62 protein-coding genes and 1 tRNA gene (2 of these 63 running past the window's edge) are annotated in these 54,552 nt (G+C 68.5%); 33 read left to right on the top strand and 30 right to left on the bottom strand.

Features of this window, described 5'->3' with window-relative positions:
• From PU630_RS15450 to PU630_RS15435, 4 genes are all read left to right on the top strand, one after another.
• Positions 1-71, top strand: partial view of a hypothetical protein gene (locus tag PU630_RS15450; RefSeq protein WP_275277948.1) — the 3' portion only. 88 nt of this gene lie to the left of the window's left edge; 71 of the gene's 159 nt are visible here — the last part of the coding sequence; its start codon lies off the left edge, out of view; it ends in the stop codon at positions 69-71.
• A gap of 61 nt (positions 72-132) precedes the next feature.
• Positions 133-480: an antitoxin VbhA family protein gene (locus PU630_RS15445; protein WP_275277947.1), complete on the top strand. Its 348-nt coding sequence runs from the start codon at positions 133-135 to the stop codon at positions 478-480.
• Positions 481-1,106: 626 nt separating this feature from the next.
• Positions 1,107-1,403 carry a helix-turn-helix domain-containing protein gene (locus tag PU630_RS15440; RefSeq protein WP_275277946.1) on the top strand — a complete coding sequence of 99 codons (297 nt, stop codon included), beginning with the start codon at positions 1,107-1,109 and terminating at the stop codon, positions 1,401-1,403.
• Positions 1,400-2,677, top strand: coding sequence for a type II toxin-antitoxin system HipA family toxin (locus PU630_RS15435; protein ID WP_275277945.1), 1,278 nt, complete (start codon positions 1,400-1,402; stop codon positions 2,675-2,677). Before PU630_RS15440 ends, PU630_RS15435 begins: the two co-directional genes overlap by 4 nt.
• 45 nt (positions 2,678-2,722) lie before the next feature.
• Here PU630_RS15435 and PU630_RS15430 read toward each other — a convergent pair whose 3' ends face one another.
• Positions 2,723-2,908, bottom strand: a complete 186-nt coding sequence (locus tag PU630_RS15430) for a helix-turn-helix domain-containing protein (RefSeq protein ID WP_275277944.1) — start codon at positions 2,906-2,908, stop codon at positions 2,723-2,725.
• A 194-nt stretch (positions 2,909-3,102) separates the two neighbouring features.
• On the opposite strand from PU630_RS15430, the gene PU630_RS15425 reads away from it, so the two are divergent.
• The 5 genes from PU630_RS15425 to PU630_RS15405 all read left to right on the top strand — a co-directional run bounded on the left by PU630_RS15425 (position 3,103) and on the right by PU630_RS15405 (position 6,528).
• Positions 3,103-3,510: a hypothetical protein gene (locus PU630_RS15425; protein WP_275277943.1), complete on the top strand. Its 408-nt coding sequence runs from the start codon at positions 3,103-3,105 to the stop codon at positions 3,508-3,510.
• Positions 3,507-3,824, top strand: a complete 318-nt coding sequence (locus PU630_RS15420; RefSeq protein WP_275277942.1) for a DUF5956 family protein — start codon at positions 3,507-3,509, stop codon at positions 3,822-3,824. The genes PU630_RS15425 and PU630_RS15420 overlap by 4 nt, the downstream gene beginning before the upstream one ends.
• A complete protein-coding gene (locus tag PU630_RS15415; protein ID WP_275277941.1) occupies positions 3,821-5,098 on the top strand; it encodes a restriction endonuclease fold toxin-2 domain-containing protein in 1,278 nt (425 codons plus the stop codon). The genes PU630_RS15420 and PU630_RS15415 overlap by 4 nt, the downstream gene beginning before the upstream one ends.
• The gene (locus PU630_RS15410) at positions 5,095-5,463 is read left to right on the top strand and encodes a hypothetical protein (RefSeq protein ID WP_275277940.1); all 369 of its coding nucleotides are present in this window, start codon (positions 5,095-5,097) and stop codon (positions 5,461-5,463) included. Before PU630_RS15415 ends, PU630_RS15410 begins: the two co-directional genes overlap by 4 nt.
• 483 nt (positions 5,464-5,946) lie before the next feature.
• Entirely contained in the window at positions 5,947-6,528 is a 582-nt protein-coding gene (locus PU630_RS15405) for a hypothetical protein (RefSeq protein ID WP_275277939.1), read from the top strand.
• A gap of 130 nt (positions 6,529-6,658) precedes the next feature.
• Here PU630_RS15405 and PU630_RS15400 read toward each other — a convergent pair whose 3' ends face one another.
• On the bottom strand, positions 6,659-7,201 hold the full coding sequence (locus tag PU630_RS15400; RefSeq protein WP_275277938.1) for a hypothetical protein: 543 nt from the start codon (positions 7,199-7,201) through the stop codon (positions 6,659-6,661).
• 443 nt (positions 7,202-7,644) lie between these two features.
• Here PU630_RS15400 and PU630_RS15395 point away from each other — a divergent pair, with 443 nt between their 5' ends.
• Positions 7,645-8,220, top strand: a complete 576-nt coding sequence (locus PU630_RS15395) for a DUF1643 domain-containing protein (RefSeq protein WP_275277937.1) — start codon at positions 7,645-7,647, stop codon at positions 8,218-8,220.
• Positions 8,217-9,308, top strand: coding sequence for a hypothetical protein (locus tag PU630_RS15390; RefSeq protein WP_275277936.1), 1,092 nt, complete (start codon positions 8,217-8,219; stop codon positions 9,306-9,308). The genes PU630_RS15395 and PU630_RS15390 overlap by 4 nt, the downstream gene beginning before the upstream one ends.
• A gap of 16 nt (positions 9,309-9,324) precedes the next feature.
• On the opposite strand, the gene PU630_RS15385 is transcribed toward PU630_RS15390, so the two are convergent.
• The gene (locus PU630_RS15385; RefSeq protein WP_275277935.1) at positions 9,325-9,822 is read right to left on the bottom strand and encodes a hypothetical protein; all 498 of its coding nucleotides are present in this window, start codon (positions 9,820-9,822) and stop codon (positions 9,325-9,327) included.
• Positions 9,823-10,023: 201 nt separating this feature from the next.
• Between PU630_RS15385 and PU630_RS15380 the strand changes: the two genes are divergently transcribed.
• From PU630_RS15380 to PU630_RS15370, 3 genes are all read left to right on the top strand, one after another.
• The gene (locus tag PU630_RS15380) at positions 10,024-10,782 is read left to right on the top strand and encodes a DUF4839 domain-containing protein (protein ID WP_275277934.1); all 759 of its coding nucleotides are present in this window, start codon (positions 10,024-10,026) and stop codon (positions 10,780-10,782) included.
• 81 nt (positions 10,783-10,863) lie between these two features.
• Entirely contained in the window at positions 10,864-11,445 is a 582-nt protein-coding gene (locus tag PU630_RS15375; protein WP_275277933.1) for a hypothetical protein, read from the top strand.
• Between the two features lie 885 nt (positions 11,446-12,330).
• Positions 12,331-13,005 carry a hypothetical protein gene (locus tag PU630_RS15370; RefSeq protein WP_275277932.1) on the top strand — a complete coding sequence of 225 codons (675 nt, stop codon included), beginning with the start codon at positions 12,331-12,333 and terminating at the stop codon, positions 13,003-13,005.
• Between the two features lie 1,163 nt (positions 13,006-14,168).
• On the opposite strand, the gene PU630_RS15365 is transcribed toward PU630_RS15370, so the two are convergent.
• Positions 14,169-14,242: transfer RNA gene (locus PU630_RS15365), tRNA-Gly, on the bottom strand.
• Between the two features lie 239 nt (positions 14,243-14,481).
• Here PU630_RS15365 and PU630_RS15360 point away from each other — a divergent pair.
• Entirely contained in the window at positions 14,482-15,330 is an 849-nt protein-coding gene (locus PU630_RS15360) for an SDR family NAD(P)-dependent oxidoreductase (RefSeq protein ID WP_275277931.1), read from the top strand.
• Between the two features lies 1 nt (position 15,331).
• Here the strand turns inward: PU630_RS15360 and PU630_RS15355 are convergent, their stop codons facing one another.
• On the bottom strand, positions 15,332-16,000 hold the full coding sequence (locus PU630_RS15355; RefSeq protein WP_275277930.1) for a TetR/AcrR family transcriptional regulator C-terminal domain-containing protein: 669 nt from the start codon (positions 15,998-16,000) through the stop codon (positions 15,332-15,334).
• A gap of 74 nt (positions 16,001-16,074) precedes the next feature.
• Between PU630_RS15355 and PU630_RS15350 the strand changes: the two genes are divergently transcribed.
• Together PU630_RS15350 and dcd are read left to right on the top strand one after the other, a co-directional pair.
• Positions 16,075-16,845, top strand: a complete 771-nt coding sequence (locus tag PU630_RS15350) for a tyrosine-protein phosphatase (RefSeq protein ID WP_275277929.1) — start codon at positions 16,075-16,077, stop codon at positions 16,843-16,845.
• Positions 16,846-16,875: 30 nt separating this feature from the next.
• On the top strand, positions 16,876-17,481 hold the full coding sequence (dcd, locus tag PU630_RS15345) for a dCTP deaminase (RefSeq protein ID WP_275277928.1): 606 nt from the start codon (positions 16,876-16,878) through the stop codon (positions 17,479-17,481).
• A 32-nt stretch (positions 17,482-17,513) separates the two neighbouring features.
• Here the strand turns inward: dcd and PU630_RS15340 are convergent, their stop codons facing one another.
• The 11 genes from PU630_RS15340 to PU630_RS15290 all read right to left on the bottom strand — a co-directional run bounded on the left by PU630_RS15340 (position 17,514) and on the right by PU630_RS15290 (position 27,501).
• Complete coding sequence (locus tag PU630_RS15340; RefSeq protein WP_275277927.1) at positions 17,514-18,290, bottom strand: hypothetical protein; 777 nt, start codon at positions 18,288-18,290, stop codon at positions 17,514-17,516.
• 445 nt (positions 18,291-18,735) lie between these two features.
• Positions 18,736-19,149, bottom strand: coding sequence for a type II toxin-antitoxin system VapC family toxin (locus tag PU630_RS15335; RefSeq protein ID WP_275277926.1), 414 nt, complete (start codon positions 19,147-19,149; stop codon positions 18,736-18,738).
• Positions 19,149-19,385, bottom strand: coding sequence for a type II toxin-antitoxin system Phd/YefM family antitoxin (locus PU630_RS15330; RefSeq protein ID WP_275277925.1), 237 nt, complete (start codon positions 19,383-19,385; stop codon positions 19,149-19,151). The genes PU630_RS15335 and PU630_RS15330 overlap by 1 nt, the downstream gene beginning before the upstream one ends.
• A gap of 108 nt (positions 19,386-19,493) precedes the next feature.
• Positions 19,494-20,414: an NAD(P)/FAD-dependent oxidoreductase gene (locus PU630_RS15325; protein ID WP_275277924.1), complete on the bottom strand. Its 921-nt coding sequence runs from the start codon at positions 20,412-20,414 to the stop codon at positions 19,494-19,496.
• 3 nt (positions 20,415-20,417) lie between these two features.
• Positions 20,418-20,738: a ferredoxin gene (gene fdxA / locus PU630_RS15320; RefSeq protein WP_275277923.1), complete on the bottom strand. Its 321-nt coding sequence runs from the start codon at positions 20,736-20,738 to the stop codon at positions 20,418-20,420.
• Complete coding sequence (locus PU630_RS15315; protein WP_275277922.1) at positions 20,735-22,084, bottom strand: FAD-dependent oxidoreductase; 1,350 nt, start codon at positions 22,082-22,084, stop codon at positions 20,735-20,737. The genes fdxA and PU630_RS15315 overlap by 4 nt, the downstream gene beginning before the upstream one ends.
• A 30-nt stretch (positions 22,085-22,114) precedes the next feature.
• On the bottom strand, positions 22,115-22,912 hold the full coding sequence (gene cobA, locus PU630_RS15310; protein ID WP_275277921.1) for a uroporphyrinogen-III C-methyltransferase: 798 nt from the start codon (positions 22,910-22,912) through the stop codon (positions 22,115-22,117).
• On the bottom strand, positions 22,909-23,649 hold the full coding sequence (locus PU630_RS15305) for a phosphoadenylyl-sulfate reductase (protein WP_275277920.1): 741 nt from the start codon (positions 23,647-23,649) through the stop codon (positions 22,909-22,911). The genes cobA and PU630_RS15305 overlap by 4 nt, the downstream gene beginning before the upstream one ends.
• Entirely contained in the window at positions 23,646-25,370 is a 1,725-nt protein-coding gene (locus tag PU630_RS15300) for a nitrite/sulfite reductase (RefSeq protein WP_428981965.1), read from the bottom strand. Before PU630_RS15300 ends, PU630_RS15305 begins: the two co-directional genes overlap by 4 nt.
• Before the next feature lie 232 nt (positions 25,371-25,602).
• Positions 25,603-26,265, bottom strand: a complete 663-nt coding sequence (locus PU630_RS15295; RefSeq protein WP_275277919.1) for a sirohydrochlorin chelatase — start codon at positions 26,263-26,265, stop codon at positions 25,603-25,605.
• Positions 26,266-26,622: 357 nt separating this feature from the next.
• On the bottom strand, positions 26,623-27,501 hold the full coding sequence (locus PU630_RS15290; protein WP_275277918.1) for a MarR family winged helix-turn-helix transcriptional regulator: 879 nt from the start codon (positions 27,499-27,501) through the stop codon (positions 26,623-26,625).
• Positions 27,502-27,620: 119 nt separating this feature from the next.
• Here PU630_RS15290 and PU630_RS15285 point away from each other — a divergent pair, with 119 nt between their 5' ends.
• Positions 27,621-28,352: a MarR family winged helix-turn-helix transcriptional regulator gene (locus tag PU630_RS15285; protein ID WP_275277917.1), complete on the top strand. Its 732-nt coding sequence runs from the start codon at positions 27,621-27,623 to the stop codon at positions 28,350-28,352.
• Between the two features lie 171 nt (positions 28,353-28,523).
• Here PU630_RS15285 and PU630_RS15280 read toward each other — a convergent pair whose 3' ends face one another.
• From PU630_RS15280 to PU630_RS15260, 5 genes are all read right to left on the bottom strand, one after another.
• A complete protein-coding gene (locus tag PU630_RS15280) occupies positions 28,524-29,918 on the bottom strand; it encodes a DUF6716 putative glycosyltransferase (RefSeq protein ID WP_275277916.1) in 1,395 nt (464 codons plus the stop codon).
• Positions 29,915-30,787 (bottom strand): N-acetylneuraminate synthase family protein, encoded by an 873-nt coding sequence (locus tag PU630_RS15275; RefSeq protein ID WP_275277915.1) that lies wholly within the window; start codon positions 30,785-30,787, stop codon positions 29,915-29,917. Before PU630_RS15275 ends, PU630_RS15280 begins: the two co-directional genes overlap by 4 nt.
• Positions 30,788-30,876: 89 nt before the next feature.
• A complete protein-coding gene (locus PU630_RS15270; RefSeq protein WP_275277914.1) occupies positions 30,877-32,022 on the bottom strand; it encodes an acylneuraminate cytidylyltransferase in 1,146 nt (381 codons plus the stop codon).
• Complete coding sequence (locus PU630_RS15265; protein ID WP_275277913.1) at positions 32,019-33,368, bottom strand: polysialyltransferase family glycosyltransferase; 1,350 nt, start codon at positions 33,366-33,368, stop codon at positions 32,019-32,021. The genes PU630_RS15270 and PU630_RS15265 overlap by 4 nt, the downstream gene beginning before the upstream one ends.
• Positions 33,365-34,342 (bottom strand): glycosyltransferase family 2 protein, encoded by a 978-nt coding sequence (locus PU630_RS15260; RefSeq protein ID WP_275277912.1) that lies wholly within the window; start codon positions 34,340-34,342, stop codon positions 33,365-33,367. The genes PU630_RS15265 and PU630_RS15260 overlap by 4 nt, the downstream gene beginning before the upstream one ends.
• Before the next feature lie 231 nt (positions 34,343-34,573).
• Here PU630_RS15260 and PU630_RS15255 point away from each other — a divergent pair, with 231 nt between their 5' ends.
• Positions 34,574-35,773 carry an IS30 family transposase gene (locus PU630_RS15255; RefSeq protein ID WP_428981964.1) on the top strand — a complete coding sequence of 400 codons (1,200 nt, stop codon included), beginning with the start codon at positions 34,574-34,576 and terminating at the stop codon, positions 35,771-35,773.
• Between the two features lie 217 nt (positions 35,774-35,990).
• Here the strand turns inward: PU630_RS15255 and PU630_RS15250 are convergent, their stop codons facing one another.
• Positions 35,991-37,379, bottom strand: coding sequence for an MFS transporter (locus PU630_RS15250; RefSeq protein ID WP_275277910.1), 1,389 nt, complete (start codon positions 37,377-37,379; stop codon positions 35,991-35,993).
• A gap of 128 nt (positions 37,380-37,507) precedes the next feature.
• On the opposite strand from PU630_RS15250, the gene PU630_RS15245 reads away from it, so the two are divergent.
• The 11 genes from PU630_RS15245 to PU630_RS15195 all read left to right on the top strand — a co-directional run bounded on the left by PU630_RS15245 (position 37,508) and on the right by PU630_RS15195 (position 47,160).
• Positions 37,508-37,897, top strand: a complete 390-nt coding sequence (locus PU630_RS15245) for an SAV_915 family protein (protein ID WP_275277909.1) — start codon at positions 37,508-37,510, stop codon at positions 37,895-37,897.
• Positions 37,894-38,187, top strand: coding sequence for a hypothetical protein (locus PU630_RS15240; RefSeq protein WP_275277908.1), 294 nt, complete (start codon positions 37,894-37,896; stop codon positions 38,185-38,187). Before PU630_RS15245 ends, PU630_RS15240 begins: the two co-directional genes overlap by 4 nt.
• Positions 38,187-39,383 carry a hypothetical protein gene (locus PU630_RS15235; RefSeq protein WP_275277907.1) on the top strand — a complete coding sequence of 399 codons (1,197 nt, stop codon included), beginning with the start codon at positions 38,187-38,189 and terminating at the stop codon, positions 39,381-39,383. Before PU630_RS15240 ends, PU630_RS15235 begins: the two co-directional genes overlap by 1 nt.
• On the top strand, positions 39,367-40,257 hold the full coding sequence (locus PU630_RS15230; protein ID WP_275277906.1) for a hypothetical protein: 891 nt from the start codon (positions 39,367-39,369) through the stop codon (positions 40,255-40,257). The genes PU630_RS15235 and PU630_RS15230 overlap by 17 nt, the downstream gene beginning before the upstream one ends.
• A gap of 175 nt (positions 40,258-40,432) precedes the next feature.
• Positions 40,433-42,301, top strand: coding sequence for a molecular chaperone DnaK (dnaK, locus tag PU630_RS15225; RefSeq protein WP_275277905.1), 1,869 nt, complete (start codon positions 40,433-40,435; stop codon positions 42,299-42,301).
• Between the two features lie 4 nt (positions 42,302-42,305).
• On the top strand, positions 42,306-42,956 hold the full coding sequence (locus PU630_RS15220) for a nucleotide exchange factor GrpE (protein WP_275277904.1): 651 nt from the start codon (positions 42,306-42,308) through the stop codon (positions 42,954-42,956).
• Positions 42,957-42,974: 18 nt separating this feature from the next.
• Positions 42,975-43,979, top strand: a complete 1,005-nt coding sequence (locus tag PU630_RS15215) for a DnaJ C-terminal domain-containing protein (RefSeq protein WP_275277903.1) — start codon at positions 42,975-42,977, stop codon at positions 43,977-43,979.
• Positions 43,980-44,048: 69 nt separating this feature from the next.
• On the top strand, positions 44,049-44,486 hold the full coding sequence (locus PU630_RS15210; RefSeq protein ID WP_275277902.1) for a heat shock protein transcriptional repressor HspR: 438 nt from the start codon (positions 44,049-44,051) through the stop codon (positions 44,484-44,486).
• A gap of 123 nt (positions 44,487-44,609) precedes the next feature.
• Positions 44,610-44,807, top strand: a complete 198-nt coding sequence (locus tag PU630_RS15205; protein WP_275277901.1) for a hypothetical protein — start codon at positions 44,610-44,612, stop codon at positions 44,805-44,807.
• A 74-nt stretch (positions 44,808-44,881) separates the two neighbouring features.
• Positions 44,882-45,958: a phosphotransferase family protein gene (locus tag PU630_RS15200; RefSeq protein ID WP_275277900.1), complete on the top strand. Its 1,077-nt coding sequence runs from the start codon at positions 44,882-44,884 to the stop codon at positions 45,956-45,958.
• Positions 45,958-47,160, top strand: coding sequence for an acyl-CoA dehydrogenase family protein (locus PU630_RS15195; RefSeq protein WP_275277899.1), 1,203 nt, complete (start codon positions 45,958-45,960; stop codon positions 47,158-47,160). Before PU630_RS15200 ends, PU630_RS15195 begins: the two co-directional genes overlap by 1 nt.
• Before the next feature lie 142 nt (positions 47,161-47,302).
• On the opposite strand, the gene PU630_RS15190 is transcribed toward PU630_RS15195, so the two are convergent.
• Entirely contained in the window at positions 47,303-47,902 is a 600-nt protein-coding gene (locus PU630_RS15190; RefSeq protein ID WP_275277898.1) for a TetR/AcrR family transcriptional regulator, read from the bottom strand.
• Positions 47,903-47,906: 4 nt separating this feature from the next.
• Positions 47,907-48,644, bottom strand: a complete 738-nt coding sequence (locus PU630_RS15185; protein WP_275277897.1) for an SDR family oxidoreductase — start codon at positions 48,642-48,644, stop codon at positions 47,907-47,909.
• 143 nt (positions 48,645-48,787) lie between these two features.
• On the opposite strand from PU630_RS15185, the gene PU630_RS15180 reads away from it, so the two are divergent.
• Both PU630_RS15180 and PU630_RS15175 read left to right on the top strand, forming a co-directional pair.
• Positions 48,788-49,021 (top strand): YlcI/YnfO family protein, encoded by a 234-nt coding sequence (locus PU630_RS15180; RefSeq protein WP_275277896.1) that lies wholly within the window; start codon positions 48,788-48,790, stop codon positions 49,019-49,021.
• 1 nt (position 49,022) lies between these two features.
• Entirely contained in the window at positions 49,023-49,337 is a 315-nt protein-coding gene (locus tag PU630_RS15175) for a type II toxin-antitoxin system PemK/MazF family toxin (RefSeq protein ID WP_275277895.1), read from the top strand.
• A 5-nt stretch (positions 49,338-49,342) separates the two neighbouring features.
• Here PU630_RS15175 and PU630_RS15170 read toward each other — a convergent pair whose 3' ends face one another.
• The 3 genes from PU630_RS15170 to PU630_RS15160 are packed head-to-tail and all read right to left on the bottom strand — an operon-like array spanning position 49,343 to position 51,209.
• On the bottom strand, positions 49,343-49,945 hold the full coding sequence (locus PU630_RS15170; protein ID WP_275277894.1) for a CbiQ family ECF transporter T component: 603 nt from the start codon (positions 49,943-49,945) through the stop codon (positions 49,343-49,345).
• The gene (locus PU630_RS15165) at positions 49,939-50,634 is read right to left on the bottom strand and encodes an energy-coupling factor ABC transporter ATP-binding protein (protein ID WP_275277893.1); all 696 of its coding nucleotides are present in this window, start codon (positions 50,632-50,634) and stop codon (positions 49,939-49,941) included. Before PU630_RS15165 ends, PU630_RS15170 begins: the two co-directional genes overlap by 7 nt.
• The gene (locus tag PU630_RS15160) at positions 50,628-51,209 is read right to left on the bottom strand and encodes a biotin transporter BioY (RefSeq protein ID WP_275277892.1); all 582 of its coding nucleotides are present in this window, start codon (positions 51,207-51,209) and stop codon (positions 50,628-50,630) included. Before PU630_RS15160 ends, PU630_RS15165 begins: the two co-directional genes overlap by 7 nt.
• Before the next feature lie 54 nt (positions 51,210-51,263).
• On the opposite strand from PU630_RS15160, the gene PU630_RS15155 reads away from it, so the two are divergent.
• Positions 51,264-51,857, top strand: coding sequence for a TetR/AcrR family transcriptional regulator C-terminal domain-containing protein (locus tag PU630_RS15155; protein WP_275277891.1), 594 nt, complete (start codon positions 51,264-51,266; stop codon positions 51,855-51,857).
• A gap of 28 nt (positions 51,858-51,885) precedes the next feature.
• On the opposite strand, the gene PU630_RS15150 is transcribed toward PU630_RS15155, so the two are convergent.
• The 3 genes from PU630_RS15150 to hemL form a co-directional block, all read right to left on the bottom strand.
• Positions 51,886-52,593 carry a hypothetical protein gene (locus PU630_RS15150; protein WP_275277890.1) on the bottom strand — a complete coding sequence of 236 codons (708 nt, stop codon included), beginning with the start codon at positions 52,591-52,593 and terminating at the stop codon, positions 51,886-51,888.
• Positions 52,594-52,626: 33 nt separating this feature from the next.
• Positions 52,627-53,976 (bottom strand): magnesium transporter, encoded by a 1,350-nt coding sequence (gene mgtE / locus PU630_RS15145; protein WP_275277889.1) that lies wholly within the window; start codon positions 53,974-53,976, stop codon positions 52,627-52,629.
• Between the two features lie 405 nt (positions 53,977-54,381).
• Positions 54,382-54,552: the final stretch of a glutamate-1-semialdehyde 2,1-aminomutase gene (gene hemL / locus PU630_RS15140; protein ID WP_275277888.1), read on the bottom strand. Its footprint extends 1,143 nt past the window's final position; 171 of the gene's 1,314 nt are visible here — the last part of the coding sequence; its start codon lies off the right edge, out of view; the stop codon is at positions 54,382-54,384.

Here is a 54,552-nt window from a genome sequence, read left to right as displayed (position 1 = left end):
TCCGTGAAGACCGGCACGAAGAGGTCGTGGACGCCGTGGCCTCGTTCATCGGCGGAGTCGGCGATGAGTGACCGACCCGAGGATCCCGAGGATCCCGAGGCGCGCAGGACCGATCGCGAACGCCGTCGTGAGTTGGCGATCGACACCATCGCCAGCTGGGCGCTTGACGGTCTCGCGCCGGACGAGCAGAGGCTCCGTTACATCCGCGAGTTCGTCGAATCAGACATGACTGCAGAGGAGGCTGTCGAGCGCGCGAAAGCGCGGGCGATCCGCCAGGCACAAGAGTCCGACGAGACCGCGGCGAATCGAATGACGAGCGGAGAACCTGGTTTGTTCCCGGAGATCGTCGATGACCTGCGCAAGTCGCTGGGCGCCAAACTCGTCGCCTACATCGCGGGCCTCTCTGAGACTCGCACGGTGCGTGAATGGGTGGAGGGGAGTCGCAAGCCGTCCCCTCGGCGGTGGAACGCCTGCGGTTGACTCATCGCATCGTCACCCTCATTGGCCAAAGCGAAGGCGAGGCTGTAGTTCCTACCTGGTTCCAGGGCATGAATCCCCACCTAGGTGACCGCTCCCCGGCGCGCGTGCTTCACGAGGACGTGTTCGACGAGGCAGCCCCTCGCGTGCTGTCCGCGGCGACCGCGTTCGTCGGGGCCTGATGCCGAGCGTGGAACTCTCCGCCATCGTCACCGCCGCGCCACCAGTCGAGGATCCGAAGAAGGCGCTGATGCGCGTTCACACGGGTCCGCGAGGAACGCCCAGGGCGGGCACAAGGATCGATCGGGAGTTGACTCCTCCCCGGCTAAAGCCGGAGAGCCTCGACCATCGACTCGCGTTCTGGATGCCGGCCGCCCAGAAGCGGGCGCCCCAGAAATACACAGAGGCACACCAAGTACACAAGAGTTCACAGGAGGGTCGGGCGGTCTAGGCGCTCAGCGCTCCTGCTCCTGCACGGATATCTCTTAGCTGATCCCAGCTCTCCCGCCTCGACGTCCAGCGCCGCTGCGATGCGCACGAGCGAGGGCTTTGTCAATAATGGTCGCAATCCTGACCAATACATGGGATAATAAACACATAACTGTCCAGTACGGTTCTAAGGAAGTGCCATGCCCGAGCAGCTGCCGGTGAAGGTGACCCGTGCTGCCGCCGAGATGGGCGAGCAGTTCGCCGGATGGCGCAAGATCCTGGGTCTGACGACCGAGCAGGTCGCCGACAGAGCCGACATCTCGCGCACGACCCTCCGCAAGCTCGAGCAGGGCGATCCCTCTGTCGCGTTCCACGTGGTGCTGCGTGTCGCGCGTGCCTTGGGCATCCTCGACACGCTCGCAGAGTCCCTGGACCCGTTGAAGACCGACCTCGGCCGCGCCCGCGCCGGACTCCTGGGGAGGAAGCGAGTGCGATGATCCATCCTGATGCGCTTCAGGTGCACGTCGACGTGGAAGGCGAGACCCTCTTCGCAGGACGCGTGCACTTCCACCGCAGCCGCGGAGAGCTGGCGTCCTCGACGTTCCAGTACGAGACGTCGTACCTGGCGCATCCCCGTGCATATGCCCTGGATCCGGCGCTGGATCTCGTCTCCGGCAGCCAGCACGTGTCGACGGGGCTGCCGGGGGCATTCAGCGACAGCGCACCCGACCGCTGGGGTCGCCGACTCGTCGCAGCGCGCGAGCGCTCCGACGCGCTGAGCAAGTCCCGTAGGCCGCGCGCCCTCGATGACGTTGATTTCCTGACAGGCGTCAGCGATATCACCCGCGAGGGCGCCCTGCGCTTCCGGACAGATGACGACCCGGTGTTCCTCGGCGCCGGACACGGCGTGCCCAAGCTCCTGAGCCTGCCCCGCCTGCTGCGCGCCTCGGACGCCGTGTCCGGCGATGGCGACCACCACGACTACGAGGCGGTGAAGGCCCTGCTGTCGGCCGGCACCGGGTCGCTCGGCGGCGCACGACCGAAGGCATCCGTGATGGGCGACGACGATCGTCAGCTGATCGCGAAGTTCCCGCACCACGAGGACCAGTGGGATGTTATGGCGTGGGAGACCACCGCGCTGGATCTGGCTGCCGCCGCCGGCATCGACACCTCGCGTCATTCGCTTGCCCGCGTCGGCGGCCGGTCTGTCCTGCTTCTGGAGCGGTTCGACCGAACGCACGATGCGCACCGAGTCGGCTACATCAGCGCCATGACGCTGCTTGAGCGTCGCGATGGCGACGGCGGCGACTACGTCGAGATCGCCGAGGCCCTCGATGAGGTCAGTGCACGGGCGAGCGAAGACCTGCGGCAGCTGTTCCGGCGGGCTGTACTGAACGTGGGTCTGAACAACACCGACGACCACCTCCGCAACCACGGATTGCTTCGCCACCGCGGAGGGTGGGCCCTGAGCCCCGTGTTCGATGTCAATCCCAACCCTGAGGCAAAGCTCCGGCAGACCTCAATCGCCGGCGCGGATGACTTGGCGCGTTCCGCCGACGGACTGCGTGAGCTCGCCTCTGCCTGCAGGCTGTCACCGCAGGAAGCCGACGACGAGCTGCTGCGCGTTGCGGACGCTCTGCGCTCCTGGCGGGATGTCGCCGTGCGCAATGGGATCGCCACCTCGTACCTCGCACTCTTCGAGGCATCCTTCGGCGAGGGAGACGCGTGCCTGAGGGACGCTGCGCGCACAAACGGGTCAGCACGCGGCTGAGTCCGTCCGCTCGACCCGGCCCGTACTCTCTCAGCGCTCTCGCTCTTAGCGCTCTTGTTCCGTCAAGAACATCTCAGCGCTGACCCCGTCGAGCAGCTCTCCCGCTTCGACGCCCAGCGCCTCTGCGATGCGCACGAGCGAGGGCAGGCTCATGAGGGCGCGCCCGGACTCGTAGCTCCGGATGTTCGAGGAGTCGATTCTGGACGTCGCTGCCAGTTGGTCGACGGACATCGATCGTGCTCTGCGTGCTGTGCTGATCAGCGCGCCGATGTGGGCTGCCGCGGCAGACGGGTTCCGGGCCATATCGCCAGGGTACTCGTACCTGGCTGTCGGGGTGCGCAGCGCCGGATGTTGGGATGGCATAGATTACGGTCTTCTCAGCGCCTGTTGCGCGGGTGTAGGCGCTCTGCGTTATCGTTTCCGTCGTGGACGTGCCGTCGGTGTTCGAGAGCCCGGAGGACTCGCTCGCCAAGATCCGCGACGACGTCGAACGGGCTGAAGCGCGTGCCACGGTGCTGCCGAAGCTGCAAGACCAGATCGCGCAAGCACGTGCCCGGGTGGTCTCCCGGCAGCGCGATATCGCCGTGGAGGTCGACTCCAGCGGCGTGCTGACGGTGCTGGACATCACGGACGCAGCGCTCTCCCGTGGGGGACGTGCAGTCTCGCGCGAGGTGCTGGACCTCATCGCCGCCGCGACCCTCGATGTCCGTAAGGAGACGCTGGCGATCTCCAAAGAGCTCCTCGGCGAGGACGATCCGATCGTGAAGCTCACCGAAGCACAGCTCGACACCGATCTGGAAGAGCATGGCGGTCGCAAGGGTGGTCTGAAGTGACGGGCAACATCGCGATTGATGCGGATGTGCTCCTCGCACACGCACGGAAGGTCGCAGGCTTCGCTGACGACGTGGACACTGCACTCAGTGCGGTGAACAGCGTCAACCTGGGCGGCGGTGCCTTCGGGCTCCTGTGCGCGTGGATGGCGCCACCGGCGCATGCTGTGAGCAACGTGATCACCTCGCACACACGCGAATCGAGGCAGGTGCTCGAGCGGACGCAGCGACAACTCCGCAATACCGTCGAGGACTACTCGGAACTCGAGGAATCGCATAAGGCCGTACTGCGCGCGCTCGGCGGAGGGCTCGAGTGAGCACGGCGAACCCGCTGGTCGCCTCTGCCCAGGACTCGACCTCGGCGTTCTCGGGCACATTCCTCGTCCAGGACGCCGACGACATCGCGAACGCGATCAAGTCCGGTGATTGGGGCGCCGGTGCGCTCTCGGTCGCTTCTGGTGCGCTGGACACCGTTGCGGCTGTCATCGATCCGATCGGCACGCTCATCGCCAACGGGCTCGGGTGGCTGATCGAGCACTTCGAGCCGTTGAAGGGCTGGTTCGACGACTTCACCGGGGACGCCGCCGATGTCGCTGCGTTCTCCGGCACGTGGGCGAATGCGAGCACGCATCTGGAGGGTCTCGCCGATCGGTATCAGTCATCGCTGGGTGATCTCAGCGATCTGTCGGGCGCGACCGTGGACGCCTATCTCACGCACGCGAACGGGATGATCGCACACCTGCGCGGCGCGAGCACCTGGGCCGGTGCGATGTCGACCGGACTGCAGATCGCCTCCACGCTCGTGCAGATGGTCCACGACGTCGTTCGAGACGCGCTCTCGCAAGTCGTCGGCACGGCGATCTCCGCCACGGCCACAGCAGCGATCACGCTCGGCATCGGCACACCCGTGGCCCTGGCCCAGATCGGCTCGAAGGTCGCCAGTCTCGTCGCCAAGATCGGGCACGTCATCCCGAAGATCATCGACGCGCTCACAGAACTGAAGCGGCTTCTGGGCCGTCTCGGCGGCAGCGTGCAGAAGGCCGTCAGTGACATCAGCCGCCGGCTGCACGGGGGCGCGGCGACGCACGTTGAGCCTGTTGCAGCAACTCGCCGCGTACCGACTCGCACGGAGTTCGAGACTTATCGCGACTCCCGGCCCTCTCGCGAGGCGAACTACGGGAAGCCGGCGGCTCGAGAATTCCAGCGCGAGCACGCAGGACCCACTGAATACAGAATCGGGCCTCCCGGAGAGGATGTATGGGCAGATGGTCTCCGCTATGACCCAGGAACCGGTGGCGTCGCTGTTGAGGCCAAGTATGTTATGAACCCGGGAGGTTCGGCCGTGTATGAGGGAACAGCCCCGGCATTCGTAGCTGATCGAGCCCTTACGCAGTTCGATGACGAGATCACCCGATATGCCGCCGCAATTTCCGATTCGAACACACCTCTTACGCGTCTTGATATTGTGGTATCGACACCGGCTGCTCGCGATTTCCTCAGCGAAAGGGTTGAGCAGCTATTTGCGCAATCAGTACAGGGCCATGAAAGACCGATTGATTGGAACATTCGAGTTGAAGGGGATGGCCGATGATCATCTCGGCGATTGACAACTCGTCCTTGCTGAGCGCACAAGAGCTCCTCCGTGTTCTGGGGGCGCAGTTCGGTACGGACAACGTGAAACTCCACACCTCAGAGAACCGCTTCCAGATCAATGTGGAGGTACCAGGTGAGCCTCCGTTCCAGGTGGTCGCCCCGAATGACAAGCAGTTGGACTCCGAGGGCACGGAAGTTCAGGATTTACAGGTGGCAGTGGCAGTACGCCAGGCTCTGCCTGTTGATGCCCCGCGCATCGTCGCGTTGCAGCCAGAGAGCTACGTGTTCGTGGACTTGACACCTGGCATCACGGCTGAAGAGATTCGTACCGGATGGCGCGACATATCTGAGGGCGATTTCTAAATCGAGCGGTAGGACGGTACTGTCCTGACCTCGCGGCGACCAACACGCCGGGGCGCAAGCCGGAGCAACTTGCAGCCTCTTCCCCGGTCTCTCTCCCTGACCAACTACCGCCGCCCAAAGCAAGTCGAGCGCGAGGTATTGGCTCCTGCGAAGCTGCTCGGCGCCGCTGGCTCGCGCTCGTGAAGTCGCGTGGTGATCTGGTGCGCAAGGAACGTGCGGCTTCAACCATGGTGTATGTCCTTGGCGGCGTAGCAATCGTGCGGACCCTGGTCGTCGAGCTTGTCGAGTAGCTAGTCTCTGCTCATGCCCGACGCACTCCGCATCCCCGGCGAAGTAGCCGCGATGCTTCGTTACTACGTGTATGCCCTGCGTGATCCGCGCGGGGGCGTGTGTTCTACGTCGGCAAGGGCATAGGTGACCGGATCAACGCGCACGCCCGGGAGGCAGGGAAGGATCTCGAGGTCCGAGCGGGCGAAGCTGCGCATGATCAACGACATCGAGGCGAGCGGTCTGTCGGTCGACCTTCTCTTCCTGCGCACGGGGATCGAGGATGAGGCTGCGGCGTTTGTCGTCGAGCAGGCCGTCATCGACGCGTTCGCGGCCGATGGGCACCCTTTGACGAATCTCGTCTGCGGTCATGACTCCGGGACTCATGGTCTGGCGTCGCTGCCGTCAACGATCGCGCGGCTCCGCGCGGAGCCGTGTCCTCCGATCGACGCGCCGGTGATCATGGTGAAGATCCAGAACGGCTGGCGCGCTGACTCGACGGAGCGCGAGATCTACGAGATGACCCGGGGCCACTGGAAGATCACCTCGGGGGTCCGGGAACAGGCGAAATACTGCTTGGGCGTCGCACACGGGATCGTGCGAGGCGCGTACCGAATCGACAGCTGGTTCCCCTCCGCGCAGCCCTGGGACGAGGGCAAGAACCGATGGGGCTTCGAGGGGGCATCGGCTCCGGAACTCGAGCACGTCGTCGGCACGCAGGTCAGGGACGTCTTCGGCGGCCGAGTGATGTACCGGCGATACCTCGACGGGTATCCCGGGGCGGGCCATGCGAGGTAGATGGCTGGAACCGACGAGCGCAGCCGGCGATGCTAAAGACAACAGAGGAGACGTTCGAGCGGTATCGCAATGGCAGATCGTTCGCCGGCCGCTCGACGAAAGCGCCGCGTGCAGTCCGCGGTCATCCCGACTACAGATCTCGGATCAGCGCCCGGCTGATACGTCCCCGGGGCACGGACGGTGGAACGAACATTGATCTTTCGACATCGGTGATCCCGAGGCTGGGCATCAACGCTGCGTCGAGCATTGTCGAATGGGTTGGCCACCCTGATTCATCTCGTTGCCATGGCCAGCCGACGGCGACAGCCGGCTTGTTCACATGACGCGTTCTGCGCACCCTATTCGACCATTCACCCGTTCCCACAACGACGACGATCGTGTGAAGGAAGAACAGCGCAACAGCGTTCTGGTCCGGTGAGAGCGTGTCGTAGATGTAGGTTGAGCCCACCGCGGCACGATCAAACAACGCGCGAGTGTTCGCGAGCGTGAACACTGCAACTTCCACATCCATGTGCTGGATACCCCGGGCGCGAAAGCGTTCCATGGCTTCTCGCGTGAGCGGAGTGATCGCCTTGTCCGTGGCCGATCTGACGATCATCGCCGCGAATGCCCATGTCCCGATCGCCTCCGCCTCGTCTTCTGTCATCGCGAATGGCCGCGTGGAAGTGATCATCCTCGCGAGGAGAGGACCGGCGACGTCCTCGTGGCGCGCCATCCATGCGTTGTTGCACGGTGCGCACAGAACTTGCGGCTGGGTATCGAATGTTCCCCGGCCGAATGACCGCTCCGTCCGTCCCGTGACCGGCATTGACGGCGCCACCTCGGTGAGAATCGTGAATGAGCGGGGTCCGTCTGACAGCGCCTCTCGAATGGCGCGGGGCACAAAATGGGACTTCGTTGCTGGGCGTGCTCCGCAGAGGAGACAGCCGCGATCCATGAGTCACAGCTTTCCATCGAACGGCGGGTTGGGTGGTGCGGCACGCTACTCGATGCCTCCCCCTAGGATTCTGACAGGGTGGCCGGACACCCTCACGACGACTCGGCCTGGCGCAAGTGGACCGAGCGCGAGAAGGCCCGGGCGGTTGTGGCTGCAGGGAAGGGATAGGGTCCTTGCGAATGAACACATCGCTGGGAGGTGTCAGCGGCGAGTTGATGACGGGCGAGACCGCACGGTGGATCTACGAGCACTCTGCCGACGGCACAGCGCGCTTCGTGCTGGGCACTGTCGGCTCCAACCCGCTGGTGTGCTTCGGAATCAACCCATCCACCGCGAAGCCGGGTGCGCTGGATAACACAGTGAAGCGCGTCGAGAAGTTCGCCACAAGGAACGGCTATGACAGCTGGACGATGCTGAACGTTTACCCGCAAATATCGACCGACCCGCAGGGGCTTCACATGGAGTACCTGCCGGAGCTGAAGGTGGAGAACGAACGCCACATCAGCGAGATGATCCGAGGACGCACGACGCTGCTCGCCGCCTGGGGGAATGTAATTACCAAGCGGCCGTACCTGCGTGTGCTTCTGTACGACATCGTCCAGATGACCGCTGCGGCGGGCTGCCGGTGGCTGTCGCTCGGTGAGCTCACCACGAGCGGCAATCCCTGGCACCCCCTGTATCGTTCGGGGATCACCGCGCTCACAGCCTTCGACATGGACGCCTACCTGGCGGCTCCGATCACGGAACGCCCATGATTCTCGAGATCATCACCACGCCGTGCGAGACTCTGGTCTGGGCGCCCACAGCGCAGGATGCGGACGAGTTGCGACAGCTCCTCGCTGACGACGGGTGCGTCGTGTTGCAGGCAGCTCCCTGGGAGCTCGAGACTCTCGCACGGATCCCCGATGCCGAGCGCGATGAGTTTGACCCGGCGCGCATTATCAACGTCGAGATTGGTGCCGAGGCGAACGATGCGCTCACGGCGCTCGGCGACGCCGGTCATGCACTCGTCTGGCATCGATGGCAGAGAAGACGTACGCGCAAGGCATGGGGCGTGCCCGTCTCCGTCCCGGCGTCCGGGCGGAAGCCCATCGAGAGCGCGCTGCACTTCGGACTCAAGATCCGCGGCAGTGCAAAGCTCGGGTTGCGCATCTCCCGTGATACATACGCCCAAATCAACAAGAAGTCGTCGCTGCCTCGCTGGAGCCGCGAGTTGGATCCGGATCTTTGGGACAGCGTGGACGACAGGTACGAAGATGCCGAGCACCGCATCTACACCGACGAGTGGTGCGCAGAGCAGCGGCTGAACGCGCTGGCGAACTATGACTTGAACATGGCGTACTTCGCAGCGCTGGATCACACCGAGTTCGAGGGTGCTCTCAGGAGGGCCGTCACCAGTCAGAGAGGCATGAAGGAGGTCCTTGACCTCCGGAAGTGGGAGTACACGCCGGGCCTCTACATCATGGTGCTCGACGAGTACCACCAGGTTTATGTTGGCTGCACGACGCAGCTGGGCGGTGTGAAGGCGCGGATCCAAGATCATTGGCGTGGGACCAAGCAGTTCGACCGGCTCATCTGGGGAACACCCGAGACCTCGATCCTGTCGATCGACAGCTTTCGGGCTCTGGATACCACCCGCATCTTTGCTGCGAGATCGGACTATCCGTCAGAACGTGAGCAAAAGCTGCTGGAGAGCATCCCTCCGAAGTTCGCGCTCAACCGCATCAACGGTGGTCGCGATGCCGTCAGGTTTGCTGCCCTTCTGGGAGTTGACAAGGTTATGAAGCAGCGCCACCTGACACAGCCGGTAAGTGACGCGCTGCCGATTCCCGAGCGTGAGTAGATTTATCCCCTCACGTTCACGACGGTGTATCCGCGGGAAGGATCCGGTCGACCTGCCGCGAATAGGTCGCCTGGTCGCAGGTGACGCCGGCCTGAGAACCGTCGCCGCGGCGGTAGATGATGACGATCTCTGATCGCGCACGCGGCATCGCGCGGAGACCTTCGGCGACAGATGCGAACAGATCGTTCGCCGCCTGCTGGTTCGCACTCACCTGGAAGGGTGTGTGCATCGCACCGAAGATCTCCAGCCGCAGCGCACACCCCGGGCTCTCCGGGATAACCCGCGCGATGATCCGCTCACCCCAAGTGAAACGAGACGCGTGGGATTTCAGGACCATCTCTCTGCGCGCATCATTGCGTTCTTTGACGCGATAGTCGCGCTCTCCAACGGCGACGAGGACGCGGTACGCGATGTCTGCGCCCGCGTCGAGATGCGACTCGAAACGTGCTGTTTGATCCCCCACGGGTGGCCCCTTCTCCCTGAAGGGATCGTATCGGCATGGGGACTGGATCAAACAGGCCGTCCGAGCCGATTCAGGTCCGGGTCCGATCGGAGCCGCGAGGCTTCGCCTCTGACCGGGACGCCGAATCGCAACGGAAGCACCAGAAACCTGAGTGCGCGGCCTCGAGAACGAACGAGGCGGGCACGCGCATTGATAGGCTCCTGAGAGCCCTGTGGCAACAAGTGCTCTTGGGGATATGGGGAGAGAGCCTTGATGGCCGATACAGACGTGCAGGTGCAGTTCGAGACGAAGACCGTGAACACCATTCGCGGGACTGAGTCGATGACGATCGCGAAGTGGGAGAAGGACGGCTGGGAACTGGTCAGCCAGGACCCGGGCAAGATTCGAACCCAACTCGTTTTTCGCCGCCCAAAACCGAAGCCCCCGTGGCGGCTGTTCGCGATCTTGGGCGGCATTCTCGTCGTTCTCGCGATCGTCATCGTCATCGGTGTGAACCTGAGTGGTGACGATGATGCTGAGGCAGCGCCCGCCTCCAGCTCGAGTGCTGCATCGTCGGCCCAGAGCGCTGCGACTTCCGATGAGGGGTCGTCCGACGAAGCTCGATCGAGCGCACCTGCAGAAGAGCCTGCACTGACGGTCGACAACAGCGAGGATCTCGCATCCCTGCTGAGCGGTCCGGCGGACGGGCAGAGTGTGGAGAAGTTCGCCGAAGAGCACGCGGGCCAGGTCATCGAGTTCGACGGCAACATCGCCGCGATGGCACCACACGGAAGTTACACCACGCGCTACGACATCCTGATCGCGAACGGTGACTATAGCGAAGAGCACTCCAACGGCGGACCGAACTTCCAGTACCGGGACGTGAATGTCACCAACGATCTCCACTTCACTGGCAAGGTTCCCGACACGATTGGCATCGGGGACAACGTGCACGTGGTCGCACGAGTCGGGCAATACGAGGAGGACACTCTACTGTTCTTGTTGGAGCCGGTCTCAACACAGGTTCGCTGAACCACGGGGCCGTCGACGAGCAGTACGGGCAACCGGCAAATAGCCATCAGACCGACCGCCGCTGTGGATACAGTCGGACCCATGGCTGACACCAAGCAGACCAAGACCATCGGCGAGCACCTCGTCGCCTCGGAGCTCGCTCGGCGCGGCTGGGCACCGGCGCTCACCCGTGACGGACTCGAACGCACGGACATCCTCGCTGTGCACACCGGCGAGGACAGGCGGATGATCGAAGTGCAGGTGAAGACAGCGCGAACGCACAGCTGGTTGCAGACGAACTGGCCGCTGGGCGAGAAGTCGCAGAAGCACAGCGCACACGAGCGCGAATACTTCGTCATGGTCGCAGTGCCCCACGACCTCGAGCTGGCGCCGCGCCTGTTCGTCCTACCGCGTGCGCACGTCGCCGCAGCCGCATGGATCGCGCACATGGACTGGCTGACAGAAGAGGGCGTGCCCGCGGGCAAGCGCAACGCGCCGGTGAGCAGCTCGCGGGTCTACCTGCCGACCTTCGAGAACTACGAGAACCGGTGGGACCTGCTGTTCACCGACGAAGGCGATGCGCCCGTGCTGCTCCCGCCGCGATACCACGAGCTGGCCGCGAGCGATCGCGTGGGACTTCCGCTGGGGCATCGCTGGCGCGACGACAAACTGCCGGCGTGGTGACGCGCTGGTCTGTTCTTCGATCCGCTCCATGTTGTGTGCGGGCGCGCGCACGCAAACAGAAGTCCCTCCGACGTGTGCCGGAGGGACTCTAAGCTCATGTGCCGGCGCCAGCCAGCCAATCGATTCAGAACGCCTTCGCGAGCTCCTTGATCCACTTAGGCGTATCGACCTTGCTCGTGCGATCAGCTGTGACGCGGATCCGTGCTGTGGTACGACGTTCCGCTTCGCTGGGGACACGTCGTGCATCGCCCTTCGGCGAATCTTCTTCGTCATGTCACCCCCGTACTAGCTGTCGTCTTGAGTACCCCGCACTCGCCTGAGCTTTGTCCATGGGCGAGGGTTCTTGCTCTCTCGTCTCACAGGTTCAACCGCTAGCGACCCCGCATCCGTCCCTGATGACGACGAGAGATCGTCTTCGCATCACCGTCGGGATCCAGAGTCGCGGCGGCGGCGACGTTCGCCAGGAACACGTTCTCATTTCTCTTTGGCGAGTGAGCTCTTCTGGAGCGCCTCGAGGGGGCGCCGCCAGCGTCCCTCTCGGAGCCGGTCGCGTTCGGCTTCGCATCGAGGTGTGCGAAAGGGTGCGCTTGTGCTTGTCTCTGTAATTGCCAGCTACCGTTCACCAGCCGTTCTAGCAGGAAATCACACCGCTGTCATTCCATGCCTCCTCGGCAGCGCAGCCGAGCGCCGCTCCGCGGCGCGCCTGCCGCGGAATCGCTCCGTGATCCCTTTGCCGCCGACAGGGTGGTCAGGCCCCCGAGTTATGTTGCAGATTCAAGTCAAGGGCCGCTCCGCGGCCACGTTATCTCGCAACTGTCGCGACTCAAAAGGAAGCGGGTCGGTCAAGCCGTCAGTCAATCCAAGTTCGTCATGGAGACTGAACGCATGAGCAACGCCGCGCGGCCCACTTTTCATGAAGCCATCGAGATCTGGGAACACTTCTTCATGGCACACAACGTCATGTCGCTAAATACCGAAGCTCTCGTCGAGTACTTCCGTAGGATCTGCTTTCCCGGTGAGCTCGCTTTCCAGTACCTGCAGGCCGTCTCGTCAGGTGAACGACGAAACGAGGTGAAGGACGGGGTTGACCTTGAAGTCAATCGCCTGACGCTGAATTATCTGGCTTCGGTGGCCACTCTCGTGGACATCTCTCGCAACACGATAAGTCACTACGCCGGGACCGCGACTGCGTCCGAGTATGACGATCGAGTCGCCTCAATTCGCGGGCGAGGCCTTGGCCCACTTCTGATGCGGTTACGTGCACATGTTCTCCACCACGAGCACCTTCCTTGGGCTACCCGCGTCTACTTCGGCAACGAGGGTCGCCTGCTCGACATCGTCGTTCGACGGGACGAACTTCTCGCCTACAAGGACATGCGAGGGCCTGCGCGAAGATACCTGGAATCGTTAGATAGCAACGTTCCCTTCATTGACCTCGTCATTGACTATGGGAGAGAAGCTGGCGAGCTGAATGCATGGCTATGGACGCAGATGGCCAACTTGCATCGCGAACTCAAGCCCGCTGAGTCGTCTGAGCCCAGGGGTGGCCAGCTAACCTGACGCCCAGCCAACCCTGCAAACCAAGGACGCGGGGCTTGCCGGGGCGGCGGATATACGACTTGCAAGGTTCCTTGCCAAGCTCGTACCGGCTCACGGCCACCGGCGGTGTCGTGGAGGCGAGGGCGTAGCGGACGACGATGCCCCTCTACGCGGGAGGCCTGGCTGTGCTGGCTCTGAATGGTCACGTTGCGCAGAATCTGTTCCGCGGCCGGCGTCTCGGAACCATTGCGCTTTTCGTTCTTGCGAGCTGGATCCTCGCGCTCTCGATCGTCCAGACAATGGGCTGCTGCACCGGGCGACGGTTCCACTTGGCCTTGCCAGCCCGTTGGGCCTGGTGACCCTGGCGATCTCCTTGGTGGTGGTGGTGGTTCGGATCGGACGGGCGACGCACTTGCCGGCGAGATCGCGGTGGGCACCGGCATGGGCGCTCCTGGCGCAGGCTGTGGTTACGATCGCCGTGCTCGTGGCTCTGGTGAGTGTGCCGCCCGACATATCGACGCCCTTTTTGCCCGTCACGGCTCTCTCAACACTTGTTCGAGCTGCGGTGCCGATCTTCTTGGGGTTCCTTGCGGTCGTGCTCGCGTTCACGAGCTCGTCGACTGTTGGTGGCGGAACCGAAGTGTGGAGCGAGAGCGCTGAGCGGTCTACAGATATCGGCCGGTCTCAGTCCTGAGAGTGCGCCGGTTGTTGCGTGAGTGCGAGATTCTCCATAGTCGGCTCAGCCGTGTGACTCGCGAACGTCCGGGAGTACTCCGGCCGGCGGTGGTGCGTACGGCAGTGGTTCACCCTTCCTGCAGTGGTTGGCGCTACCGGTGTCGTCCGCGACCGCGAAGGGCCCATCAGCACAGCAGGGATCAGCGATCCGGTGACCACGAGTGGTGGGCGGCGCTGACTTCCTCGTTGTCGTCCTTCAAAGCAGCAGTGCTCGGTCTCGACTTGCCACGAGTTTAGTGAGACGTCCGAATTCGCTCGACGTCATCTTCAGTCGGTTCCGCGGGACGGACGGCTGCTCCCAGGCTATATCTGCGTCCGGATCGGCCCCTGCAAGCGTCTTCGCGAAATCCCTCAGGCTGGCCGCCAATCGCGGCCTATATGGGCAGGCATGAGCGCGGGAACTGTCTCATCTATCCCGAGAAAGTCTCATCTTGCGTGAGAATCCACATTGGAGGGGCTGACGGGAATCGAACCCGCGCTGTCTGCTTGGGAAGCAGAAGTTCTGCCATTGAACTACAGCCCCGCACGCGCCGAAACGCGCTCCGGCCAGCATAACAGGCTCCGCGCGGCGGCCCTCGCCCGCCCGCATGGTTCAGAACTCATCCACTGTGCGCCGGTAGGGCCGCGCGCAGCCCGAAAATGGCCTCCGAACAACCACACCGATGGAGTTCTGAACCCGCCACGGCCCCACGACGCGCCGCGCTCACAACGCGCCGTCGCCTCACAACGCACCTCACCCTGCACACGCGCCAGAATGGCCGGGTGACCCTCGACCAGCCGTTCGCCGGACGCACCGCGCTCGTCACGGGCGCGACCGGGGGCATCGGGCTCGAGATAGCCCAGGCGCTGGCCGAGCGCGGGGCCCGCGTCATCCTGCCCGCCCGCAACCGCGAGAAGGGCGAGAGCATCGCCGCGGGCATCCCCGGCAGCACCGTCGCAGACCTCGACCTGGCAAGCCTCGACTCCGTCCGAGCCTTCGCCGTGAGCCTCGACGAGCCCATCCATCTGTGCGTGCTGAACGCCGGGATCGTGCTGCTCGGCGACCGTGCCCGGCATCTCACCGCCGACGGATACGAGCTGCACTGGCAGACCAATCTGCTCGCGCAGGCGGCGCTGGTGCGCGGCATCCTTCCCCTTCTTCACGCTGGCAACGCGCGCATCGCTGTGCAGTGCAGTCTCGCTGCGGCGGTCGGGCGCCTGTACTGGGACGATCTGCAGGGCGAGCGCCGCTACGGCCCGTTCCGCGCGTATGCGCAGTCGAAGCTCGCGCTCGGACTGTTCGGCCTCGAACTGGCTCGTCGCGAGCCCGGCCTGCACGTGGCGCTGTGCCATCCGGGCATCGCGCCGGCGACCGCGATCGCCGCGCCGTTGCGCGCCCTGCTGCCCGACCGACTCGTCGACGCGGTGGTGCGCCGGCTCGGCAATCCGCCCGCGCAGGCCGCCGAGCCGGCATTGGCGGCGTTGGGGGTGGATGCCGCGTCCGGCGGCTTCTACGGACCGAGGGGACTTCTGCAGCTGAGCGGACACCCGCGCCGGCTGCGCCTGTACCGCCGACTGCGCGACGCCGTCGCTGCCCGCCGCGTCTGGCGCGCGATCGAGCACGAGCTCTGAACTACTGCGCGGCCAGTCGTGCCTGAAGCCCGCCGATGATCACATCGAGGTCGAACGCGAACTGCTCTTCGTCGAACGTCGAGAACCCGGTGTCGTCGATCCGTCGCAGATAGGGGCTGGCCGCGGCATCCATCGTCGACAGCGCCTCGTGCAACTCGGCGCGCTGCGGATGACCGCCGGCGCGCGCGTTCAGCAGCACGCCGCGCGCGTGTGCCATCGCGACATCGGCGACCAGCGCTATGGCGCGCACGGCCGTGGCCTCGTCGAAACCCGCGTCCACCAGGGCGGCCAGCACGATCTCGGCCGGCCGCAGCGCCGCGGCGCGCGTCGAAGGGTCGAAACGGATGTGGCTGACGGCCGCTCCAGCGCCCAGCAGGATGTCGCGCATCGACGCCGCGATGAGCCGCAGGCCGGTCTGCCAATCGGCGTCGGCGGGAACCTCGACGACCTCGAACCGGGTCGTGAACGCGTCGTCGGCGAGCAGCTGCAGCAGCCCCTCGCGCCCCGACACGTGATAGGTCACCGCCTTGCGGTCGACGCCGAGCGCGTCGGCGACCGCCTGCACCGTGATTGTGGCGGGGTCGAGCCCGCGCGCCGCAGCCACGATGCGGTCGCGGTCGAGGCCGACGCTCACGCCGCGTCCGCGCCGTGCCGCTCTCACCTCGCCCATCGCTTCTCCCGTCGCTGCGCCCATCATTCGACCGTACGCTCCGATAGCGTGATCACCGAACCCGAGGAGACCGCATGACATCGCTGTTCGCCGGAACCTACAACTCGCGAGACACGGGTGGGATGCCGCTGCCCGGCGGCGGGCAGACCCGAGCCGGTGTGCTCTACCGTTCGGATGCGCTGTCGGGAATCACCGACGCCGGGCTCGCCGAGCTTGACGCCAGCCCCATCGGGGCGGTCGTGGACTTCCGCACCGGCGCGGAGCGCTCCGCGGCGCCCGACCGGCTGCCCGAGCGCCGGCTCGACACTGAACACCTCTCGGTGCTCGAGGGCGCTGCGCCCGGGATCGGGGCACCCGCCGACATGTCGACCGAGGCGGTGCGCGCGGTGCTCGAACAGATCCCCACCCTCGGCGACCTCTACATCCGGATGCTGGACGGGGCCGCGGCATCCTTCGCCCGCGTCGCCCGGCTTGTCGCGGCCCCGACCGACGAGGGCAAGCCCGGTGTTCTCGTTCACTGTACGGCCGGCAAAGACCGCACCGGCGTGGCGACCGCGCTGCTGCTCGACGCGGTCGGCGCCGAGCGCGACGCCATCGTGGCCGACTATGCGGTCAGCGAGCAGAACCTGTCGGGCGAATGGGCCGAGCGGATGCTGCAGGGCGTCGCGAAGACCGGCGTACCGATGCTGCCGCAGATCGTCGCGCTGGTGACGGCGACTCCGCCCGACGCCATGCGCGCCATGCTCGCCTGGGTCGACGACCAGGGCGGATCGGCCGCGTACCTGCGCACCGGCGGACTCAGTGACGACGAGTTCGGGATGCTGCGGGCCCGGCTCGTGGAGTAACCAGAAATCGCGCGCCGGTAGGCTAGCCACGTGCTGCTCAGCGATCGAGACATCCGCCGACAGATCGACGACGCGCGCATCGCGCTGGAGCCGTGGGACGCCGACATGGTCCAGCCGTCGAGCGTCGATGTGCGTCTGGATCGGTACTTCCGCCTCTTCGACAATCACAAGTACCCGTTCATCGACCCGGCCGACGATCAGCCCGACCTCACGCACCTCATCGAGGTCGCGCCCGACGAGCCGTTCGTGCTGCACCCCGGCGAGTTCGCACTGGGCTCGACGTTCGAGCAGGTCAGCCTGCCCGACGACATCGCTGCGCGGCTCGAGGGCAAGTCGTCGCTGGGCCGGCTCGGCCTGCTCACCCACTCGACCGCGGGCTTCATCGACCCCGGGTTCTCGGGGCACGTGACGCTCGAGCTGTCGAACGTCGCGACGCTGCCGATCAAGCTGTGGCCGGGGATGAAGATCGGTCAGCTCTGCTTCTTCCAGCTCTCATCGGCCGCATCGTCGCCCTACGGCACCGGGCCGTACGGCAACAGGTATCAGGGGCAGCGCGGGCCGACGGCATCCCGGTCCTTCCAGAACTTCCACGTCACGAACGTGGGCGCGCGCTCCGACGGGGCGCTCGGGGGCTGAACCGCAGCCGCCGAGCACCCGCGTCGATCGCGTCAGACGAGCGCCGTGCACTGGCCGACGGCCTTGTGGCCGACGACGTTCACGGCTCCGGGAACGAACCCGCCCGAGACGCCCGGTTCGAGACCGAGGCAGACGAGGTTGTGCGCGATCTTGTTCTGCACGATGTAGACGCCCGGTGCGCCCGGGTCGGGGTCGTGCAACGTGATGCCGATCAGCGTCACGTTTCCGCCGACGCGGTTGAACATCACGCCGACCCACTGGGTGGTCTGGCCGGTGACGGTGATGTTGCGATCGACGACGTTGTTCTTGATCGACCACGGAATCTCGTCGGAGCCGCCGCCGACCGCGGTGACGTTGCCGTGCACCGTGATGCCGTTCAGCAGAACCGCCATGGCGCCGGTCGCGGTGACGTTGCCTTTCACCGTGATCGTGGAGTGGCCGGCGGGATCGGCGGCACACGGGTGCGCCGAGTTTCCGACCAGCTCCGGCGGCTGACAGCCCAGACCCAGCATCGAGCCCTTGAGCGCCGTGACGTTGTGGCCGATCGTGATGGTCGCCGGCGCGGTCTGCGCGTCGAACATCGCGCCGCGGGTGACGGTGACGTTGCCCTTCACGGTGATCGTCGCGCCTGCCGCCACGCTGCAAGGCCCGGTCACCATGATGCTCGAATACGTGCCGGAGGGAACTTCGCCGCCCGTACACGTGTATGCCCCTCCGCCCGGCGCGGCGAGCGCCGGTGCTGACGAGAGCGCCAGCGCTCCCGCAGTGATGGCGAAGATCGCCAGGATCTTCCCCCGAATGTTCCTCATCAGCGGACCTCTCATCCATATGGAGTGCTGGGAGGAATGCAGCCGACCTGCCTCGGGCGCTCGAACGCTCAGACCGGGGCACCCCCAGCCGTATGCCCCTGGGCTCGATCCCACTCGGGCGCGTGTGGCACGGAATTTACACCCGTTGGCCTCCGTGCGGAAGAGCGGCTGTGAACGCAACGGCTGCGGTGACGCATGCGAGCGGCATCCCGTATCTCCTGGCGACGGTGAGGGTGCAGCTGGTCGCCGAGGAGTAGGGAAGCACCTACGCTCTCGTCCACCCGCTGCACCCTCACCGATCGGAGGCTGCGGGCCCGGAGGCTGCGGCAGGGCGCTGTGGAGCGGCCTCGCCAGACGGCGAGAGAACGTCTGCCCGCCGAGGATGCGGGGAATACCCCTGCTCTCGGCGAGCAGTTGTTCTCTCGGCGAGAGGCGGGATGCCGCCTCAGCCGCCCAATACCTCGACGCCGGAGTCGCGGGCGGCCTGTGCGAGCTTCGCGTCGAGCGTTGCGAGGGGGCACCCGGACGTCTCCGCCAGCACGAGGTAGCTCGCGTCATACGCACTCAGTCCCGTGCGCAGTGACGTCGCGACGAGCACAGCACGTGCAGCCGGCCGTTCGGGCGTCTGCACGTCGAGCGCCTCGAGGAGCTCGACGGTCTGGGTGACCTGTGCGTCTGTCAGCCGGCCGCGCCGCCGTGCGCTGACGAGGGCATTCGCAGTTCCGTACAGCCACAGGCTCGGGGCAAGCAGGGCTTCACGGCCCGTGAGCGCTTGGCTCAGCACGGCCTCCGCGGCGTCGCTCGCCTCGTCGGGAAGCAGCCACGCCAGTGTCAGTGAGGTGTCGAGGACGAGCGGCATCAGTACCGGCGCCCGTCTTCGATGAGCTCTCGGATGTCGATGGGCTGGTGGGGGAGCGACGCGCGGAACCGGCGTGCCGCCTCGATGATCTCCGCAGCTTCGGGGCGCGACTCGATGGGCGTCAGCCGCGCGATGTCGTGGCCGTGTTTGGTGATCGTGATCGACTCGCCCGCCGCGGCCCGCTCGAGCAGTGCGGACAGGTGCGTCTTCGCGTCATACGCGCTGACCCTGTTCATGGACCAAGACTAGTCGATGACTAGTCGACGCTCAACGCCGGCGAAGAGGGCGTCGCTTGCGACATCCACCCGGTCCGTCCCGGACCGGCGGGATGCCGCGCAGCGGCGTCAGTGCGAGGTCACGACCCCGACGGCGTCGTGCACGATGACCGCGGCGGTGCGGGCGCCGGCACCGGCGGCGACGATGAGCTGTTGGGCGCCGTCGGTGATGTCGCCCGCGGCGTACAGCCCGAACTCGCTCGTGCGACCCGAGCCGTCGGTGACGAGGTGCCCGTTCTCGTCGCGGTCGGGCACTATTCCATCGAGGAACGACAGGTCGACGCTCCATTCGGGGCGGATGAATCCGCCATCGAGAGGGATGCTGCGGCCATCGGCCAGCTCGACGCGCTCGATGTGCCCCTTCTCGCCGTGCAGGGCCGTGACGGGCGTGCGCTCGACGGTGACGCCGGCAGCGACGAGCTCTGCCTCGGCCACCGCATCGATCAGGGCAGCGCCGTGCGTGAAGACGGTTAACGCATCAGTCCAGTGTGAGATGAGCCGCGCGCGGTCGGCGAGGTCGTCCGCGGCGCCGAACAGACCCAGGCGCTGGCCGCGCTGCTCCCATCCGTCGCAGGCGGCGCAGCTGAACAGGCTCATGCCGTAGTACGAGATGAGGTCGGGCACGGCAGGCAGTGTCTCCTGCAGACCGGTGGCCAGCAGCACGTTCTGCGCGAAGACGACGTCGGTCGCCTGGCGCTGGCCGATCTCGGCCACGAACACGCCCTCGTCGCGCCCGAGCCGGAACACCCGCTGCCGTGCACGGTAGTGCACGGTGGGGTAGGCGTTCAGCTCTTCGCGCGCGATCTTCTTCAGCTCGTTGGGCGCGATGCCGTCACGAGTGAGGAAGCCGTGCACCGTCAGCGTCGCCGCGTTGCGCGGGCGGTCGGCATCGACGACGGTGACCTCGGCCACCGACCGGCCCAGGTTGAGTGCGGCGGAGAGGCCGGCGGGGCCGCCGCCGATGACCAGCACATCCTGCAGTTCCGACATCCGTCATTCTCCTTGCGGTGGCAATGCGGCCACGAGCGGGTGGTCGACGTGGGTGGGGCCGAGCTTCTGAGCGCCGCCGGGTGAACCGAGGTCCTCGAAGAACTCGACGTTCACCCTGTAGTAGTCGGCCCACTCTTCGGGCAGATCGTCCTCGTAGTAGATGGCCTCGACGGGACAGACCGGCTCGCACGCGCCGCAGTCGATGCACTCGTCCGGGTGGATGTAGAGCGAGCGCTCGCCCTCGTAGATGCAGTCGACGGGGCACTCGTCGACACAGGCGCGATCCTTGACATCGACACACGGCAGCGCGATGACGTACGTCACAGCGCGAGCACCCCGGCCCCGGCGATGTCGACCTGCTCGTCGCGGTCGACGACCTTCACACGCTCACGGCGATGCTCGTGGTTCTCGCCGAGGGCGCGCTCGTGCGCGTCGAGCTCGAGCCAGCCGGCCCAGTCGGTGTTCCGCACGCCACGCTCGGCGAGCAGGTCGAGGATGTCGCCGTCCACCGGCGCCGACAGCAACCCGGCCTGCGCATCGGCCACGACGTGACCGATCGTCTCGAGCGCGTCGGACTTCGTGCTGCCGATGAGGCCGATCGGGCCGCGCTTGACCCAGCCGGTCGCGTACAGGCCCGGCTCGACGCTGCCCTCGGTGTTCGGCACGACGCCGCGCGCCTCGTCGAACGGCGCACCCTCGACCCGCGTGCCGTAGTAGCCGATCGCGCGGTAGACCGCGCCGACCGCGTACTCGCGGAACTCGCCCGTGCGTTCCAGCGCACCGTCGACACCCGGGCGGGTGCGCTCGAAACGCAGCCCGGTCACGCCGTCGTCACCGAGCACGGCGACCGGCGTATGCCAGAAGTGCAGGTGCAGCCGGCGCGACGCCTGCCCTACCTCGCGGCTGCGCCACGAGCCCAGGATGCGCTGCATCACCTTGACCTGGTTGCTGGCGGGCACGGTGTCGGCATCCAGCTCGAAATCGGCGTCGTCGAGGATGATGTCGAGATCGCGCACCTCGCCCAGCTCGCGCAGCTCGATGGGCGTGAACTTGATACCCGAGGGGCCGCGCCGACCGAACACGTGCACGTCGGTGACCGCGGAGCCCTCCAGGCCCGCAAGCACATTGTCGGGCACATCGGTGGTGCGCATGTCTTCGCCGTGTTTGGCGAGCACGCGGGCGACGTCGAGCGCGACGTTGCCGTTGCCGATGACGGCGACCTGCGTCTGGTCGAGCGGCCAGGTGCGCGGCACGTCGGGGTGGCCGTCGTACCAGGCGACGAAGTCGGCGGCGCCGTACGAGCGGGGCAGGTCGATGCCGGGGATCGCCAGGGCCGCGTCGCGCAGCGCGCCCGTCGCGAGGATCACCGCGTGGTAGCGCTCGCGCAGCTCGTCCAGCGAGACATCGCGGCCGACCTCGATGTTGCCGAGGAAGCGGATGTCGCCGTCGCCCAGCATGTGGTGCAGCGAGTCGATGACGCCCTTGATGCGGGGGTGGTCGGGTGAGACGCCGTACCGGATGAGCCCGTAGGGCACCGGCAGCGACTCGAACAGGTCGATCGCCACCGTGCCGCCGTTCTCGGCGACGGCCTTGCTGAGCAGGTTGCCGGCGTAGATGCCGGCGGGGCCGGAGCCCACTATTGCCACACGCAGGGGAGCAGAACTCGTCACGTCAGGGTGCCTTTCGATTCAACAGGTGGGTCAGGATGCCGCGGCCGTCGCGGGCCCGTCGGCCCCGATGCGTGCGCTGTCGGGGTGGTCGTACGCGAGCCGGACGACGTCACCGATGACGATGACGGCGGGGTTGCGCACGTGGCGCTCGGCGGCGGCGGGGACGATCGTGGCCAGAGTCCCGATCGTGACGCGTTCACCGGGTCCATACCCATCCTCGACGATCGCGACCGGGCAGTCGCCGCCACGGGCAGATCGGGAGAGGATTCCCACCGAATGCCCCAGCGTGCCCACCCCCATGAGCAGCACCACGGTGTGGTCGCGCCCCCCGGGCACCTGCTCGATCTGGTCGTGGCCGCTGACGACGGTGAAGCCGGTCGCGACCCCGCGATGAGTGAGGGGGATGCCGGCGACGGCCGGCACTGAGATCGCGCTGGTCACCCCGGGGACGACGGCGACCTCGACCCCGGCGGCCTCGCAGTGCAACTGCTCTTCGCGCCCGCGACCGAGCACGAACGGGTCGCCGCCCTTCAGACGCACCACGCGGGCGCCGGCCCGCGCGAAGTTCACGAGCATCTCGCCTATGACGTGCTGCGGCACCGGGTGGTGGCCGGGCAGCTTGCCGACGTCGACGATCTGCGCGGTGATGCGCTCGCCCGAGGTGATGAGCCCGTCGAGCACCTGCCGTGCCCCGAGCCGGTCGGCGATGATCACGTCGGCTTCGCGCAGCGCGCGCAGCCCTCGCAGAGTCAGCAGCTCGGGGTCGCCCGGGCCCGCGCCGACGAGATCGACGCGCCCGGATGCCTGCCCGTTCTCGTACCCGCTCATAGATGCAGCCCGCATTCGGTCTTGGCCAGGCCCGCCCAGCGGCCGGCGCGGGGGTCTTCGCCGTCGGCGATCGGCTGCGTGCACGGCGCGCACCCGATCGACGGGTAGCCCTGCGCCACGAGCGGGTTGATCGGCACATCGTGGGCGGCCGCGTAGTCGAGAAGTTCGTCGAAGCTCCAGGCTGCGAGCGGGTTGACCTTCACGAGGCCGTTGCGCTCGTCCCAGGTGATCAGCGGTGTGTTCGACCGCAGCAGGCTCTCCTGCCGGCGCACGCCCGTCAGCCACACCTCGTACTCCTGCAGGGCGTGGTGCATCGGGTCGACCTTGCGCATCGCGCAGCACAGGTTGGGGTCGCGCGCGAACAGGTCCCTGCCGTACTTCTCGTTCTGCTCGGCCACGGTCAGCTCGGGCCGCACGTCGACGACGGTCACGTCGAGACGCTCGGCGACCTCGTTGCGGGTGAAGGTGGTCTCGGCGAAGTGGTAGCCGGTGTCGCCGAAGAGCACATCGACACCGGGCAGCTGCTGCGACACCAGGTGGGGCAGCACGCCGTTGGCCATCGACGAGGCGACCGCCACGCCGCGCAGCGGGAAGTTCTCCACCACCCAGGCGATGGCCTGCTCGGCGCTCGCCTCCGGCCCGTGGGTGCGCGGGGCGTCGCCCAGCACGCGCAGGCCTTCGTCGACGAGGGCGCGCAGGGTTGCGGCATCCCGCCGCGTCGTCGTCGCGGTGCTCATACCAAGGCCTCGTCGTCGGCCGCATGCGCCCACTGCGCGAACGACTGGCCGACCTCGCGATCGGCGAGGTAGCGGCGGATGATGCGTTCGGCGTAATCGGCGATGCCGTTGGCGGGCACCTTGAGCCCGCGCACCGTGCGGCCGAGGCCCGCCTCGGGCCGGCCCTCGGTGGCGAGGCCCCCGCCGAGATGCACCTGGTAGCCGGGCACCTGGTTGCCGTCGGCGTCGGTGATCAGCTGCCCCTTCAGGCCGATGTCCGCGACCTGGATGCGCGCGCACGAGTTCGGGCAGCCGTTCACGTGCAGGCTGATCGGGCGGCCGATCTCGGGTTCGAGGTCGCCGAGGCGCTTCTCCAGCTCACTGATCGCATGCGCCGCGTTCACCTTGGTCTCGACGATCGCGAGCTTGCAGAACTCGATCCCGGTGCAGGCCATGGTCGCGCGGCGGAACATGCTCGGGCGCACTGAGAGATCGAGCTCTTCAAGGCCGGCGGTGACGGCATCCACCCGCTCTTCCGGAACGTCGAGCACGAGGATCTTCTGGAATGCCGTCGTGCGCACCCGCTGCGACCCGTTCGCCTCGGCGAGGTCGGCCACCGCCGTCAGCGTGGTGCCCGACACGCGGCCCACGAGGGTGGAGGCACCGATGAACCAGCGGCCGTCCTTCTGCTTGTGCACGCCGACGTGGTCGGGCGCGCCGACCGGCTCGGGGGCGGCGGGACCGTCGGGCAGCGGAGCGTCGAGGTATTCGGTCTCGAGCACCTGGCGCAGCTTCTCGGGGCCCCAGTCGGCCAGCAGGAACTTCATGCGCGCCTTGTTGCGCAGCCGGCGGTAGCCGTAGTCGCGGAACAGGCGGGTCACTCCGTACCAGACCTCGACGACCCGCTCCGGCGGGACGAAAGCGCCCAGGCGCTCGCCGAGCCGCGGCACGGCGGCCAGCGCCCCGCCGACCCAGAGGTCGTAGCCGATGCCCAGTTCGGGGTGCTCGACGGCGACGAACGAGCAGTCGTTGATCTCGTGCACGACGTCTTGGCTGGGGTGGCCGGTGATCGCGGTCTTGTACTTGCGGGGCAGGTTCGACACGCTCGGGTCGCCGATATAGGTGTCGACGATGCCGCGCAGCTGCGGCGTCGGGTCGATGAGCTCGTCGGCGGCGATGCCGGCCACGGGGGAGGCGAGGAACGCTCGCGGCACGTCGCCGCACGCCTCGGTCGTGCGCAGACCGACCGCCTCGAGGCGACGCCAGATCTCGGGCACGTCTTCGATGCGCACCCAGTGCAGCTGCACGTTCTGCCGGTCGGTGATGTCGGCGATGTCGCGCGCGAACTCGGTCGAGATGCCGCCGATCACTCGGAGCTGCTCGGTCGTGAGCTGCCCGCCGTCGATGCGAATGCGCAGCATGAAGTAGCGGTCCTCGAGCTCATGCGGTTCGAGCGAGGCGGTGCGACCGCCGTCGATGCCCGGCTTGCGCTGCGTGTACAGCCCCCACCAGCGGAAGCGCCCGTGCAGGTCGTCACCGGCGATCGAGTCGAAGCCCTCTTTCGAATAGACCTCCTCGATACGCCGGCGCACGTTCAAGCCGTCGTCTTCGGCCTTGAACACCTCGGTGGGGTTCTGCGGCTCTTTGCCGTCGACCTTCCACTGGGCGTTCGGTTTCTGCGGCGCCCTGCTCGTACGGGTGCGTGCACCGCGGACAGGGCGGGCAGCGGTGTCGATCGTCACGACAACCCCCTTCGACCAGGCGGGCCGAGCCCGCGACGGAATGTGGATGGGTCGAGAGTAGGGATGCCGCGGGCCGCGCCGTCGGCGTGTGACGCTGTGATGCCTTATGACGTCACAGTTCGTCACGGAGGGTTGTGTGACGTCACCCGGCGCGCGTCATGGGATTCGGCGCGTTCGTCGCGGTGCGTCGGCTGCTCGCGGCGGCGCGTACGCAGTGCGTGGATGCCGCGACTCAACCCCGAGCGGAGGCGTACCGGTCGACGACGAGGTCGATGATGGCGTCGGGCGCCCCCGTGCCGTCGAGGAGCGGTTCGGCGAGATCGTGGTCGGGCGCGGCACGCGCGGCGAGGTCATGGAAGAACCCGTGTGCGAGCAGATAGGGAACGACGAGGGCATCGGGATGCTGCGCGGCGACCTCGGTCAGGGAGGGCCGGCGCGCTGCGAGGTAGGCGAGGTGGACGGGAGCGGCGACGCGCTCGCGGAGCAGGGCCGCAGCCTGCTCGCACGCCGGTGCCGATGCGGGGTCGCGCGAGCCGGCTGCGGCGAGGATCACCGGGCGCCGCGGGTCGATGATGCGCGTCGCGAGCACCTCGGCCAGGCGTGCGTCGGGTCCGAGCGGTGAGGTCACGCTCGCGCTCGGGTGGGCGGCGGCAGCGGCCTGCAGGTCCACGCGCACATGGAAGCCCGTCGACAGCAGCAGCGGCACGATGACGAGGGGCCCGTCGATGGCGGATGCGGCGGCCGTAGCATCCGGTTCTTGCACGTCGACGAAGGCGGCGCGCACGTCGACATCCGGGAGGCGTGCGGCGACCCGCGCGACGAGCTCGGCGATCGCGGCGGCGCCGCGGGTCGAGTCGGTGCCGTGCGAGACGGCGAGCAGGGTCGGTGCGGGCATGACCTCAAGGATGCCAGGGTTCGTGGTTCGCGCCGATGACGCGCGTAACCGGGCGCCTTCGGTGCGGCGGTGCGTGTCGGGCGTGCTCGTCGTGCGACCCGCGTTGGTCGGGATGCGCACTCGTGTGTTGGCGTTGCGCCCGGCCTGCCGCCCTGGGCACGGACAGGGTTGAAATGCGTATTGAACTTCCGGTTCACACAGGGTGCCGGGTGCCGGGTGCCGGGTGCCGGAGAGGAGGTGCCGGTCGGTGAGAGTGCAACGGGTGGACGAGGATGCGGGTGCTTCCCTCCTCCTCGTCCACCAGATGCACTCTCAGCGGTGGTCGGGTCGCTCGGAGCGCGCGAGCCGACGGCGCGCTCAGTCGGCGGGGGTGGATGCCGCGCCGTGCGCGCCCGCGGAGAACCCGGCTGCGAACCCGCGCTCGTACGCGTGCTCGGCCGCCCGGCGGTCGTGCTTTCGATGCGCCCCGTGCTTGTGATGGTGCGCGTGGTCGCCGTGGTGGCGGCGCTCGAACTCATCGCGCATGTGGCCGTGGTGGTCGACGTGGATGTCTTCGTGGTCGAACGGGCCGTATCCACGGCGGGGGCCGTCGAAGGCCCGCTCGGCGTCGCCGAACCCGTGGCCGTGGTGGCGGCGCTCGCCGAACTCGTGGCAGTGTCCGCCGAAGCCGTGGCCGTGGTCGAAGGGGCCCCAGCCGGCGCCGCGCTCGCGACCCTTCGGAGAGCGGCCGCGGCGAGGCGGCATCGGCTGCGACTCATCCCAGCCGAGCCCGCGCGCGATCGCCTCGAGCGAGGTGTGAAGCTGCGCGAACTCGTCGTCGGAGAGTGCTCCGACGACCTTGGCGCGCACGGCGTCGACCTTCTCGCCGAGGCGATCGCGGGCCTCGCGGCCGGCGTCGGTGAGGGTCCAGCCGTCGTCCACCGGCGCGATCCAGCCGCGGCGTGCGAGCCGTGCGATGCGCTTGCCGGCGTGCGCCGTCATCCAGGGGGCGTCGACCGCGCCGGACACGGCGTTCAGCAGCATCCAATCACGGCGCGTGACGTCGTCGTCGGCGAAGGCCGCGGCGAACTCACGGGAGATGAGGCGGTCGACGAGTCGGAGCCAGGCGCCCAGCGGGCGGCTTGCCGGGGACGTCGTCCCCGCGCCTGCCGAGCTCTCGGTCGCAGAGGCGGTCTGGTCAGAAGTGGTGTCGGAGGGGGTGATGCCCTCCTCGGGGGTGTTGTCTTGCGCGTCCATGAGGAAGTCCTTTCGTGGCGGCGGCTCGTGACGCCACCGCTCGGTGTATGTCAGATGACAAGTACATGTAGTGTGACATGCTCTGGTATTGCATGTCAAGTCACATGTAAATTGGATGCATGAGCGCATCGACTCCCGACCCCGCCGACGCGATCGTGGCAGCCCTCGCACGGTTGCGCGGACGTCGCGGGCCGCGTCCGAACGAGCGCGGGGTGTGGGGCCTCGCGCCCCATGACCACGATCCGCGCGACGGCCACGACCCCCGCGACCACGGTGCACACGCTGGGCGCGGCGGCGCGCACGGCGACCCCCGCGGGGGTGGCGGGCACGGCGGCGCGCACGGTGGTGCGCACGGCGACCCGTACGGCGACCCGCACGGCGACCCGTACGGTGACGCGCACGGCGGCCCGCACGGTGACGGCGCGCACGGCGGGGTAGGAGGGCGGCCCGGGCCGTACGGTCCGCATGGCGGCGGGCATCCGATGGCGGCGTGGCCGGGCGGCCATGGACGTTTCGCCGGGCCGGCGCGGTTCCGGCTGCTGGAGGCGCTGGTTGCGGCATCCACCCCGCTGTCGGTCAGCGAGATCGCGGATCGAATCGGTGTCGATCAGCCGCGCGCGTCGCGGCTCGTGCAGCAGTGCGTCGGGCTCGGGCTCGTGCGCCGCGAGGCCGACCCCGACGACGCGCGGCGCACCCGCATAGTGCTGACCGACGACGGGGCGCGGCTGGTCAAGGGCTTCCGCGGCAATCGGCGCGCGGCGATCGAGGACGCGCTCGCCGATTTCACCGCCGACGAGCGCACCGAGCTCGCGCGCCTGCTCACCAAGCTCGCCGACGCCTGGGAGGACTGAGCCTCACCCGCGAGAAGCGGTGCTGAATGCGCCTCTTGTTCTCCGCGAGATCACCCCTGTGCACGCCTGGAGGCCGAAAAAGCGTACACAGCGATGATCTCGCGTGAAGTGGCGGCTCGTGGGCACCGCCCGCCGCTCACACCGACCGCCCAGCCCGGCTCCGCCCCGGCCTCAGCGGCACGCGGGCCGGCGGATCGGGTCGACGTGCAGCGCGGGCGTGACGGTGACGTCGCCCGACTCGTCGGTCCAGGAATGGGCGGCGGCGCGGTGCCGGAAGCGCCGCAGCCGCACGATACCGGCCGCCAGCGGAGCGCCCATGGCGAGCGCGAACGCACCGGAGACGGTGCGGTCCTCATGTCCGAGCACGCTCTTGCGCTCGAAGGCGGCGTGCAGCGCGCCGCCGCGCGGCGACGGAACCCGCCGCGGTGCGAGCGTGCCCCGGCGACGCTGCTCGACAAGTTCGATGACCTGCGTCCACCACGTCGATTCCGCCGCGTCATGAAAGTAGTTGTCGGCAGCCCAGGTGGGGTCGGGATGCCGAAACCGCCGCGCAATGACATCGTCGGCGTCACCCAGCAGGCCGCTCGTGCGGAACACCGTGTTCAACAGGGTCTTGCGCACGCCGAACACGTCCAGCGCGATGACCGGAACGCCCATCGCCAGGGCCTCGATCGCCGCGGTCGAGCCGACCGTCACGAGGCCTTCAGCCGTCTGTAGCGCGGTGCTCATGGGCGCGTATGACACCACGAGGTTGTCGGGGCGCTCGCGCAGCAGATCGACGAGCGGGGTCCGCTCGTAGTGCGTCTCGTTCTCGCCCTCGCGCGAGCGCAGCTTGAGCACGACCCGGCGGTCGGGGTGCGCCTGGGCGGCGGCCACCAAGATTTCCGCGAGTTGCCGACGCTCTTCGTGCTCACGGGGCACGATGGCCTGCGCGGCGAAGACGAGATCGGTGCCCCCGGCGCGCCCGGCAACGGGCTCGCGCCGCGCGAACGGCAGCGTCGCCAGGCCGAGCGGCAGGTCGGTACCGACCCGGCGGCACAGCTGCGCGAACGCACGGCGCTCGCGCAGCGAGTGCACCACGAGAAGGTCGCTGTGCTGTCGGTACTTCACCGCACCGATCTGCGCGGGGATCGAGATGCCCGGCATCCCGGTCACGATCACGGGTCGACTCTCGAGCCGGTCGATCTCGCGCTGCACGAGGCGCACGAACGGTCCGCGGCCGGCGATGAGCACGACATCGGGCTGCAGCGTGCGCAGCCGGGTGGCGATGCCCTCGTGCGAGACCCGCGACACCGCGCGGGCGGCCGGCTCGCCGGCACCCAGCGCCGTGCCGGCGAGCGCGGTGCGCTCCTGCGCCCGGCTGACGGTCAGCGGAGTGCGCACGATGAGCATGCGCGGATCGATGCCGTCCACCGCGTCGAGCGTCGCCGCCGCCCACTTCACGTACGAGTCGGCGTCGGCGATGGCCACGACGCGGATCGTGGCGGCCGATCGCGGTGCCGGCCGCGACGCCGGTTCGCGACGCGGCGCGGCACCCGAGGAGGGGCGGGCGGCGAGCAGTGTCATGCCGGCACGCGCCTCAGCTTCGCCATCGGAGCCAGCTCGCCGGGGAAGACGCGCTTCACGCCGTCGCCGAGAGCCTCCTCGACGATGCGGATGTCGCGGACCAGGTGCTCGAGCCCCGACGGCTCGAGCGACGCGGCGTGGTCCGAGCCCCACATCGTGCGGTCCAGGGTGATGTGGCGTTCGACGGCCACCGCTCCGAGAGCGACGGCCGCGACCGAGATCTGCAGCCCGCGCTCGTGTCCCGAGTATCCGACCGGGATGCCCGGGTACCGGTCGCGCAGCGTCGCTATCGTCTTGATGTTGGCCTCTTCGGGCTCCATCGGGTAGGTCGAGGTCGCGTGCATGAGCACGACCCGTCCGGTGTCGAGTTCGGCCAGCGCCCGGTCGATCTGCTCGATCGTCGACATGCCTGTCGACAGGATGATCGGCTTGCCCGTCTCACGCAGCGCCGAAAGCAGCTCGAGGTCGGTGACCGACGCCGAGGCCACCTTGTGCGCGACGACGTTCAGATCTTCGAGGAACGCGACCGAGGGCACGTCCCACGGCGAAGCGAACCAGTCGAGGCCGGCCATCGTCGCGTAGTCGCTGATCTCGACGTACTCGTCGCGCCCGAACTCGACGCGCCGACGGTAGTCGAGGTAGGTCATCGTGCCCCACGGCGTCTCGCGCGGGGTGTCGCGCATGTGCTCGGGGGTGGCGATCTCGGGGGTGCGCTTCTGGAACTTCACCGCATCGGCGCCCGCGTTGGCGGCCACGTCGATGAGGCGCTTGGCCAGCTCGACGTCGCCGTTGTGGTTCAGGCCGATCTCCGCGATCACGTACGCGGGGTGGCCGCCGCCGATCACGTGCGAGCCGATTCTGACGGTCATGCTGCTGTCCTCTTCTCCATGCTCCGAGCGTCGCGCCGGCATGTGAACGGAACGGGGCTCTGCGGTGACGCGTGGGAGACGGGATGCCGTCAGTCGGCCAACACGCGGTCGACGAGTTCGCGAACGGCGCCCGAACCGCCGGTGTGCTCCAGCACGACGCGAGCGCGCGCACGCACCTGTGGGTGGGCATCGGCCACCGCGACCGGCCAGCCGACCAGCGCCATCGCGGGCAGATCGTTGACGTCGTTGCCGAGGTAGGCGATGTCAGCCAGGGCGATGCCGAGCTGCCCCGCCCAGTCGCGCAGGGCGGCGGCCTTGTCGGCCACGCCGTGCCGCACCGGCGCGTGCAGCTTCGCGGCCCGGGCGCGCACGACGGGATTCGTCTCGGTCGACAGGATCAGGAGCGGGATGCCGGCACGTCGCAGCAGACTCGCACCCATGCCGTCCGAGCGGCTGACACGCACGAGCTCGCGGCCGTCCTGATCGAGGAGTGCCGTGTCGTCGGTGTGCACGCCGTCGAAGTCGGTGACCACCGCGCGGGCCGGGATCCGCGTCGGCGTGTCGACGAGCGGGGCGAGCGCCGAGGCCATCGCGAGCTGCTCGGCGCCGTCGATCTCGATCGCCGAGCCCTCGGGCACCAGCGCGATGCCGACGCGGCCGAAGAAGCGGTGCCGTGCCGTGCGGAACCCCGCGGCGTCGAACACGTAGAACGCGCCGGTCTCCAGGTAGTGCGGTTCGCGGTCCTGCCGGCGGGGACGGTGGGATGCCGCGTGGTTGACACCCTCGGCAGTGCCGTCCGCCGTCCGCCGCCAGACGAAGCCGTAGGTCTCGTACGCCGAGAAGACGCTGTCACAGTGCCCGGCGCGGACGGCGGCCACGGCATCCCGCACCCCCTCCGGCGGGATGAACGGCGACGTCGCCTGCAGAAACGCGACGACGCCGATGTCGAGGCCGTCGGCCGCGAGCTCGTCGAGCGCGTGCAGCACGGCGCTCTCGCTCGTCGCCGTGTCACCCGCGATCTCGGCCGGGCGCCGCACGATGCGCGCACCGGCTGCGGCCGCGACCTCGGCGATCTCGTCGTCGTCGGTCGAGACCACGACGAGGTCGATCTCGGCCGCCCGCGCGGCACGTACGGCGCGGACCACGAGCGGCACGCCGCCCACCGGCAGGATGTTCTTGCGGGGCACGCCCTTCGACCCGCCCCGCGCGGGGATGATCGCCGCCGTGATGCTCATCGCCCGCTCACCGCCCTCCAGGCGCGCTGGGCACGTCGGCCCGCGCCCCGCAGCGCGAGCCGGGTCTCTTCCGTGCGCCCGGTGCCGCCGTCGCTGACGATCAGGCGCGTGAGCAGCCGGCGCGAGCCGCCCGGCAGCTGCAGCTCGGCCAGCCGACGCGGTGTGAAGTATCGGGCGCGCTCGTCGGGGTCGATGCCGTCGAGCAGCTCTTCGGCCCGCTCACGCAGGTGCCTTGTGATGCGCGGTTGCATGCAATAGCCGACGGCGTCGACGAGGTGCTGCAGGCGGCCGGGCTGCGCATACGGATCGCCGGGGCGGTTGGTCGCATCGACGATGGTGGCGGGGATGCGGTTGCCGTTCTCGAACGGACGCAGCGCCGCGAGCACCGCGGTGTTGCCGACGGCCTCGGTGGGCGTGCCGTACAACGCTCGCACGGTGGGCAGCGCCGTGGAGAATCCGGCCACCACCGCGACGGCCGAGAGCCGCCGGGTGAGCACCTCGGCGGGCGCGTCGCCGCGATACGGCTCGAACGCCACGCCGTGGCCGGCCGCGCGTTCGCGCACCCGGTCGGCCAGCGCGGGAGGCGCCGTCGGATGAGGCTTGAACACGATGCGCCGCGCCCCCCGGTGCACGGCGCGGTCGACCATCTCCTGCTGCATCGCGGTCTCATCGTCGGCCGAGACCAGGCCGAGAGCCGCGAGGTACTGCCCGAGTACGAGGGCGGCCGGCGCCCCGTGCTCGGTGCGATCGTGGTGGGCCGAGGCTGCGTCGATCTCGGCGACGACGGCGGCGAAGTCGGCGGCCGGAACGGGTACGGGCCGCGCGCCGACCTCGGCGAGCAGCAGCGGCACCAGATGTGGCACGACGTCGGGGTAGAGCACGCTTTGCACGCGGCCGGCGATGCGGCGCGGCATCCTGCTGCGGATCGGCGCATAGGTCATCAGCCCGTCGCCGACCACCGTGATGCGCGCGTTGCGGAACACCGACAGCAGCGTGCGGGTCGGGGCGACCTGCGGCGTCTGCACGAACAGGTCGAGGTCCCCGGGGTCGACGCGCCAGGCGCGGGCGAGCAGCCGCTCCCACGCGGGGGTCTCGGTCTCGCCGGGCGCCCAGGCGGTCGGGTGCAGAGGATCGAGCAGTGGATTCAGCGGTTCGATCCGGTCGAAACGGCCCAGCAGCGTGCACAGCTGCCGCGACTCGTGGATCGCCCGGTTCGTCTCGGGCACGGCGGCGGAATTGATCGACACGAGCACGCGCTCGCCGTCGTCGGGCACGAGTCCGGCATCGATAGCGGCGACGGCGGTCATGAGCCCGTATCCGGTGTGCAGCGCGAAGACCTGCGTCATGCCCGTCCCGCCTTGCGCAGATGCCGGGCCAGCACACGGCGTCGCGGATCGCTGAGGCGCGGCAGCGCGGCATCCACTTCCTCCGGATCGAGGCGCGCGAGCAGCTCGCGGATCACCGAGACCAGTTCGCCGCGCACGGCCATGCTCATGCCGCGCGACCGGATGAGGTGATGCGAGCCGAGCGCCAGGACGGTCGCGGTGATCTTGGGGCGAAAGCGGGCGGCCTCGGCATCCTGCTCGATGATGTCGACGACCTGCATGAGCGCGCGGCCGAAGTCGAGCTGCCGGCGATCGAACACCTGCGTCAGGGAGTTTGGGACGCCGCGGCGGTACAGCAGGTGCGGAGCGTCGACGACGGCGAAGGATGCCGCCTGCAGATGCAACCGCCAGATCCAGGGCCGGTCTTCGGCCGTGAACAGCCCCGAGGGGAACTCGGCCAGGCCCTCATCGAGCACGCGGCGATGGAACATCCCCGCCCAGGCGTAGGGATAGTCGACCATCGTCGACTCGTCGGGTGGCAGGATCGCGTCGCGGGGCGAGGCGGCGACGCCGCGCCACGGGAACGGCGCCCGCACGAGCGCGCGCCGGTTGTCGGTGACCGTGACGTGGTCGGTGCGCACGAAGTCGCAGCCCAGGTCATCGAGCGCGACCGCGAGGACAGGCAGGCGGCGCGGGGCCATCCAGTCGTCGCCGTCGACGAAGCAGAAGGCGTCGCCCTCGACGCGGGCGAGCCCCTGGTTGCGGGCGCTGGCCAGGCCGACCGGGGTGGCGTTCGTGACCACCTCGGCGTGGGCGAAGCGCTCGGCATAGTGCGCCATGATCGCGCCGGTGTCGTCGCCCGACCCGTCGTCGATCGCGACGAGCTTGAGGTCATCGGGGCCGTCGAACTGGCGCAGCAGGGTCTCGAGCGTCGTGCCGATGTAGTCGCCGGCGTCTTTGGCCGGCAGGATCACGGTGGCTCTGGGAGGTCGCACCCTGCGACCGTGTCACGACAGGGTGGCCGTGCGGCGACGCGCCGGTGAACGGGCGGCGACGGCTTGCGGCATCCCTCGTTCTCTCGCGCTCTCGTGCTCTCGTTCTCTGGTGATTTCGCGCTCGCGCTCACACCGCGAGAACACGCTTGTGCACGCCTGGGATCAGGCGGTTTCAGGTGGTCAGTGCAACGCCCTTGGATTGGGAGGTTGGCGTTGGGATCGCATTCGTCGATGAGGGTTCGGGCTGCTGCGCTCGGGTTGTTGTTGGATGGTGTGAGCGCTCGCGAGGTCGCGGGCCGGCTCGGGTTGCGGGCGTGGACTGTGGGTCATTGGGCCAAGCTTGCGGGTATGCAGTTGAGACGCGGACGTTATCCGCATGTCGATAGTGCCCGTCCGCCGTTGCCGCCGGCGTCCGGGCATGGGCATCGGCTCTCGGGCGCGGATCGGGTGATCATCGAGGCCCGGTATCGGATGGGCGTGTCGATGCGGGCGATCGCCCGTGAGGTGGGGGTGTCCGGTTCGACGATCAGCCGGGAGTTGGAGCGGGCGAGCATGTCCTCGCGGGGGCATGTTTGGTATGACGCGCGGGTCGCTGATCACCGGGCGCAGGCGTTGCGTGCCCGCCCGAAACCCTGCCGGCTGGATAGCGAACCGGAGCTGCGTGGTGTGGTGGTCGAGAAGTTGAAGGCACGGCTCTCGCCCGAGCAGGTCGCGGGACGGTTGAGACTGGAGTTCCCTGACCGGCCGGAGATGCACGTGTCCCACGAGACGATCTATCAAGCCCTGTACGTGCAGGGCGCGGGCGCGCTACGACACGAGCTGAAGGTCGAGAAGGCGTTGCGGTCGGGCAGGACCAGCCGGGTGCCGCAGTCCAAGCTTCCCCGTCGCTCTTCTCGTCCGTGGTTGGAAGGGGCCATGATCGATGCCCGGCCGGCGGAGGCCGCGGACCGGGCCGTGCCCGGGCACTGGGAAGGGGACCTGGTCGTCGGGCCGGAATGCTCCGGGATCGTCACGCTCGTGGAGCGCGCCGCCCGGTTCACGCTGATCGGCAGGCTTCCCGGTGTCCGGGACAGTGAAACGGTCACCGGGGTGCTCCAGTCCATGATCGAGAGCCTGCCCGACGAGCTGGTCCGTACGATCACCTGGGACCAGGGAACCGAGATGGCCCAGCACGCCTTGTTCAGCGTGAGAACGCAATGCCCGGTGTTCTTCTGTGATCCGCACTCGCCCTGGCAGCGGCCCACGAACGAGAACACGAACGGGCTGATTCGTGACTTCTTCCCCAAGGGCACGAACTTCAACACCATCACCGACGAGCAACTCGCCGAAGTCCAACGGCTCCTGAACGACCGTCCCCGCAAGGTCCTCGAGTTCTACACACCCCGTGAGAAACTGACCGAAAGAATCACCGGTGTTGCACTGACCCCCTGAACTCGCCTCACCGAAACCGTGCACAAGCGTGTGCTCGTGAGACAAGGCAACGCGTTGCGGTCGGACGCCGGGCAGGGGGAGTCAGCGCAGGGGGACTCGCGCAGAGGGAGTCAGCGCAGGGTCACTCACGCAGGACGGTCGGGATTCGGTGCGGGATGCCGCAGGCATGTGGATCCGCGTCCACTGTGGCCGCACCCCGCTGCGCGCGCCCCCAAGCTCAGAGCCTGACGTGCTTGGGCAGTTTCACGAACAGCAGCAGGATGAGCCCCGCTAACAGCACGATCACGATGCCGAGGATGCCCCAGTAGGTCGCGCCGAACCAGGCGATGAGCAGCGCCCAGAGTCCCGGCGCAAGGAAGCTGGCGACCCGGCCCGTCGTGGCGTACAGGCCGAAGATCTCGCCCTGCATGCCTTCGGGTGTGACGCGGGCCAGCAGCGAGCGCGACGCCGCCTGCGCCGGTCCCACGCACGCGGACAGGACGAGCCCGGCGATCCAGAACGGGATCTTGCCGGCGTCGTGCAGGAAGAAAAGGCCCGTCGCCATCACGACGAGGATCGTCAACGCGGTGACGATGACGGTGCGGGGCCCGTAGCGGTCGTCGAGCCGGCCCGCGAAGATCGTCGCGATGCCGGCCACGATGTTCGCGCCGATGCCGAAGATCATCACCTCGTTGGCCGAGAACCCGAAGACGACCGCGGCCAGCACGCCGCCGAACGCGAAGACGCCTGCGAGGCCGTCGCGGTACACGGCGCTGGCGAGCAGGAACCAGAACGTCGAACGGTGGGTGCGGTACAGCGTGATGATGTCGCGGACGAGCTCGACGTACGCGGTGAAGAGATTCACCCGCTTGACGCCCGCCGGTGCCGGAGCTTCGGGCACGTTGACGAACAGAGGGATCGAGAAGATCACGGTCCACACCGCACACCCGACGGCGATGAGCCGATAGGCGAGGCCGTTCGAGGTGTCCATCCCGAACCAGTCGGCGAACGTGAGCGCCACGACGATGGCGAGCGCGACGATGCCGCCGAGGTATCCCATGCCCCAGCCCAGGCCGCTGACCTTGCCGATCGTGCGCGGGGTCGAGACGCTGACCAGCAGCGCGTTGTAGTTCACACCGGCGATCTCGCTGAAGACCGACCCGATCGCGACCGTGATAGCGCCGAACCAGAAGTACGACGGATCGGCCTGCACGAAGAACAGCGCGAACTGCACGAGGGCGAGGCCCGCGGTCGCACCCAGCAGCCAGCGCTTCTTGCGGCCGGAGCGGTCGGCGGTCTGCCCCAACGCGGGCGCCAGAACGAGGATCGCCAGGCCCGCGATGAACGTTGCGACGCCGTACCCGCTGCTCAGGTCGGCCAGCGCCCGATCCTTGATGGGGTCGCCGTCGGCCAGCGACGCGATGTTCGCGGGCAGGAACTGGTCGGAGACCAGATACAACGACACGAACACGAAGGTGAGGATCACGGAGTTGAACGGCTGCGTCGCCCAGTCCCAGATCGCCCACGAGTACACCTGCTTCTTGGGCACCTCCGCGTGCACGGGCGCCGCTTGCAGCGCGGCGGTCGAGAAGCGCTCTTCGGGTTCGGGGGCGTCGTGGCCGGTCACACCGCTCAGGCTACGGGAAGGACGAGACGGGATGCCACGGCCCGCCGCATCGACGGCGCAGCCGGTGTGTTTTCAGCCCGGGTCGGTAGGGTGATCTCACTCCGACGCCTCTGGAAACGGTGATCAGAATGCCTCTTGAGACCGAAAGCACGCCGCGGAACTCCGCGACGTCTGCGCGCGAGCGCGCAGGCGCCCTGCCTGAGGACTACCCGCCGGTGCTGTACCTGCCGATCGTCGAGGTCGTCGCCGATCCCGCCGATGCGCAGCTCGAGTACCGGCGCACGAAGGACGGACGCACGGCGCTTCTCGCCTACTCCGCGCTCGATCGCCTGCACGCGGGCATGGGCGCCGAGCAGCCCTGGGTCGTCATGCCCACCGCGCAGCTGCAGCCGATCTGGGAGGTCGACAGGTTCGACACCGTGCTGCTCGACATCGCGGTGCCCGTCGAGTTCCAGCGGGGAAGCGCGGGCGACCGCGCTCGTGCGGCCGCCGCAGAAGACGGTGGGGCGGCATCATGAGCGGCACGATCGCCGTCCAGTCGGCGACGCTGACCGCCGGCATCCAGTCCCTCCGCACAGCCACCGACGACTTCGATGCCGAAGTGTCGCGCAAGAACCCCGATGCCTCTGACACGGGCCTTGCCGCGCCGCTGCTCGAGAGTGCGCTGGCGACCGTCACCCAGGTCGCGCTACGGCTGGTGTTCGAGGTCGACACGATCGCGGATGCCGCCGAGTCGGGCGCTGCGGCGATGTCGGACTACGACGCCCGGGCGAAGACGGCCATCGCCGATCTGAAGGTCGGCGGCTGATGAGCGACACCCTGGAGACACGCATCGACGGCTCGCCCGACGCCATCGAGAGCATCGGGGTCTTCTTCAGCAACACCGTCGCCGGCCACGCCGAGACGCTGGGCACCGACATCTCGTCCGCGCGGACGAAGGTGCTGGACGGGTGGACGGGCACGGCGGCCGACGCCTTCGGCTCGACGACGCAAACGGCCAAGACGGCGACAGACACGTATCGCGAGGATGTCGCCAGCCTCGCCGGAGCGGTCAAGACCCTGGGCACGGCGCTCGACGACGCGCAGAAGACCATGGCCGACGCGCGGGCCACGGCCGTCGACGGCGGCCTGACCGTGTCGGGCACGCAGATCCACGGCCCCGGCGCCGCGCCGAACACGCAGCTGCCCTCGGACGCGACGACGGAAGAAGTGGATGCCGCGCAAGACGCCGTCGACGCGTACAACGCCAAGGTCACGTTGTGGAACGGCCTGGTCGACACCGTCGACGGAGCCAACCAGCGGTGGGAAGAGGCGCTGAACGACTTCGCCACCACCTGGAAGTCTGCCGCCGGCAACCTCGCGAGCGTGACGACGTCGTTCATCACCGCGGGCGCGTCGGCCAGTGCGCTGGCCAACTCGGCCTACCGGCTCAAGAGCACCGTCCTCCTCAACCAGGAGCGCCTCGCCACGGCACAGAAGAACCTCGCCGACGCCGTCAAGGACGGCCGGGTCATCTTGTCGAAGGACGATGTGTACGCGTTCATGGATGACGCGGCCAAAGCCAAGAACGTCGTCGCCGACAGCACGTCGAAGCTCGAATCGGGGCTCAAGGTGGGCTCGAAGCTCAGCAAGGGCCTTCTCGTGCTCGGCATCGCCGGCACGGCGTACGGCATCTACGACGACATGCAGAACGGCGAATCGGCGGCCCAGGCGGTCGCGTCGAACGGCGGCGGTTTCGTCGCCGGCCTCGCCGCCGGTGCCGGCGCGGGCGCCATCGTCGGCAGCTTCATCGCGCCGCCGGCCGGCACCATCGCGGGTGCAGCCGTCGGCGCCATCGTCGGCGGTGCCGTGGGCATCTTCACGTCGGGAGCCATCGACCACCTGTTCGAGGGCGCCGCCGACGGGGTCGCCGGCACGCTGAAGGCCGGCTGGGACGAGGTCGCCGATACCGGCGAGGCGATCGGCGACCTGGCGAGCGGGGCGTGGCATGCCGTCTTCGGCTGAGAAGCCGGCCCTGCGCCGCCCTCGCCCGATGCCGAGTGCGGCGACGGAGATGCTGTTGCCGCGGGCCGCATGGTGGATAGTGTGCGTGGTCGTTGCGCTGGTCGCCGTGTTCCTCACCGTGGCGGCCGCCGGCCTGATGGCCGGCGCAGACCCGGAAGCACAGCGTTGGGCGCTCGTGGTCGCCGCCGTCGCCGGCATGTTCTGGATCGTCGTGGCGGATCTCTTCGTACTCGTGCTGTACCGCCCGCGCCGCGATGCCGCGGCGGTGCGCGCCTCAGCGACGGAGGTCGAGATCCCCGGCAGCCGACGCTTCGCCGGCTGGACGCTCGCCACGGCGCTGACCTGGCTCGTCGGCGCCTGCATCATCGCCGTGGCGGTGGATGCCGCGTGGCGGGTGTTCTGGATCGTTGTCGCCGTGCTGCTGCTGGTCGTGGTGATCGACCACCTCCTGTCGATCGGGCACGCGCGACGCGTCGTGCTGACGCGGAACGGCGTGCGTGCGACGTCGTTCCGCATCGACGCCGAGGTCGGGTGGGACGACATCGCAGCCCTCCGCTGGACACAGGGGACGGGCGGTCTCATGGTCGCGCGCATCGAGGTGCGACCGCGCGCCGCATCGTACGTCGAGCACTGGCGGCATCCCTTCGCGCGACGCCGTGGCACGATCGACGTCGAGTTGCCCGCCCTCGACCTCGATCCTCTCCTCGTGATGATGGCGCTGCAGCTGTACTGGCTCGTGCCGTCCGCCCGCGCGGAAATCGCCGTCGGGCGTGTGCCGGCGCGACTCTTCGACGCCGACCTCGCCGTCGGGTCTGTCCCGGCAGAGCTCGGGGCCGACTGGCTCACGTCGTTCCGCCCGCGCGCACAGCGCTGAGCGCGGGCCGCGGGGCCGCAAGAGTTGAGCCGGGCGGTATCAACTTTGTTGACAGCGTGCGAGCGTCGGCATACACTTGAGTCATCGCGGCTCAAGATCCGGCCGCGAGACGACTTCATCATCATCAACCCGGGCCGTGGCAGATGCCATGACCCCCGGAAAGGAAGAGAAACACATGGCACGTGCAGTGGGTATCGACCTCGGTACGACCAACTCGGTCGTGTCCGTCCTCGAGGGCGGCGAGCCGAAGGTCATCGCCAATGCCGAGGGGTTCCGTACGACCCCGTCGGTCGTCGCATTCACGAAGGACGGCGAGGTGCTGGTCGGTGAGACCGCCAAACGCCAGGCCGTGACGAACGTCGACCGCACCATCACCTCCGTCAAGCGCCACATGGGCACCGACTGGAAGACCCAGGAGATCGACGGCAAGGCGTACACGCCGCAGGAGATCTCGGCGCGCATTCTGCAGAAGCTGAAGCGCGACGCCGAGGAGTACCTGGGCGACGCGGTGACGGATGCCGTCATCACCGTTCCTGCGTACTTCAACGACGCCGAGCGTCAGGCCACGAAGGAGGCCGGTGAGATCGCGGGCCTGAACGTCCTGCGCATCATCAACGAGCCGACCGCCGCCGCTCTGGCGTACGGCCTCGACAAGGGCAAGGAAGACGAGCTCATCCTGGTCTTCGACCTCGGTGGTGGCACATTCGACGTGTCGTTGCTCGAGGTGGGCAAGGACGACGACTTCTCCACCATCCAGGTGCGCGCGACCGCCGGTGACAACCGCCTCGGCGGCGACGACTGGGACCAGCGTGTCGTCGACTGGCTGATCACGCAGTTCAAGAACACGACCGGTGTCGACGTGTCGGGTGACAAGATCGCCCTGCAGCGTCTGAAGGAGGCCGCCGAGCAGGCGAAGAAGGAGCTGTCGAGCTCGACCTCGACCAGCATCTCGCTGCCCTACCTCTCGCTGACCGAGTCGGGCCCGGCGAACCTGCAGGAGACCCTGTCGCGCGCGAAGTTCGAGGACCTCACCAAGGACCTGCTCGACCGCACGAAGAAGCCGTTCAGCGACGTCATCCGTGAGGCCGGCATCAAGGTGGCCGACATCGACCACGTGGTGCTCGTGGGTGGTTCCACGCGTATGCCGGCCGTCGCCGAGCTCGTCAAGAGCGAGACCGGCAAGGACGCCAACAAGGGCGTGAACCCCGACGAGGTCGTGGCCGTGGGCGCAGCCCTGCAGGCCGGTGTCCTCAAGGGCGAGCGCAAGGACGTGCTGCTGATCGACGTCACCCCGCTGAGCCTCGGCATCGAGACCAAGGGCGGCATCATGACCAAGCTCATCGAGCGCAACACGGCCATCCCGACCAAGCGCAGCGAGACGTTCACGACCGCCGACGACAACCAGCCGTCGGTCGCGATCCAGGTGTTCCAGGGCGAGCGCGAGTTCACTCGTGACAACAAGCCGCTGGGCACGTTCGAGCTGACCGGCATCGCGCCGGCCCCGCGCGGCATTCCGCAGGTCGAGGTCACCTTCGACATCGACGCCAACGGCATCGTGCATGTGTCCGCGAAGGACAAGGGCACCGGCAAGGAGCAGTCGATGACCATCACGGGCGGCTCGTCGCTGCCCAAGGAGGACATCGAGCGCATGGTGCGCGAGGCCGAGGAGAACGCGGCCGAAGACAAGAAGCGCCGCGAGGCCGCTGACACGCGCAACCAGGCCGAGACGCTCGCATACTCGATCGAGAAGCTCATCAAGGAGAACGACGAGAAGCTGCCCAGCGACGTCAAGGACAGCGTGCAGGCCGATGTCGACGCACTGAAGACGGCCCTGGCCGGCGAGGACGACGACGCGGTGAAGTCGGCGTACGAGAAGCTGAACGAGAGCCAGCAGAAGCTGGGCGAGGCGATCTACCAGGCCGCACAGGCCGAAGGCGCACCGGGCGACCCGAACGTCGCCGACCCGGGCAACGGCGACGTGCCGAACCCCGAGGAGGACGTGGTGGACGCCGAGGTCGTCGACGACGAGGACGAGAAGAAGTAGGGACATGACCGACAAGGACTTCGATGACAACGAGGTCCGTCCGGGCGAAGAGGGGTCGGAGGCTTCTGCCTCCGGCCCCGACGCGCAGGACGGGACCGACAACCCGACGGGTGCCGAGAGCGCCGAGGGCGGTGACGCCGAGCCCTTCGGCGAGGCTGTGGACGAGCTGACCATCGACGACATTCTGGGCACCGCTCAGAACTCTGACGCCGCTGCCGAAGACGCCAAGCTCGCCGACCTCGAGTCGACGCTGCTCAGCGACCTCAAGCGCCTGCAGGCGGAGTACGCCAACTACCGCCGCCGCACCGAAGAGCAGCGTCAGGTCGAGATCGACCGCGCCAAGGGCGAGGTCGCCAAGGGCCTGCTGCCCGTGCTCGATGACCTCGACCGCGCCGAGAAGCACGGCGATCTCGAGGCCGGCAGTGCGTTCGCGCTGATCGCCGAGAAGCTGCGCGGTGTCGTGGAGAGGCTGGGCGTCGTCTCGTACGGCGCAGCGGGCGACGCGTTCGACCCGCAGCAGCACGAGGCCGTCTTCCAGCAGCCGACGCCGGGCACCTCGGAGTCGACCATCCTCGAGGTGGTCGAGACCGGATACCGGCTGGGTGACGTGGAACTGCGACCCGCGAAGGTGGTCGTCGCCGTCCCGGCGGATTGACCGCGGGAAGGAGCATCCATGGCCAGTCAGGACTGGTTCGACAAGGACTTCTACAAGACGCTCGGTGTGTCCAAGGACGTCACCGATGCCGACCTGAAGAAGACCTATCGCAAGCTCGCGCGCAAGTACCACCCGGACTCGAACCCGGGGGATGACGCCGCCGAGGCGAAGTTCAAGGAGATCAGCGAGGCGTATTCGGTGCTCTCCGACAAGGAGCAGCGCACCGAGTACGACCAGATCCGCGCGATGGGCTCGGGTGCCCGCTTCACGGCGGGCGGCCAGGGCGACGGCGGCTTCGACGATGTGTTCGGCGGCATGTTCGGCCAGGGCCGCGGCGGAGGGACCCGCTTCGAGACCTCGGGCAACTTCGAGGACATCTTCTCGATGTTCGGCCAGCAGGGCGGCGGGTTCGGGTCGGGTCGCTTCGGTGATTCGACCGGTGGATACCGCGGGTATGGGGGGCCGCAGAAGGGTCAGGACGTCACCGCGCACACCACGCTGGACTTCATCACCGCCGTCAAGGGCGAGACGATCACCCTGTCGGGTGAGAACGGCAAGCCGTTCAAGGTGAAGATCCCGGCCGGGGTGTCGAACGGTCAGAAGATCCGGCTGCGCGGGCGGGGGCATCCCTCGCCCGACGGCGGTGAGAACGGCGACATCGTCGTGACCATCACGGTGCGGCCGCACCCGGTCTTCACCCGTGACGGGCTGAACCTGCGCGTCACCGTCCCGGTGACGTTCACCGAGGCCACGCTCGGCGCGACCATCGAGGTGCCGACGCTCGGCGGCGATCCGGTGCGGCTGCGCGTCGCGCCCGGTACGCCGTCGGGGCGCGTGCTGCGCGTCAAGGGCCGCGGCGTGGAGAGCAAAAAGGGCACCGGCGACCTGCTCGCCGAGGTGCAGGTGGCCGTGCCATCGCATCTCGACGATGCCGCGCGTGAGGCCCTCGAGCGCTTCCACGATCTCGAGCCCAAAGAGAACCCGCGCGCCGAGCTGATGGCGAAGGCCGCCGTCGGTCGTTGAGCGAGCGAAGCGAGTCGAAACGCCGGTACGAGAGCAGAAGTTCCTAGAGTAGCGAGGAGGTGAATCCGGATGCCTGAGCGCAGACCAGACGAGAACGCCCCGATCTTCGCGATCGCGGCGGCCGCCGAGCTGTCCGGAATGCATCCTCAGACCCTGCGGCAGTACGACCGTATGGGACTCGTCGTGCCCGCCCGCACCAAGGGCGGGTCACGACGCTACTCGCTGCGGCATGTCGCGCAGTTGCGCGAGGTGTCGAAGATGTCGGCCGCGGGCATGAGCCTGCCCGCCATCGTGCGCATCCTCGAGCTCGAAGAGCACGTGCGCGAGCTGCACATGCGTGTGCAGCTGCTCGAGGAGCGCGTGCGCGCGGAGGTCGAGAACCGCCCCGGCGCGCGCGTGTTCGCCGCGGGCTCGACCGGAGCGGTCGTGCCGTTGCGGCACGGCCGCCGCATCCGCCGCTCGACCGATATCGTCGTGTGGCGTCCGCAGCGCCCCGACGAGCGCTGATGCGCCCCCATCTCGCCGAATTCATATGAATCTGTCTCGTGCACATGAAACTGCCGACGGTTTGGTGTGCATGAGACGGTTCCATATGAATTCGACGGAGGTGGAAGCGGGGGAGGAGGCGGGATGCCGGGGTACGAGCCGTTCGCGTATCGCGTGACCAAATCCGGCGAGGTGCACATCTCACGCGTCGGCCGGTTGGTGACGGTCGTACGGGGACCTGCCGCGGAGCGCCTGATCGCGCGGCTCGGCGACGATGGCGCGAGCGATCAGGCCGCGCTCCAGCGCGCCACCGGCAACTACAAGCGCGGCAACGAGCGCTGAGCCGCGGCATCCACCACCGACATACCGGACGGTCGGTATGCTGTGGGAAGCATCGCCACGACAAGGAGGTCAGGATGCCACAGCCCGAACACACCCCGTCGCGGATCCCCGATGAGGCCGGCGCAACGCCCGGGCTCGACGTCAACGGCTTCCGCGCCTGGCTGGAGCGCGTCCACCCTGATATTGCCGGCGGCGAGCTCTCGGCATCCGTCATCGCCGGCGGCAGGAGCAACCTCACCTACGCTGTCGACGGCGCCGCGCTGCCGCTGATCGTGCGGCGACCGCCGCTCGGCCATGTGCTCGCCAGCGCGCACGACATGCGGCGCGAGCACCGGGTGATAGCGGCGTTGGCCGGCAGTGGCATCCCGGTTCCCGCTGCAGTCGACGTCGTCGACGACACCGAGACGGCCACCGTCACCGGAACCACCTTCTTCGTCATGGAACGCGCGCCCGGGCGCACCATCACGCGCCGCGCTCAGAACGCGGAGTTCAGCCGCGCCGGCATCCAGGCCATGAGCACCGCGCTGGCCGAGCACCTCGCCGACCTGCACGCGGTCGCTCCGGCCGCGGTGGGCCTGGCGGACTTCGGCCGTCCCGACGGCTACATCGACCGTCAGCTGAAGACCTGGCAACGGCAGCTCGACGCGTCGCGCTCGCGCGAGACGCCGACCCTCGACAGGCTGCAGCAGCGGCTGCACGCCGACGTGCCGACGGACAGCGGCGCCGCCATTGTGCACGGCGACTACCGCCTCGACAACGCACTCGTGGTCGGCACCGGCGACGACCCGCGCATCTCGGCGATCCTCGACTGGGAGATGGCGACGCTCGGCGACCCGCTCGTCGACCTCGGCATCCTCGGGCTGTACTGGAACGTCGCCGATCTGCCCGGCGCGCGCCGCATCGTGCCGAGTGCGGTGGACGTGGATGCCGGATACCCGACGTTCGACGCGCTCGTCGAGGCCTACGCGCGCAGGTCGGGGCGCAGCATCCCGAATCTGCACTGGTATCGCGCGTTCGCCGCCTACAAGCTCGCGGTGATCCTCGAGGGGATACACCTGCGCTACAGCGCCGGCGAGACCGTCGGTGAGGGTTTCGACCGCATCGGCGAGCTGGTGGAACCGCTCGCCGCGGCAGGGATGGAGTGGGCCTGATGGACTTCGCACCCGACGCGCGTACGCGCGAACTGAGCGAGAGGGCGCGCGCGTTCGTCGACGAGCACGTGCTGCCCGCCGAGCCCGTGCTCGAGCAGCAGTTGGCCGACGCCCCCGGCGAGTGGTCGTTCCGGCCGATCCTGCGCGAGCTGCAGCAGGAGGCGAGGGCGCAGGGGTTGTGGAACCTGTTCCTTCCTGGCGAGGAGGGTGCCGGTCTCAGCCAGTTGCAGTACGCGCCGATCGCCGAGATCACGGGATGGAGCCCGAAGCTCGCGCCCACCGCGTTCAACTGCAACGCGCCCGACACCGGCAACATGGAGGTGCTGCACGACTTCGGCACTCCGGCGCAGAAGGGCGATTGGCTCGAGCTGTTGCTTCGAGGCGAGATCCGCTCGGCGTTCTGCATGACCGAGCCCGACGTCGCCTCGTCGGACGCGACGAACATCGGCACCCGCATCGAGCGCGACGGCGACCACTACGTCGTCACCGGGCGCAAGTGGTGGTCGACGGGCGCGATGAACCCGGATGCCAAGATTTTCATCGTCATGGGCAAGACCGACCCGGAGGCCGACCGGCATCGGCAGCAGTCGATGATCCTCGTGCCGCGCGACACCCCCGGCGTGCACGTCGTGCGGCCGCTGAGCGTGTTCGGCTACGACGACCGCGACCACGGCGGGCATGCCGAGGTCGTGTTCGACGGGGTGCGGGTGCCGGCGACGAACATCCTGGTCGGCGAAGGCGAAGGCTTCGCCATCGCGCAGGCGCGGCTCGGCCCGGGGCGCATCCACCACTGCATGCGGGCGCTCGGCATGGCCGAGCGGGCGCTGTCGCTCGTGCGCGAACGCGCGGGTTCACGCACGGCGTTCGGCCGTACGCTGGCCGAGCAGGGCGTCGTGCGCGAGTGGGTCGCCGAGTCGCGCATCCAGCTCGAGGCGCTGCGGCTGCTCGTGTTGAAGACTGCATGGCTCATGGACACGGTCGGCAACCGGCAGGCGATGACCGAGATCCAGGCGATCAAGATCGCCGTGCCGCGGGCCGTGCAGCAGATCCTCGACCGGGCGATCCAGCTGTTCGGCGGCGCCGGCGTCTCGGGCGACACGCCCTTGGCCGCGCTGTGGGCGGGCGTGCGCACGCTGCGGCTGGCCGACGGGCCCGACGAGGTGCACCTGAACTCGCTGGGTCGGGCCGAGCTGCGGCGCTGAGGCCGCCGCTTCACGGTGAGAGTGCAGCTGGTCGACGAGAGGTAGGGAACCAACCGCTCCTTCGTCCATCAGCTGCACTCTCAGCGGATGGTGTTCTGGGCGGGGCGGGATGCCGCGGCCCGCGGCCGCGCTGTAGCCGTGCTCAGTCGGCGGCCGCGGCATCCACCCGCCGGATCCCGGCGAGGAACAGCTCGGTCAGCTGCCGTGCGAGCGCGGAGGCGCTGGTCGTACCCGTGGGGGAGTACCACTGCCCGAGATAGTGCACGTCGGCGAAGAAGTGGGCGATGAGCACCGGCAGCGGCATATCGGTGCGGTAGCGGCCCTCGGCCTGCCCGCGGGTGATGAGGGCGCCGAAGGCGTCGTTGTACTCCCGGCGGCGGCGGGTCACCTCGTCGTGGCGCTCGGGGCTCAGCAGATGCGCACTCTGGAAGAACACCACCGCCTCGTCGAGCTGCGCGACGGTGGTCTCGACGACGTCCATGCAGGCGGCCGTGAGCAGGTCGTCGATGTCGCCGCCGGCGGCGACGATGGTGTCGAGGTGCTCCTGCTGGGTGCCCAGCAGTCGGTCGTAGATGCCGAAGAGCAGGTCGTCCTTCGACCCGAAGTAGTGGTAGAGCGCGCCCTTCGTGACGCCCGCAGCATCCACGATCTGCTGCACGCTGGTGCCGCCGTAGCCGTTCGCGGCGAACAGTTCGACGGCGGCGCGGGTGATGTCGTCGGCGACGGTCGTGCTCTTGACCATGGTCTCAGCCGATGCCGTGCAGCATTGCGCCGCCGTCTATGACGATGGTCTGACCGGTGATCCAGGCCGCGTCGTCGGAGAGCAGGAATGCGACGGGACCTGCGACGTCGTCGGGCTCGCCGAGACGGCCGAGGGTATAGACGGATGCCGCCTGCTCTTCGTTTCCCTCGTACAGGGCCCGCGCGAAGCGCGTCTTGACCACCGCCGGTGCGACGGCGTTCACGCGCAGGGCCGGGGCGAGCTCGTGCGCGAGCTGGATCGTGAGGTTGATGACGGCGCCCTTCGAGACGCCGTACAAGCCGATGCCGGGTGCCGCCGAGAGGCCGGCGATCGAGGCGAGGTTCACGACCGAGCGCTGCAATCCGGCGGCGACGGCCTCGCGGGTCCAGGCGAGGGTGGCCAGAACGTTGACCTCGAAGATCTTGCGCGCGGGCTCGTCGTCGACGCTCAGCAGCGGCCCGTAGGCCGGATTGATGCCGGCGTTGTTGACGAGGTGGTCGAGGTGCCCGTGGCGCTCGGCGATGTGCGCGAAGACGGCGACGCGGTGGTCCGGGTCGTCGGCGTGCCCGGCGACCGCTGAGGCGTTCGGGCCGAGTTCGGCGACGGCGGCATTGAGCTCATCCTGCTTGCGCGCCGTGATGACGACCGAACCGCCCTCCGCGACGATGCGCTGCGCGATCGCGAGGCCGATGCCGCGGCTCGCACCCGTGATGAGTGCCGTGCGCCCGGTGAACCTGTCCATCCTGCCTCCTCGCAGATACCGTCCGGTCGGTATGACGGTAGCACGGGGCGGTGAGAAGGGCGGCGGCCGACGGAGGGGATGGATGCCGCGGTGCGGCGTGCCGGTGCATCCCAATACGGGATGCACCGGTGTATCATGGGCGTATGTCCACGCAGATCGCCGTACGCCTTCCCGATCCCGTCGTCGAGTTCCTCGACCGCGAAGTCGCCGGTGGCCGAGTCGCCAGTCGCGCGGCGCTGGTGAGTTCGGCGCTTGAGCGTGAGATGCGACGTCGCGCGGCGGAAGGAGACGCGGCCGTACTTGCACGCGTGGGTACTGCCGACGACCTCGATTCACTCGTGGATTGGACTGTCACGCACATCGATCTTGAGGGCTGACGTGCGAGAGATCTGCCTCGCGCGACTGGACAAGACTCGACCGGCGCTGGTTCTTACGCGCGATCTCGCCCGCGCGGCGATGACCAAGGTCACGATCGCTCCGATCACCTCGACAGTGAAGGGGCTGAGCAGCGAGGTTGCCCTCGACGCTCGCAACGGGCTCGACCACCCCTGCGTGGCATCCCTCGACAACATCGTCACCATCCCGGTCGCGGCACTCGGTCGGACGATCGGCTATCTCTCGATGGAGCAGGAAGTCGCTCTGGCGCGCGCGATGGTGTTGGCGTTCGACCTCGACATTCCGCTGATGGGCTGAGCGGCTCAGCGCACGCCGCGCGCGGCGAGGGCGTCGCCCAGCTCGTCGGCGTGCTTCAGAGCCATGACCAGATACGGCACCGCGAACGTGCGCACCCCCGGTCGGGCACCACGGGCGCGCTGCGCCTCGCGGACGTCGTGGGCGATGCGCCCCATGACCGGCAGGGTCGACAGCGTGACGGTGAGCATGAGCGCCACGCGCGCGGGATCGACGCGCACCACCCGCAGCGGCGCGAGCCCGCGCTCGAGGGCGTCGAGCAGCGCGGTCACGCGCGTGGTCAGGGCCAGAAGCGCCGCCAGCAGCACTGCGGCGGTCACCCGCACGGTGTTGAGCACGGCGGGCTGTGGCCCGAGGAAGATCAGTTGGCCGATGAGCATGAACGCTATGACCCACTTCAGGGCCCACGTCTGCCGCGCAAGAAGGAGCAGCGCCGGCATCCCGCCCCCGAACAGGTACGCGATGATGCACAGGGCGACGGCGGCCCCGGCCGCCCACGGTGCCGTCGGCAGCAGCGAGACGGCGAGCACCAGCGCCACCAGCAGCACGAGCTTGGGGCCCGCGGGCATCCGGTGCAGAGGGCTGGTCCCCGCGCGGTAGAGGCTCAGCATGTCAGCAGCGCCTCGTACTCGGCCACGACGTCGGCCGGCGTACCCGTCGACCGCACGCGTCCGTCGGCGAACAGCACCGCGACGTCGCAGCGCCGCGCGAGCGCGAGATCGTGGGTGGCCAGCACGAGCCGGTGTCCGGTGTCGGCGAGCAGGTGGTCGCCGACCAGCCGCGCATTGCGGGCGTCGAGGTAGGCGGTGGGCTCGTCGGCGATCACGAGCTCGGGTTCCCGTATGAACGCCCCGGCGAGGGCGAGCAGCTGCTTCTGTCCGCCGGAGAGGTCGTGCGCGGGGCGCTCGGCGAGCTCGGTCAGCCCGAAACGGGCCAGTGCTGCGGCGACGCGGGCAGCCGCGGCATCCTTCGTCAGTCGTTCGCGGCCTCGCTGCGGCCGCAGCGAGAAGGCGACGTCCTCGGCCACCGTCGGCATGACGATCTGCGAATCCGGATTGCTGAAGACGACGGCCACGCGTCGACGCAGATCGGCGACGTCGCGGGCGGGGTCGAGGCCCAGCACACGGACGGTGCCGGATGCCGCGGGTACGAGTCCGGCGAGCAGTCGAGCGAACGTGGACTTGCCCGAACCGTTCTCACCGATCACGGCGATCGTGCGCGCATCGACGTCGAGCGTCGCGCCGCGCAGGGCATCGACCTCTCCGAGACGCACGACGACGTCGTGCAGCGAGATCACCATGTGCGATGGAACGCCCGCGGGTAGGCCCGCACGAGCGTCAGCGTGATCGCGGTGGCCAGCACCGCCTTGATGAGGTCGCCCGGGATGAAGACGAGGCTCGTGAGGAAGGTCTCGTCCAGCGGCATCCGCGTGATGAGTGCCTGCAGCGGAATGCCGAACGCGTACACGACGAGGATGCCGCCGACGACCACGCCCATGGCCGTGCGCCAGAGGTTGGGCTTGCGTCGCCCGGCGTGCACGATCAGCCCGATGACGAAAGCACCCACGACGAACCCGATGAGGTAGCCGGCCGACGGGCCGACGAACACAGCGATGCCGCCGCGGCCGCCGGAGAGCAGCGGCAGGCCGAGCGCGACGAGCGCGAGGAACACCGTCATCGACAACGCGCCGAGCCACGGCCCGAGGATCGCGCCGGCGAGCATCACGCCCAGCGTCTGCGCCGTGATCGGCACCGCACCGAAGACCGTGAAGCCGCCGGGCAGGCCGAGCACGGCGATCACTGCCGCGAAGACGGCGACCCGGGCGATGTCGGCGGCGCTCAATCGTGCGCGGGTGACGGTGGAGGTGTCGGTCATGGGTTTCCTTACCTGAACGGTGTTCACCTGAACGCCGTTCACTATAGTGAGGATATGGCCCCGAGCGAAACGGCGCGACGACACACTCGCGATGATGTCGCCCGCACCGCGCTGCGTCTGCTCGACGACGTCGGGCTGCCCGACCTCACGATGCGGCGGCTCGCGGCGGCGCTGGATGTGCAGCCGAGCGCGCTGTATCACCACTTCCCCAACAAGCAGGCGCTGCTGGCAGATCTCGCCGACCGGATCGTGGCGGGGCGGCCCCCGGTGTCGTCTTCGGGCAACTGGGCCGCCGACGTACGCGCGTCGGCTTCGGCGCTGCGCGACAGTCTGCTCGCCTACCGCGATGGCGCCGAGGTGGTCTCGAGCACCCTGTCGATGGGGCTGGGGGCGGATGCCGCGCTCGACCGGCTCGCGTCGGCCATCGCCGGCGGCGGCTTCGACGAGGCGACGACCCGGCAGGCAGCGACGGCCCTACTGCACTTCGTGCTCGGGCACGTCTCGCACGAGCAGCAGCGGCTGCAGTACGACAGCATCGGGGTGACGGTGGAGGGCGGACCGGATGCCTCGGCCTCGGCCTTCTCGTTCGGCGTCGACCTGCTCGTCGACGGGCTGCGAGCGCGGGCGCGGGTCGGGGCCGCGCGGTAGCTGAGTCTCTCCACGCGCTCATCGGCGTTCAGGAGTCAGCCGATCCAGTGCCGAAACGGTCGTTTCGGGCCGTTCCGACACCGTCGGCATTCGGATGGGATGAGTTCTGAACGGCGGGCTGCGTCCCGGCGGGCTGCGTCGACAGCGCCGCGTCGGCGAGCCGCCAGCCGGCGGTGGCGAGCATCCCCGCCGCTGCGGGCAGGGCGACGCCCAGGCCCGGCTGCACGCACATCGCGATGACGAGCGCGCCCGCCCCGATGAACAGAAGAATGGATGCCGCCCGCCCGCGCATCGCGACACCCAGCGCGCCCGCGACGACCGCGATCGCTGCGATGATCCCCGACGGTAGAACGGTGTGGCTCCAGGCCTCGATGCGTGAGGCCTCGACGGGTACTCGGACGCCCTGCCACGTCTGCACGAGGGGCCAGGCGGCGGCCGCGGCGGCGAGACCGAGCAGCCAGACGGCCGCCGCTCGCGCGCTGCGCACGGTGCACGAGACGACGGCGCCCACGATCGCCAACAGCGTCGGAACACCGCAGAGAACGGCCCCGATCCCGAGGTAGCTGATGCCGTCCGCGCAGATCCAGCCGTCGGCGTACGAGCATGCGAGATGCAGGGCGTCGCGTGCGAGGAACACCGTGGCGGCAGCCGTCGCCACGACACCGACGAAGACCCCGACGACGATCGGGGTGATCACGAGCGCGGGAATGGCCGCGCGCTCGGTGCTCAGCGACATGCAGACAGCCTAGGTCTGCAGAGCGAGCGCAGGTCAGAGCCCGAGCACGGTCTTCGCGATGAGAAAGTAGATGACCAGGCCCGTGGCATCCACGAATGTCGTGATGAACGGGTTCGAGAACACGGCCGGGTCGACGCGGATCGCCCGCGCCACCAGCGGCATCACGCCACCGATGGTCGCGGCCACCGTGCACACGGCGATCAGCGTCAGTCCGATGACGACGCCGATCGGCCAGGAGTAGATGGCTCCGGCGATGACGAACCCGACGATGCCGAGGGCGAGACCGAGCAGAGAGCCGACGCGCACCTCGCGTCCGAGTACGCGCAGGATGTCGCGCGGCGTCACCTCGCCCAGCGCGAGAGCGCGGGTGACGGTGGTGGCGGCCTGGTTGCCGGTGTTGCCGCCGGTCCCGATCAAGAGCGGCACGAACAGGGCGAGCGCGGTCATCTCGGCGAGCGTCGCCTCGAAGTGCGAGAGCACCTGCACGGTCAGCGTCGCGCCGATCGCCAGCACGAACAGCCAGACGACCCGCGAGCGCACGAGCCGGGGGATCGGCGTACTCAAGTAGGGGCGACCCAGCGGCTCGACGCCGCCCTGACGGGCGACATCCTGGCTCTCTTCCTGCTTGAGGATGCGCGCTGCGTCATCGAGCGTGAGGATGCCGACGAGCCGCCGCTCACTGTCGACGATCGGCAGGGCCAGCAGTCCGCGGTCGGCGCACACGCGCGCGGCCTGCTCTGCGTCGCTGGTTGCGCTCGCCGTCTGCGGGTCGCTCATGACCTCGTCGATCGTGGCGTCATCGGGTGCCGACATGAGGTCGCGCAGGCTCACGACCCCCACGACCTCGCGCCCCGCGCCGGTGACCGGCAGCGTGTAGACGGTCTCGGCGTCGTCGAGCCGCGCGCGCAGGCGGTCCATGGTCTGGGCCACGGTGAGTCCGGGATGCGTCGTCACGAAGTCGAGGCTCATACGGCGACCGACGGCATCCTGCTCGTATCCGAGCACGGCCGCGGTCAGCTGCCGGTCGCGCGCGGGCAGCCCCTGCAGCAGACGCTGCGCGACCGATGCCGGCAGCTCGTCGAGCAGCCAGACGCGGTCGTCCGGGTCGAGGTCGGCGAAGACCGTGGCTACCTCGGAGTCGCGCAGCTGCCGCACCAGGTCGCCCTGCACCGCAGGCGAGAGCGCATCGAAGACGGCGAGGGCGCGGTCCTTCGACAGAAGGCGGAACAAGACCGCGCCCGCCCGGGGACTCAGGCGTTCGATCGCGGTCACGATCTCATGCGGATCCAGCGCGGCGACGGCGTCGGATGCCGCGACCAGCTCATTGCCCGAGAGCAGCTGTGCAAGGTCGTCGATACGGTCGGTGAGTTCCTGAATGGTCATGGCGGAGCCTCCTGCAGCGCGCAGGGGCATGCGGCGCCCGCGCGGGTCGGATATGGGAAGGGGTGCCGAACACCCCGTCCGGGCTCAGCGCAGAGCGGTGGAGGCGGTGTTCGGCAACGGACTGCGACTGTCACTACTCATGTCGAACCACCTCGCTTTCATCTTCTCGCCGTGGGCGCGTCTCGCGCCGCGTCAAGCATAGACCGTCCGCGCTGGGCGCCTCGTGCGCACGGGAAGGCGCCGCCCGCACGCACAGACTTCGGAGCATCCGACGAGCTTCGGACCATTACGCGCGATCGCTCCGAACTTCGCGCGATGTTCCGAAGTCTGGGAGGGTGCGCGGCCGGGGCGACGCACGGCCGGCATCTCGAGCGCGCAGGGTGACCTAGGGCGCCGCGGCGCGCGTCAGGCAGGCTGCGCGGCGGCAGCCGCGCGGGCGGCGGCCGGCAGCGCGGCGAGCACGCGCGAGACCGCGGCGTCGTCGTGCGCGGCGCTGACGAACCACGCCTCGTACGCACTCGGCGGCAGCGAGACGCCGGCCTCGAGCATCGCGTGGAAGAACGGTCCGTAGCGGAA

It is taken from the genome of Microbacterium horticulturae (assembly GCF_029094505.1).
In the GTDB taxonomy this organism is placed as follows: domain Bacteria; phylum Actinomycetota; class Actinomycetes; order Actinomycetales; family Microbacteriaceae; genus Microbacterium; species Microbacterium horticulturae.
The sequence above is the reverse complement of the archived record's forward strand: the minus strand, read 5'-3'. Positions and strand labels throughout refer to the sequence as shown.

Bases quoted from the DNA above. Each gene is read 5' to 3' on its own strand.
- PU630_RS15440 (WP_275277946.1), top strand. From the start codon at position 1,107: ATGCCCGAGCAGCTGCCGGTGAAGGTGACCCGTGCTGCCGCCGAGATG.
- PU630_RS15435 (WP_275277945.1), top strand. From the start codon at position 1,400: ATGATCCATCCTGATGCGCTTCAGGTGCACGTCGACGTGGAAGGCGAG.
- PU630_RS15430 (WP_275277944.1), bottom strand. From the start codon at position 2,908: ATGTCCGTCGACCAACTGGCAGCGACGTCCAGAATCGACTCCTCGAAC.
- PU630_RS15410 (WP_275277940.1), top strand. From the start codon at position 5,095: ATGATCATCTCGGCGATTGACAACTCGTCCTTGCTGAGCGCACAAGAG.
- PU630_RS15405 (WP_275277939.1), top strand. From the start codon at position 5,947: ATGATCAACGACATCGAGGCGAGCGGTCTGTCGGTCGACCTTCTCTTC.
- PU630_RS15400 (WP_275277938.1), bottom strand. From the start codon at position 7,201: ATGATCACTTCCACGCGGCCATTCGCGATGACAGAAGACGAGGCGGAG.
- PU630_RS15395 (WP_275277937.1), top strand. From the start codon at position 7,645: ATGAACACATCGCTGGGAGGTGTCAGCGGCGAGTTGATGACGGGCGAG.
- PU630_RS15390 (WP_275277936.1), top strand. From the start codon at position 8,217: ATGATTCTCGAGATCATCACCACGCCGTGCGAGACTCTGGTCTGGGCG.
- PU630_RS15380 (WP_275277934.1), top strand. From the start codon at position 10,024: ATGGCCGATACAGACGTGCAGGTGCAGTTCGAGACGAAGACCGTGAAC.
- PU630_RS15375 (WP_275277933.1), top strand. From the start codon at position 10,864: ATGGCTGACACCAAGCAGACCAAGACCATCGGCGAGCACCTCGTCGCC.
- PU630_RS15370 (WP_275277932.1), top strand. From the start codon at position 12,331: ATGAGCAACGCCGCGCGGCCCACTTTTCATGAAGCCATCGAGATCTGG.
- PU630_RS15355 (WP_275277930.1), bottom strand. From the start codon at position 16,000: ATGGGCGAGGTGAGAGCGGCACGGCGCGGACGCGGCGTGAGCGTCGGC.
- PU630_RS15350 (WP_275277929.1), top strand. From the start codon at position 16,075: ATGACATCGCTGTTCGCCGGAACCTACAACTCGCGAGACACGGGTGGG.
- PU630_RS15340 (WP_275277927.1), bottom strand. From the start codon at position 18,290: ATGAGGAACATTCGGGGGAAGATCCTGGCGATCTTCGCCATCACTGCG.
- PU630_RS15335 (WP_275277926.1), bottom strand. From the start codon at position 19,149: ATGCCGCTCGTCCTCGACACCTCACTGACACTGGCGTGGCTGCTTCCC.
- PU630_RS15330 (WP_275277925.1), bottom strand. From the start codon at position 19,385: ATGAACAGGGTCAGCGCGTATGACGCGAAGACGCACCTGTCCGCACTG.
- PU630_RS15325 (WP_275277924.1), bottom strand. From the start codon at position 20,414: ATGTCGGAACTGCAGGATGTGCTGGTCATCGGCGGCGGCCCCGCCGGC.
- cobA (WP_275277921.1), bottom strand. From the start codon at position 22,912: ATGAGCGGGTACGAGAACGGGCAGGCATCCGGGCGCGTCGATCTCGTC.
- PU630_RS15305 (WP_275277920.1), bottom strand. From the start codon at position 23,649: ATGAGCACCGCGACGACGACGCGGCGGGATGCCGCAACCCTGCGCGCC.
- PU630_RS15295 (WP_275277919.1), bottom strand. From the start codon at position 26,265: ATGCCCGCACCGACCCTGCTCGCCGTCTCGCACGGCACCGACTCGACC.
- PU630_RS15290 (WP_275277918.1), bottom strand. From the start codon at position 27,501: ATGGACGCGCAAGACAACACCCCCGAGGAGGGCATCACCCCCTCCGAC.
- PU630_RS15285 (WP_275277917.1), top strand. From the start codon at position 27,621: ATGAGCGCATCGACTCCCGACCCCGCCGACGCGATCGTGGCAGCCCTC.
- PU630_RS15280 (WP_275277916.1), bottom strand. From the start codon at position 29,918: ATGACACTGCTCGCCGCCCGCCCCTCCTCGGGTGCCGCGCCGCGTCGC.
- PU630_RS15275 (WP_275277915.1), bottom strand. From the start codon at position 30,787: ATGACCGTCAGAATCGGCTCGCACGTGATCGGCGGCGGCCACCCCGCG.
- PU630_RS15270 (WP_275277914.1), bottom strand. From the start codon at position 32,022: ATGAGCATCACGGCGGCGATCATCCCCGCGCGGGGCGGGTCGAAGGGC.
- PU630_RS15265 (WP_275277913.1), bottom strand. From the start codon at position 33,368: ATGACGCAGGTCTTCGCGCTGCACACCGGATACGGGCTCATGACCGCC.
- PU630_RS15255 (WP_428981964.1), top strand. From the start codon at position 34,574: ATGAGGGTTCGGGCTGCTGCGCTCGGGTTGTTGTTGGATGGTGTGAGC.
- PU630_RS15245 (WP_275277909.1), top strand. From the start codon at position 37,508: ATGCCTCTTGAGACCGAAAGCACGCCGCGGAACTCCGCGACGTCTGCG.
- PU630_RS15240 (WP_275277908.1), top strand. From the start codon at position 37,894: ATGAGCGGCACGATCGCCGTCCAGTCGGCGACGCTGACCGCCGGCATC.
- PU630_RS15235 (WP_275277907.1), top strand. From the start codon at position 38,187: ATGAGCGACACCCTGGAGACACGCATCGACGGCTCGCCCGACGCCATC.
- PU630_RS15230 (WP_275277906.1), top strand. From the start codon at position 39,367: ATGCCGTCTTCGGCTGAGAAGCCGGCCCTGCGCCGCCCTCGCCCGATG.
- dnaK (WP_275277905.1), top strand. From the start codon at position 40,433: ATGGCACGTGCAGTGGGTATCGACCTCGGTACGACCAACTCGGTCGTG.
- PU630_RS15220 (WP_275277904.1), top strand. From the start codon at position 42,306: ATGACCGACAAGGACTTCGATGACAACGAGGTCCGTCCGGGCGAAGAG.
- PU630_RS15215 (WP_275277903.1), top strand. From the start codon at position 42,975: ATGGCCAGTCAGGACTGGTTCGACAAGGACTTCTACAAGACGCTCGGT.
- PU630_RS15210 (WP_275277902.1), top strand. From the start codon at position 44,049: ATGCCTGAGCGCAGACCAGACGAGAACGCCCCGATCTTCGCGATCGCG.
- PU630_RS15205 (WP_275277901.1), top strand. From the start codon at position 44,610: ATGCCGGGGTACGAGCCGTTCGCGTATCGCGTGACCAAATCCGGCGAG.
- PU630_RS15200 (WP_275277900.1), top strand. From the start codon at position 44,882: ATGCCACAGCCCGAACACACCCCGTCGCGGATCCCCGATGAGGCCGGC.
- PU630_RS15195 (WP_275277899.1), top strand. From the start codon at position 45,958: ATGGACTTCGCACCCGACGCGCGTACGCGCGAACTGAGCGAGAGGGCG.
- PU630_RS15190 (WP_275277898.1), bottom strand. From the start codon at position 47,902: ATGGTCAAGAGCACGACCGTCGCCGACGACATCACCCGCGCCGCCGTC.
- PU630_RS15185 (WP_275277897.1), bottom strand. From the start codon at position 48,644: ATGGACAGGTTCACCGGGCGCACGGCACTCATCACGGGTGCGAGCCGC.
- PU630_RS15180 (WP_275277896.1), top strand. From the start codon at position 48,788: ATGTCCACGCAGATCGCCGTACGCCTTCCCGATCCCGTCGTCGAGTTC.
- PU630_RS15170 (WP_275277894.1), bottom strand. From the start codon at position 49,945: ATGCTGAGCCTCTACCGCGCGGGGACCAGCCCTCTGCACCGGATGCCC.
- PU630_RS15165 (WP_275277893.1), bottom strand. From the start codon at position 50,634: ATGGTGATCTCGCTGCACGACGTCGTCGTGCGTCTCGGAGAGGTCGAT.
- PU630_RS15160 (WP_275277892.1), bottom strand. From the start codon at position 51,209: ATGACCGACACCTCCACCGTCACCCGCGCACGATTGAGCGCCGCCGAC.
- PU630_RS15155 (WP_275277891.1), top strand. From the start codon at position 51,264: ATGGCCCCGAGCGAAACGGCGCGACGACACACTCGCGATGATGTCGCC.
- PU630_RS15150 (WP_275277890.1), bottom strand. From the start codon at position 52,593: ATGTCGCTGAGCACCGAGCGCGCGGCCATTCCCGCGCTCGTGATCACC.
- mgtE (WP_275277889.1), bottom strand. From the start codon at position 53,976: ATGACCATTCAGGAACTCACCGACCGTATCGACGACCTTGCACAGCTG.